51 protein-coding genes and 7 pseudogenes (2 of these 58 only partly in view) are annotated in these 57142 nt (G+C 63.3%); 32 read left to right on the plus strand and 26 right to left on the minus strand.

Going from position 1 to position 57142, the window contains the following annotated elements; genetic code table 11:
* The 13 genes and pseudogenes from ACFQDL_RS12365 to ACFQDL_RS12430 all read left to right on the plus strand — a co-directional run.
* Positions 1–1209, plus strand: partial view of a hypothetical protein gene (locus tag ACFQDL_RS12365; RefSeq protein WP_379909272.1) — the 3' portion only. The gene continues 825 nt to the left of window position 1, outside the view; 1209 of the gene's 2034 nt are visible here — the last part of the coding sequence; its start codon lies beyond the left edge, outside the window; its stop codon occupies positions 1207–1209.
* Positions 1202–1408, plus strand: coding sequence for a DUF2997 domain-containing protein (locus ACFQDL_RS12370; RefSeq protein ID WP_379909274.1), 207 nt, complete (start codon positions 1202–1204; stop codon positions 1406–1408). Before ACFQDL_RS12365 ends, ACFQDL_RS12370 begins: the two co-directional genes overlap by 8 nt.
* 1 nt (position 1409) lies before the next feature.
* Entirely contained in the window at positions 1410–1922 is a 513-nt protein-coding gene (locus ACFQDL_RS12375; protein WP_379909276.1) for a hypothetical protein, read from the plus strand.
* Between the two features lie 74 nt (positions 1923–1996).
* Positions 1997–2508 (plus strand): annotated as a pseudogene (locus ACFQDL_RS12380) (4Fe-4S single cluster domain-containing protein).
* Position 2509: 1 nt separating this feature from the next.
* Positions 2510–3964, plus strand: a complete 1455-nt coding sequence (locus tag ACFQDL_RS12385) for an N-6 DNA methylase (RefSeq protein ID WP_379909277.1) — start codon at positions 2510–2512, stop codon at positions 3962–3964.
* Positions 3965–3975: 11 nt separating this feature from the next.
* Positions 3976–4107 carry a hypothetical protein gene (locus tag ACFQDL_RS12390; RefSeq protein ID WP_379909278.1) on the plus strand — a complete coding sequence of 44 codons (132 nt, stop codon included), beginning with the start codon at positions 3976–3978 and terminating at the stop codon, positions 4105–4107.
* Positions 4104–4646 (plus strand): restriction endonuclease subunit S, encoded by a 543-nt coding sequence (locus ACFQDL_RS12395; RefSeq protein ID WP_379909280.1) that lies wholly within the window; start codon positions 4104–4106, stop codon positions 4644–4646. Before ACFQDL_RS12390 ends, ACFQDL_RS12395 begins: the two co-directional genes overlap by 4 nt.
* A gap of 75 nt (positions 4647–4721) precedes the next feature.
* Entirely contained in the window at positions 4722–5468 is a 747-nt protein-coding gene (locus ACFQDL_RS12400; RefSeq protein ID WP_379909282.1) for a restriction endonuclease subunit S, read from the plus strand.
* 140 nt (positions 5469–5608) lie between these two features.
* Positions 5609–5866, plus strand: a complete 258-nt coding sequence (locus tag ACFQDL_RS12405) for a type II toxin-antitoxin system HigB family toxin (protein ID WP_379909284.1) — start codon at positions 5609–5611, stop codon at positions 5864–5866.
* 13 nt (positions 5867–5879) lie between these two features.
* On the plus strand, positions 5880–7094 hold the full coding sequence (locus ACFQDL_RS12415) for an ImmA/IrrE family metallo-endopeptidase (RefSeq protein ID WP_465263959.1): 1215 nt from the start codon (positions 5880–5882) through the stop codon (positions 7092–7094).
* A 193-nt stretch (positions 7095–7287) separates the two neighbouring features.
* Positions 7288–8376, plus strand: coding sequence for a hypothetical protein (locus ACFQDL_RS12420; protein WP_379909285.1), 1089 nt, complete (start codon positions 7288–7290; stop codon positions 8374–8376).
* Positions 8373–9536 (plus strand): McrB family protein, encoded by a 1164-nt coding sequence (locus ACFQDL_RS12425; protein ID WP_379909286.1) that lies wholly within the window; start codon positions 8373–8375, stop codon positions 9534–9536. Before ACFQDL_RS12420 ends, ACFQDL_RS12425 begins: the two co-directional genes overlap by 4 nt.
* The gene (locus tag ACFQDL_RS12430) at positions 9533–11161 is read left to right on the plus strand and encodes a DUF2357 domain-containing protein (RefSeq protein WP_379909288.1); all 1629 of its coding nucleotides are present in this window, start codon (positions 9533–9535) and stop codon (positions 11159–11161) included. The genes ACFQDL_RS12425 and ACFQDL_RS12430 overlap by 4 nt, the downstream gene beginning before the upstream one ends.
* A 144-nt stretch (positions 11162–11305) precedes the next feature.
* Here ACFQDL_RS12430 and ACFQDL_RS12435 read toward each other — a convergent pair whose 3' ends face one another.
* The 7 genes and pseudogenes from ACFQDL_RS12435 to ACFQDL_RS12465 all read right to left on the minus strand — a co-directional run bounded on the left by ACFQDL_RS12435 (position 11306) and on the right by ACFQDL_RS12465 (position 15826).
* Positions 11306–11938, minus strand: a complete 633-nt coding sequence (locus ACFQDL_RS12435) for a TRAP transporter large permease subunit (protein WP_379913054.1) — start codon at positions 11936–11938, stop codon at positions 11306–11308.
* On the minus strand, positions 11905–12606 hold the full coding sequence (locus ACFQDL_RS12440) for a TRAP transporter large permease subunit (RefSeq protein ID WP_379909289.1): 702 nt from the start codon (positions 12604–12606) through the stop codon (positions 11905–11907). The genes ACFQDL_RS12435 and ACFQDL_RS12440 overlap by 34 nt, the downstream gene beginning before the upstream one ends.
* On the minus strand, positions 12596–13111 hold the full coding sequence (locus ACFQDL_RS12445; protein WP_379909290.1) for a TRAP transporter small permease: 516 nt from the start codon (positions 13109–13111) through the stop codon (positions 12596–12598). Before ACFQDL_RS12445 ends, ACFQDL_RS12440 begins: the two co-directional genes overlap by 11 nt.
* 98 nt (positions 13112–13209) lie before the next feature.
* Positions 13210–14243 (minus strand): annotated as a pseudogene (locus ACFQDL_RS12450) (TRAP transporter substrate-binding protein).
* 8 nt (positions 14244–14251) lie between these two features.
* Positions 14252–14662: a DoxX family protein gene (locus ACFQDL_RS12455; protein ID WP_379909291.1), complete on the minus strand. Its 411-nt coding sequence runs from the start codon at positions 14660–14662 to the stop codon at positions 14252–14254.
* Between the two features lie 268 nt (positions 14663–14930).
* On the minus strand, positions 14931–15530 hold the full coding sequence (locus ACFQDL_RS12460) for a substrate binding domain-containing protein (RefSeq protein WP_379909292.1): 600 nt from the start codon (positions 15528–15530) through the stop codon (positions 14931–14933).
* A 14-nt stretch (positions 15531–15544) separates the two neighbouring features.
* A complete protein-coding gene (locus ACFQDL_RS12465; RefSeq protein ID WP_379909293.1) occupies positions 15545–15826 on the minus strand; it encodes a helix-turn-helix domain-containing protein in 282 nt (93 codons plus the stop codon).
* A 248-nt stretch (positions 15827–16074) separates the two neighbouring features.
* On the opposite strand from ACFQDL_RS12465, the gene ACFQDL_RS12470 reads away from it, so the two are divergent.
* Positions 16075–16290 carry an IncC plasmid conjugative DNA transfer DtrJ family protein gene (locus tag ACFQDL_RS12470; protein WP_379909294.1) on the plus strand — a complete coding sequence of 72 codons (216 nt, stop codon included), beginning with the start codon at positions 16075–16077 and terminating at the stop codon, positions 16288–16290.
* Between the two features lie 129 nt (positions 16291–16419).
* Positions 16420–16873 (plus strand): annotated as a pseudogene (locus tag ACFQDL_RS12475) (transposase zinc-binding domain-containing protein); the annotation flags it as partial.
* Positions 16874–17422: 549 nt separating this feature from the next.
* Here ACFQDL_RS12475 and mepA read toward each other — a convergent pair.
* The gene (gene mepA, locus ACFQDL_RS12480; protein WP_379909296.1) at positions 17423–18277 is read right to left on the minus strand and encodes a penicillin-insensitive murein endopeptidase; all 855 of its coding nucleotides are present in this window, start codon (positions 18275–18277) and stop codon (positions 17423–17425) included.
* 99 nt (positions 18278–18376) lie between these two features.
* On the opposite strand from mepA, the gene ACFQDL_RS12485 reads away from it, so the two are divergent.
* Entirely contained in the window at positions 18377–19780 is a 1404-nt protein-coding gene (locus ACFQDL_RS12485) for a hypothetical protein (protein ID WP_379909297.1), read from the plus strand.
* A gap of 61 nt (positions 19781–19841) precedes the next feature.
* On the opposite strand, the gene ACFQDL_RS12490 is transcribed toward ACFQDL_RS12485, so the two are convergent.
* The gene (locus ACFQDL_RS12490; protein WP_379909298.1) at positions 19842–20756 is read right to left on the minus strand and encodes a ketopantoate reductase family protein; all 915 of its coding nucleotides are present in this window, start codon (positions 20754–20756) and stop codon (positions 19842–19844) included.
* 375 nt (positions 20757–21131) lie between these two features.
* Between ACFQDL_RS12490 and ACFQDL_RS12495 the strand changes: the two genes are divergently transcribed.
* From ACFQDL_RS12495 to ACFQDL_RS12510, 4 genes are all read left to right on the plus strand, one after another.
* On the plus strand, positions 21132–22076 hold the full coding sequence (locus ACFQDL_RS12495; protein ID WP_379909300.1) for a PDC sensor domain-containing protein: 945 nt from the start codon (positions 21132–21134) through the stop codon (positions 22074–22076).
* Positions 22077–22355: 279 nt separating this feature from the next.
* Complete coding sequence (locus ACFQDL_RS12500) at positions 22356–23063, plus strand: hypothetical protein (protein WP_379909301.1); 708 nt, start codon at positions 22356–22358, stop codon at positions 23061–23063.
* A 78-nt stretch (positions 23064–23141) separates the two neighbouring features.
* The gene (locus ACFQDL_RS12505; protein ID WP_379909302.1) at positions 23142–23603 is read left to right on the plus strand and encodes a DUF3291 domain-containing protein; all 462 of its coding nucleotides are present in this window, start codon (positions 23142–23144) and stop codon (positions 23601–23603) included.
* A gap of 14 nt (positions 23604–23617) precedes the next feature.
* Positions 23618–24553, plus strand: coding sequence for an oxidoreductase (locus ACFQDL_RS12510; protein WP_379909303.1), 936 nt, complete (start codon positions 23618–23620; stop codon positions 24551–24553).
* 120 nt (positions 24554–24673) lie between these two features.
* Here the strand turns inward: ACFQDL_RS12510 and ACFQDL_RS12515 are convergent, their stop codons facing one another.
* The 6 genes and pseudogenes from ACFQDL_RS12515 to ACFQDL_RS12540 form a co-directional block, all read right to left on the minus strand.
* Positions 24674–26068, minus strand: coding sequence for a BCCT family transporter (locus ACFQDL_RS12515; RefSeq protein WP_379909305.1), 1395 nt, complete (start codon positions 26066–26068; stop codon positions 24674–24676).
* Positions 26069–26127: 59 nt separating this feature from the next.
* Complete coding sequence (locus ACFQDL_RS12520; RefSeq protein WP_379909306.1) at positions 26128–26898, minus strand: alpha/beta hydrolase fold domain-containing protein; 771 nt, start codon at positions 26896–26898, stop codon at positions 26128–26130.
* A 74-nt stretch (positions 26899–26972) separates the two neighbouring features.
* Positions 26973–27929 (minus strand): L-carnitine dehydrogenase, encoded by a 957-nt coding sequence (locus tag ACFQDL_RS12525; RefSeq protein WP_379909308.1) that lies wholly within the window; start codon positions 27927–27929, stop codon positions 26973–26975.
* 16 nt (positions 27930–27945) lie between these two features.
* Positions 27946–28835, minus strand: a pseudogene (locus ACFQDL_RS12530) (beta-keto acid cleavage family enzyme).
* A gap of 211 nt (positions 28836–29046) precedes the next feature.
* Positions 29047–29487 (minus strand): helix-turn-helix domain-containing protein, encoded by a 441-nt coding sequence (locus ACFQDL_RS12535; protein WP_379909309.1) that lies wholly within the window; start codon positions 29485–29487, stop codon positions 29047–29049.
* A 275-nt stretch (positions 29488–29762) separates the two neighbouring features.
* The gene (locus ACFQDL_RS12540; protein ID WP_379909310.1) at positions 29763–30002 is read right to left on the minus strand and encodes a type 1 glutamine amidotransferase family protein; all 240 of its coding nucleotides are present in this window, start codon (positions 30000–30002) and stop codon (positions 29763–29765) included.
* Between the two features lie 131 nt (positions 30003–30133).
* Here ACFQDL_RS12540 and ACFQDL_RS12545 point away from each other — a divergent pair, with 131 nt between their 5' ends.
* Positions 30134–30613, plus strand: coding sequence for a thioesterase family protein (locus ACFQDL_RS12545; protein ID WP_379909311.1), 480 nt, complete (start codon positions 30134–30136; stop codon positions 30611–30613).
* On the opposite strand, the gene ACFQDL_RS12550 is transcribed toward ACFQDL_RS12545, so the two are convergent.
* Complete coding sequence (locus ACFQDL_RS12550) at positions 30610–31491, minus strand: AraC family transcriptional regulator (RefSeq protein ID WP_379909312.1); 882 nt, start codon at positions 31489–31491, stop codon at positions 30610–30612. The genes ACFQDL_RS12545 and ACFQDL_RS12550 overlap by 4 nt on opposite strands.
* A 382-nt stretch (positions 31492–31873) precedes the next feature.
* On the opposite strand from ACFQDL_RS12550, the gene ACFQDL_RS12555 reads away from it, so the two are divergent.
* The 11 genes and pseudogenes from ACFQDL_RS12555 (at position 31874) to glsB (ending at position 48264) form a co-directional block, all read left to right on the plus strand.
* Positions 31874–32638: a DMT family transporter gene (locus ACFQDL_RS12555; protein ID WP_379909313.1), complete on the plus strand. Its 765-nt coding sequence runs from the start codon at positions 31874–31876 to the stop codon at positions 32636–32638.
* Between the two features lie 75 nt (positions 32639–32713).
* Positions 32714–33616, plus strand: a complete 903-nt coding sequence (locus tag ACFQDL_RS12560) for a transporter substrate-binding domain-containing protein (protein ID WP_379909314.1) — start codon at positions 32714–32716, stop codon at positions 33614–33616.
* The gene (locus tag ACFQDL_RS12565; protein ID WP_379909315.1) at positions 33613–34494 is read left to right on the plus strand and encodes a sensor histidine kinase; all 882 of its coding nucleotides are present in this window, start codon (positions 33613–33615) and stop codon (positions 34492–34494) included. The genes ACFQDL_RS12560 and ACFQDL_RS12565 overlap by 4 nt, the downstream gene beginning before the upstream one ends.
* Positions 34495–34524: 30 nt before the next feature.
* Positions 34525–35932 (plus strand): annotated as a pseudogene (locus ACFQDL_RS12570) (sigma-54-dependent transcriptional regulator).
* A 282-nt stretch (positions 35933–36214) separates the two neighbouring features.
* On the plus strand, positions 36215–37231 hold the full coding sequence (locus tag ACFQDL_RS12575; RefSeq protein WP_379909316.1) for an amino acid ABC transporter substrate-binding protein: 1017 nt from the start codon (positions 36215–36217) through the stop codon (positions 37229–37231).
* Between the two features lie 112 nt (positions 37232–37343).
* Complete coding sequence (locus ACFQDL_RS12580; protein ID WP_379909317.1) at positions 37344–38573, plus strand: amino acid ABC transporter permease; 1230 nt, start codon at positions 37344–37346, stop codon at positions 38571–38573.
* A gap of 5 nt (positions 38574–38578) precedes the next feature.
* Positions 38579–39679 carry an amino acid ABC transporter permease gene (locus tag ACFQDL_RS12585; protein ID WP_379909318.1) on the plus strand — a complete coding sequence of 367 codons (1101 nt, stop codon included), beginning with the start codon at positions 38579–38581 and terminating at the stop codon, positions 39677–39679.
* Between the two features lie 20 nt (positions 39680–39699).
* On the plus strand, positions 39700–40461 hold the full coding sequence (locus tag ACFQDL_RS12590; protein ID WP_379909319.1) for an amino acid ABC transporter ATP-binding protein: 762 nt from the start codon (positions 39700–39702) through the stop codon (positions 40459–40461).
* Between the two features lie 466 nt (positions 40462–40927).
* Positions 40928–42395: pseudogene (locus tag ACFQDL_RS12595) on the plus strand (alanine/glycine:cation symporter family protein).
* 135 nt (positions 42396–42530) lie between these two features.
* Positions 42531–47311: pseudogene (locus ACFQDL_RS32870) on the plus strand (NAD-glutamate dehydrogenase).
* Positions 47311–48264: a glutaminase B gene (glsB, locus tag ACFQDL_RS12620; protein WP_379909320.1), complete on the plus strand. Its 954-nt coding sequence runs from the start codon at positions 47311–47313 to the stop codon at positions 48262–48264. The pseudogene ACFQDL_RS32870 and the gene glsB overlap by 1 nt, the downstream one beginning before the upstream one ends.
* A gap of 229 nt (positions 48265–48493) precedes the next feature.
* Here the strand turns inward: glsB and ACFQDL_RS12625 are convergent, their stop codons facing one another.
* The 10 genes from ACFQDL_RS12625 to ACFQDL_RS12670 form a co-directional block, all read right to left on the minus strand.
* The gene (locus tag ACFQDL_RS12625) at positions 48494–50098 is read right to left on the minus strand and encodes a sensor histidine kinase (RefSeq protein WP_379909321.1); all 1605 of its coding nucleotides are present in this window, start codon (positions 50096–50098) and stop codon (positions 48494–48496) included.
* A complete protein-coding gene (locus ACFQDL_RS12630) occupies positions 50095–50268 on the minus strand; it encodes a hypothetical protein (RefSeq protein ID WP_379909322.1) in 174 nt (57 codons plus the stop codon). Before ACFQDL_RS12630 ends, ACFQDL_RS12625 begins: the two co-directional genes overlap by 4 nt.
* Positions 50269–50293: 25 nt before the next feature.
* Positions 50294–50491: a hypothetical protein gene (locus tag ACFQDL_RS12635; RefSeq protein WP_379909323.1), complete on the minus strand. Its 198-nt coding sequence runs from the start codon at positions 50489–50491 to the stop codon at positions 50294–50296.
* Entirely contained in the window at positions 50481–50951 is a 471-nt protein-coding gene (locus ACFQDL_RS12640; protein WP_379909324.1) for a response regulator, read from the minus strand. The genes ACFQDL_RS12635 and ACFQDL_RS12640 overlap by 11 nt, the downstream gene beginning before the upstream one ends.
* Positions 50935–52428: a sensor histidine kinase gene (locus ACFQDL_RS12645; RefSeq protein WP_379909325.1), complete on the minus strand. Its 1494-nt coding sequence runs from the start codon at positions 52426–52428 to the stop codon at positions 50935–50937. Before ACFQDL_RS12645 ends, ACFQDL_RS12640 begins: the two co-directional genes overlap by 17 nt.
* A 157-nt stretch (positions 52429–52585) precedes the next feature.
* Positions 52586–52930 carry a hypothetical protein gene (locus tag ACFQDL_RS12650; RefSeq protein WP_379909326.1) on the minus strand — a complete coding sequence of 115 codons (345 nt, stop codon included), beginning with the start codon at positions 52928–52930 and terminating at the stop codon, positions 52586–52588.
* A gap of 11 nt (positions 52931–52941) precedes the next feature.
* Positions 52942–54246 (minus strand): sulfite oxidase, encoded by a 1305-nt coding sequence (locus ACFQDL_RS12655; RefSeq protein WP_379909327.1) that lies wholly within the window; start codon positions 54244–54246, stop codon positions 52942–52944.
* 151 nt (positions 54247–54397) lie between these two features.
* Positions 54398–55267 carry a transglutaminase domain-containing protein gene (locus ACFQDL_RS12660; RefSeq protein ID WP_379913058.1) on the minus strand — a complete coding sequence of 290 codons (870 nt, stop codon included), beginning with the start codon at positions 55265–55267 and terminating at the stop codon, positions 54398–54400.
* Positions 55180–56508 (minus strand): TgpA N-terminal domain-containing protein, encoded by a 1329-nt coding sequence (locus ACFQDL_RS12665; RefSeq protein ID WP_379909328.1) that lies wholly within the window; start codon positions 56506–56508, stop codon positions 55180–55182. Before ACFQDL_RS12665 ends, ACFQDL_RS12660 begins: the two co-directional genes overlap by 88 nt.
* On the minus strand, positions 56498–57142 hold the 3' portion of the coding sequence (locus ACFQDL_RS12670) for a DUF58 domain-containing protein (RefSeq protein WP_379913060.1). The gene runs 579 nt beyond the window's last position; the window shows 645 of its 1224 coding nt (coding positions 580–1224); its start codon lies beyond the right edge, outside the window — the gene reads right to left on this strand; it ends in the stop codon at positions 56498–56500. Before ACFQDL_RS12670 ends, ACFQDL_RS12665 begins: the two co-directional genes overlap by 11 nt.

The raw sequence follows: 57142 nt of genomic DNA on the forward strand, positions 1-57142 counted from the left end.
CAGTTGGAGCTTGAGCAGCAGTGCCTGCCCCGCAGGAGCGTCGAACTGGATCCGGTGCAGGCCCCGAGCATCGACGACTTCCTCGAAGCCAGTGCCCGGGATCTCGCCGCGAGCCAAATTAGAGTGGACCGCGAGCGGCTTGCGCATGTGATCGACTACAAAGTCGAGATTCGTCCGCCGCTTCGCCCGGAACAGGCTGTCGCCGATCCGCTGCATCGAGCCTGGACTCAGGTCCGGCAAAAATGGTCGGGCCGGGTCGACGAACTGTCCGGCATGCTCAACCGGGAAGCTTCCTCTCGCGGCGGTATTGGTGAGCGTATTCTCGGTGCTTTGGGCAGCTTTATCGCCTCACAGGACCACAGGCGGAAGGAGCTTGAGCGCGAGCTTGAGGTACTAGCGTCCTGGGACTGCGCACTCTTCCCGCCCTCGGTACGATCTGAAAGGCTTGAGCAGCTCAATAACATTGCCAAGCAGTTGCACAAACGTCGGGAGCGTTGGGCCGAGAAGGTCGACGAAACACGTCAGCAGCAGGAGTGGGGACAAAAGCGGCAAAGGCTGGCGGATGACCTTCGGGCCGCAAACGAAGCGGCCGACAAATGTCGCCGGCGTGCAGACGAGAACCGGCTGAATTCGGATCAGGCGCTGGAACAGCTAAAAAAGAACCTGCTTGATGGCTGGCACGCCTGGATCAGGGACTCTGGTCCGCAACTGAGTCCCCAGAAGTTCTGGGATGCTGCCGGGATGGCGGCATTCGATGCCAGTGAAGCGCTCGCGTGGATCGACAAATACCATTCGCAGCTTCCGGGTGATCCGAAGCGTACCGTCAAACGACTACGGGACGACTACCGGACAGGCCAGCAGAAGCAGGAACGGGATCTGAAGGAGCTGGAAAAACGGCAGCAGCAGGCGGTGCAGGAGATCGCTCGCCTCGAGCAGGCTCTGCAGGACCATGGCGATCGCTTCCAGTACCGGCCGTCTGCCAACCCGGTCGAACTGGGTCGTCTGTTGGGTGTGCAGGATTCAGCAGCGATCAAGCCCCTGCTAATCGACTGGCCAGACGAGGACCTGCCTCAACCTGGCACACATCTGGTCAGCTTCGATCGCCAGCGCTGGCTGGTGATCGACAGCCTGGACCAGCTGGAAGCCGCGCGTCAGGACGCACAGCGGCTCAATGCCATCATCTGCACGGAGAAGCCGGAAAATGCCTGAACAGCGGATCACGCTCACTATCGACGAGCAGGGCGGTATTACCGCCAAAACCAGTGGCTTCAAGGGCGAGACCTGTCTCGAAGCGCTCGATGAGCTACTCGACCTCGAAGCCGGCGTCTCCTCGGTAAAGAAAACCGACGAATACAACCAGCAGGTGGACGTCCGGGCCAAGACGACCGTGACCCAGAGGAGGGGATAATATGAGTGCAGTCATCAAGACACTGACACCCTTCACTAGCCAGATCCTGTTGCTGGAGGCGCTGGAAGAGGTAGGCGCGGAACCGCAGTTGCTGGATAGCGCGACTATGTTGAGAGAGCTCAGGCACCGAGGCGGGCTACAGGTGGGCGATATCCTGACCAATCGCCGAGACTACAATGGTCTGCAGCATTTTCGACGGGTTGGCGAGGTCTATCAGCTGCGACACGATGCCGATGAGTTTAATGGCTCCATTATCAGCCGCCTGCAGGATCGCAAGTATCGAAGCGTGACCGACTTTCTCGCTCAGCTTGAGGGGGCTTACAAGAATGCCCACCAGCGCCTGCTCCAGCGTCTGGCCGAGGAAGAGCGCCAGCGATTGGAGCAGGAACGCGTCGCACGCGTCGAAGCGACCCGCCTGAAGGCGATTGAGCGTGCCAAAGCGCAGGGCTACTCCGTCAAGGAGCACCGTGCCAATGGCAAGATCCAGCTGGTGCTGACGCGAACGGTGTACTGATCGTGCTGGTGGACGAGTTCAATGTCGCGCACCTTGAGCCCGCCAGTCATATATACGGGCCCGGGCGCCGTTTTGTGGTCTGGCTTCAGGGCTGCACGCTGGCCTGCGCCGGTTGCTGGAACACGCAGATGTGGCCGCGACGTCCCAGGACCCTCATTCACCGGGAAGCGTTGCTGGCACAGATTCTGGCGACCGGGGATCTGACGGGCATCACGCTGCTGGGGGCGAGCCGCTGCAGCAGGCCCGGAACAGTCTCTGGCTGCTGCTGCAGGTTCGCGAGCAGGGGCTGGATGTGATGGTCTACAGCGGCTACAGCCTCGACGAGATCGAGGCCGATCCGGAGCGCCGACCGGTACTGGCGCTTTGTGACATCCTCATCGCTGGCCGTTATGATCAGCGCCAGCGCAATATCAATCTTCGGTGGCGGGGTTCGGAGAACCAGCAGGTGCTCTTCCCCAGTGGCAAGTACGACGAGCGGATTCTGGCCGATGCCAACGAAGTGGAATTGATTATCGATGATCAGGGGGCTGCTACCCTGCTGGGGTATCCGCAGCATCCCGACCTGATCCATACACTGGTTGACTAGCATGTCCAATAACGAAATCGTCCAGAAACTCTGGAACCTCTGCGACGTCCTGCGGGACGACGGCATTAACTACTCCGACTATGTCACCGAGCTGGTGTTGCTGCTGTTCATCAAGATGGAGTACGAGAACGCCGAGGCGGGTATTCTGAACGAGCACAAGCTGCCCGCGGGCTGTCGCTGGCCGAGCCTGCGTGACCAGTCCGGTCTGAACCTGCTGAACCACTACCGGCAGATGCTGCTGGACCTGGGTAAGGACGCGGACCCACTGATCGCGGCGATCTATGCCGATGCCCAGACCCGGCTGCGCGAGCCGCGCCATCTGGAGCAGCTTATAAAGAGCCTGGATGCGATCGACTGGTTCAGCGCCCAAAAGGACGGCCTCGGTGACCTCTACGAGGGCCTGCTGGAGAAGAACGCCAGCGAGACCAAGTCCGGTGCCGGCCAGTACTTCACGCCGCGCCCGCTGATCGACTCGATTATCCGCTGCATCAAGCCGCAGGCCGGCGAGGTGATCCAGGATCCGGCGGCCGGTACCGCGGGCTTCCTGATCGCGGCCGACACCTACATCAAGAGCGAGACCGACGACCTCTACGACCTGGACGAAAAGGCCCAGCGCTTCCAACGCAACAACGCCTTTGTCGGCATGGAGCTGGTGCCGGGCACCCGTCGTCTGTCACTGATGAACTGCCTGCTGCATGGCATGGAAGGTGACGACGAAGGTGTCGTTCACCTTGGAAATACCCTCGGTCTGCCGGGCACCCAGTTGCCGAAGGCGGATTTGATCCTGGCCAACCCACCGTTTGGTACCGCCAAGGGCGGTGGTGGGCCGACCCGGGATGACTTCACTTACAAGACCAGCAACAAGCAGCTGGCCTTCCTGCAGCATATCTACCGCAGCCTCAAGCCCGGTGGCCGTGCTGCCATCGTGCTGCCGGACAATGTGCTGTTCGAAGCAGGCGTTGGTACTGAGATCCGCCGGGACCTGATGCACAAGTGCAACCTGCACACCATCCTGCGGCTGCCCACCGGCATCTTCTATGCCCAGGGTGTAAAGACCAACGTGTTGTTCTTTACCCGCGGCAGCGCCACCGATCCACGCCAGGAGGAGAACTGCACTGAGAATGTCTGGGTATACGATCTGCGTACCAATATGCCGAGCTTCGGCAAACGTACACCGTTCGGCCCACAGCACCTGAAATCCTTTGAGAGGGTCTACGGCGAGAATGCGGATGGCACCAGCCCGCGTACCGAAGGCGAATGGAGCTTTGGTGCCGAACAGATCGATGTGGCCGAGTCGGATGAGAACCAGGGGTTCTGGGCGACCTTCAGATCAGCCGCTGGCGCTGCTTCTCCCGTGACTGGGTCCGCGATACCAAGGGTGACTCCCTCGATATCAGTTGGCTCAAGGACAACGACAGCATCGATGCTGCCGACCTGCCTGAGCCTGACGTGTTAGCGGCCGAAGCGATGGGTGAACTTACCGAAGCGCTGCGGGAGTTGGATGAGCTGATGCAAGAGTTAGGGGCTGGAGATCAGGCGATGGCTCAACGGGTGTTGTTAGTTGAGGCGTTGGGGCTGGCTGATGAGGTAGCTGAATGAACCTCCCTTCCAATTGGATTCAATGCCAAGTTCAAGACTTTGCCGACGTTAAAGGAGGCAAACGCCTTCCCAAAGGGAAGGCGTTTTCGGGAGAAACGACAAATTTTCCTTATATTAGAGTCAGTGATTTTTCTAATGGTACGGTCTCGACTAATGATATCCGTTATATTGACCAGCAAACTAGGGAGGTTATAGAAGCCTATACAATATCCAAGGAAGACCTGTATGTGAGCATTGCCGGTACGATAGGTCTAGTTGGTACGATTCCTGATGAGCTAGATAATGCGAATCTCACAGAGAATGCAGCCAAAGTGTGCTCCATTTCAGGCGTAGATCAGGTTTTTTTGAGTTATCTGTTGAGATCTAAAGACGCGCAAGATTCCTTTAAAGAGAAGACCGTATCCACTACGCAGCCTAAGTTGGCTTTATATAAGATTCGTGAGCTTCGTTTATGGCTCCCCCTTTTCCGAACAACAGCAGATCGCTGCCCGGCTGGACACGCTGCTTGCGCAGGTGGATATCCTCAAGGCCCGCCTTGATGCGATTCCTACAATCCTCAAACGCTTTCGTCAGTCAGTACTCGCTGTGGCTGTGAGTGGCCAGTTAACTGAGCAATGGCGAAGGGGGCTGCCTTAACTGGCTGGCTCACAGTAAATATTGGATCAATTTCATCTGTATCTACAGGTAAAACCCCTAAAAGGTCTGACAATCGTTATTGGGATCATGGAACTATACCTTGGTTGACAAGCGCTGCTACTGGACAGGACTTTTGCTCAACGGCTAGCCAGTATGTAACTGCATTTGCAGTCGACGATTGCTCTCTCAAGGTATATGAGCCTGGAACTCTTTTGCTCGCTATGTATGGAGAAGGAAAAACTAGAGGGCAAGTGACAGAGCTACAGCTCAGGGCAACATGTAATCAAGCATGCGCAGCTCTTAGAGTGGACGAAGGAAAGGCTTTAAGGGCGTTTGTTAAATTGAGGTTGCAAGAGAACTACGAAGAAACTAGGAAGGCTGCTGCAGGGGGAGCACAACCCAACCTAAACTTGAACAAAGTTCGTGCTATACCTATACATCTTCCTCCTTTGGAAGAACAAACCGAAATCGTCCGCCGCGTCGAGCAGCTCTTCACCTTCGCCGACCAGATCGAGCAGCGCGTCAAAGATGTCCAGGCCCGGGTCAATCATCTGACCCAGTCCATCCTCGCCAAAGCCTTCAGAGGCGAGCTGACGGCTGAGTGGCGTGAACAGAACCCAGAACTGATCAGTGGCGAAAACTCCGCCGAGGCACTGCTGGCTCGGATCCAGGCCGAGCAGGCAGCCGCGAAGCCGGCCAAGCGTGGCCGCCGGAAGGCAGGGTAGCGTCTCAGAGCAGCTATGCTTGAGCGGGATTGCATGAACGGATTTCATGGAAACAATAGTTCCCATTTTGGGAAAAATAACTATACTTCCCGTGCTGGGAATTTTGGAGTGGCATGAAAGTCTTAGGACGAGACAAGCTGGTGAAATACTGGACCAAGCATGCCAATGCAAAGAAAGCATTGGAGGCCTGGTTCAGTGAGGCCGAGACCGCCACCTGGCAGACATCGCACGATATCAAGGATCGATACGGGAGTGCGGACTTCCTCGCTGACAACCGCGTCATCTTCAATATCAAGGGAAATCATTACCGTCTGGTCGTCAAGGTTCGATACCAGAACGGCCTCGTCGTGGTCGAGTGGGTGGGAACCCATGCCGAATACGACAAGAAAAGCTTTTAGGCAGGAGTTGGCCATGAGCCATATCAAAGTGATCAGAACAGATCTGGAGCACGAGCAGGCGCTGGAACGCTTGATGGGTCTGATGGATCTTGATCCTGAGCCTGGCAGCCCTGAAGCGGATGAGCTGGACGTACTGGCTTTGCTTATCGAGAAGTTTGAGCAGGAGCACTATCCCATCGATCCGCCAGATCCCGTCGAAGCGATCAAATTTCGAATGGAGCAGCAGGGGCTGACCCAGAAGGACCTGGTGCCCTATATCGGCTCGGCATCCAAGGTCTCCGAAGTCCTCAACGGAAAGCGCTCGCTCAGCCTGAACATGATCCGCAAGCTCAGCAGTGGTCTGAGCATCTCTGCCGACGTGTTGATTCGGGAGCCGGTTCAGAAGCGCGCCAGCGAACAGGAGATCGACTGGCAGGCATTCCCGTTGTCGGACATGCGCAAGCGCGGGTACTTTGAGGGCTTCGCCGGCTCGCCTCAGGAGTTGCGGGAGTATGCCGCCGAACAGGTAGGGCAGTTCCTGTCAGGAATCAAAGAAGGCTTTTCGTTGCAGCCTGCCATGTTACGCACCAGTGCTCACCTCAGATCCAATGACAAGGAAACAGATCCCTACGCCCTCTGGGCGTGGCAGGTGAGGGTCCTGAAACTTGCACAGGAAGAGGTCCTGGAAACGACCTACCAGCCGGGCACCGTGAATCTCGAGTTCATGCGCAGGTTGACCCAGGAGTCTTGGTCGGACAAGGGACCGCTCATCGCAAAAGAGTATCTGAACAAACACGGTATCCATCTGGTCATCGAACGCCATCTGCCCAAGACCTATCTCGACGGCGCAGTGTGCAAGACCGATGCAGGACAGCCGGTCATCGCAATGACGCTACGGCACGACCGGCTGGATAACTTCTGGTTTACCCTGATGCACGAACTGGCTCATATCGCACTGCATCTGGACGGTTCAGAAACCTGGTTTATAGACGATCTGGATGCGTCGGGTGCGGACCCGATGGAACAGGAAGCCGACCAACTCGCGCAGGAAGCTCTTGTTCCCGCTGAGCATTGGCTACCGGAAACATTTGTTGATGCCCAAGCCGTTGCCGTTGCTGCAAGGGCACTCAATATCAGCCCATGCATACTGGCTGGCCGTATGCGCCACGAAAAGGGTGATCATCAGCTTTTCGGCCATCTTTATCGAGATAAGGTCAGATCATTGTTCGAGTCAGGGGCGGGCTGCTGAGCAGTGTTTAGCAATAGCTGATTGCCTACGTAAAAGCAGGCGAGAGTATAAGTCTTTAAATATCAAATAATTACAATTGCTAGGCGATAAAAAGTTTGTTGCGCTTAGTAATGGGACGTTAGCTATTGGCAAGATGCCCCCGCTGCTTTGCCAGAACGGAACTCTACAACAGATTCGATAAAGGAACTTCAATATGCCGCTCGATTTGACTCAGGATGAGACGCTTAAGCAGGCGCTCCAAGCCATCGACCCGCGCAAGAAGCATCCCCAATGGCTTGTCGAGCTGGATGTGTTTCTGCCCTATGTTCAGCAGGCGGATTTGGCGACCCGCAGTAGCCGCGAGTTCCACCAGAAACTGTGGGAAGACAACCCGATTACCGGCGTGGGCATGGGTACGGTGGATATCAGCAAAGCGCTGAGTGATGCTGACTTTCGACGTTGGGTAGCGGAACAATCATTGAAGCCATTGCCGCCGTCGGAGGAAGAGCGTCTGGTCTATTATCGGGCTTTTCATAAGGAGATCGTGCAGCGCCTGAAGGCGTTTTCCAGCCGCACCCCCAGAGTAAAGATATTCCGAGCCCTGGCGGCCTTGTATCCGCGTGACTTCAGCACCATTGCGGATGCACCCAAGGCGCTGGAGTGCCACAAGGCGATCTACGGCAAGCAGCGACGCCCAGACATGGTTGGCGCCCAGATCGAGCTCATGGCGCGCATGGAGCAAGTTCTGGGACCGTGTGGCGAGGGCTATGGCGAAATCGCAGAACGGATTGCTTTGCCCTGGATCCTCTACGAGGCCCATGTCTACCCGGCCAGCCAAGAGAAAGACACCGAGACTTCGGGCCAGAAGGGCGATATCCAGCTCAAGCCCCTGCCCGCCATACAGCGCCGCAAGGGGTTTACGGGTCTAAGGGGCGGCGTTGCTACCCTGATCAGCGCGATCAGTTTTGTCGGTGAGGGCGTCAGCAAGGAAGAGTTGATGGATCACCTGAGGTCCGAGTTTCCGGACTTCAAGGAGAGTTCACTGCGTACCACCGTCAACGTGCTTAAAAATGAGTTCTACGTCATTCAGGAAACAGACGGTATCTTCACGTCGACGAGTCGCGGTGAGCTGTTTCTGGAAACGAATGACCCGCAGGAGTTGATTCCGCCTTTCCTGACCCGGACGCTGGGTGTCGACCATATACTCAAGGCATTGCAGAGCGGGCCCCGACCGTCGTCGGAGCTTGTTGCCCTGCTGCAACAGGTCAATCCCGGTTGGACGTCTGATTTTGCCCCCGCGTGATGTTGAAATGGCTGCGGGATTTTGACCTGCTGCAGGCCGACAACATCGGTGTCTACAGTCTTACCGACGCCGGTAGCTCCTGGGCGGAGCTGATCCACTGGCAACCAGAATGTTTGCCCGGAAAGGACAGCATCGAGATACCTGAGGTGCCGGTCAACAAGTCTGCGATTAGCCTGGACGAGCTGAATCAGAATGCATTGATTGAGAGCGTGACTCAAGAGACGGCGTTCCCTGAACATATCGTAAGCCAGCTGCATATCGGCCTCTGGGCCCATCCCCGACGTCACTTCGCGATCCTGGCGGGGTTGTCCGGTTCCGGCAAGACGCTACTGGCGAAGCGCTATGGCGAGGCCCTTGCGGCACAGTATACCGAAGCGCCCGCGCAGAACCTGTTCATCCAGGCGGTACAGCCAGGCTGGTACGACCCGACGCCGCTGTTCGGCTACATCAATCCGCTGCAGCCGGATAACTATGTGCGCCCGCCGCTGCTCGACTTCCTGCTGAGTGCTGCCCAGCATCCGGATCAGCCCTTTACCGTGATTCTCGATGAGATGAACCTCTCCCATCCCGAACAGTACTTTGCGCCGGTACTGTCGGCCATGGAGTCCGGCGACCGGCTGAGGCTCCACAACGAAGGCGATGCGTTTGATGGTGTGCCCGATACGATCGCCTATCCGGCGAACGTGGCCTTTATCGGTACCGTCAATATGGACGAAACCACTCATGGCCTGTCCGACAAGGTGCTGGACCGGGCCTTTACGCTGGAGTTCTGGGATATCGATCTGGACAGCTACCCGAACTGGGCGGCGCACGGCCTGGAAACCGAGCACGTCAAACGGGCACAAGGCTGCCTGCAGGCGCTGGCGAAGGTGCTTTCGCCGATGCGCCTGCATTTCGGCTGGCGTACCGTGGAGGATGTACTGACCTACCTGTCGCTAGCCAGCAAGAGTAATGGTTATGACTTTTCGGTCATGCTGGACGATGTGGTTTACGCCCGGGTGCTGCCGAAACTGAGGGGTTCAGAAAGCGCGCGCCTGCATGACACGCTTCAGCAGGCCATGGCGGTGTTGGAAGAGCACGGCCTGAGTCGCAGCAGGGCCAAGGTGGCCAGTCTAAGGAACGATCTGACCGAGACCGGCATGATGAGGTTCTGGCGGTGAGCCTCGGTCTCTCCGTCTACGAGGAACGTAATGGGGAGCTTCACCCGGTTGGTTTGCTGGTGGAGGAGAGCTGTCTCCAAGGGCTGCAAGAAGGACGCAGCTATCGAATCCAGGTCGATCAGGCGGACTCTCAGCTGTTCGTCGACGATGCGCTGCTGAGCAAGGATCCGACCGGTCAGTACTGGTGCTGGACACCCGGATTCTTCGCGGGTGTGCTGGTTGTCGAGCATGAACAGCCAGGACGTCGAGAGCCAACCTGCTTTCGCGTTGATGTCGCACCCCATCCGGGCAAGTCTGGCCGTGACCAGTATCTGGAGTACATCGAGCAGATCGCGGATTACGACCCGGATCTGCTCCTGGGTACCGAGCCGGCCCGCACCGGCCTGGGAGGCCGCGCAAATGACCTGCAGCTTTGGATTCGTTACGTTCGGCTGCGCAGCTTCATCGAACGTTACCTGACGGCACTGAGAGTCATCACCGAGCGTCCGGTGGTACGCTTTGCCCATCATCGGGAGCAGATGCCGGTACAACTTGCACGCCGGGTCGATAATCAGACCATACGGAGGCTCGCAGCAAATCCACAGCTGCTGAGCGCCATCGCCCGCCAGCAGGACTATGCAAGTACGGCAATACTCGAAGATAACCGCCTCGACGTACCCTTCAACGAACCTACCCTGGACAATCCGGCCAACCGGCTGATGGCCAGCCAACTCAATGAGGTCTTGCGCCTCACGGATTGGCTAGCGGAACGTTTAGCGAATTTTCGTGCGAATCAAAGTGATACCGAGACCGACATGGCTGCAAGGCTACCCAGGCGGCTCGCCTTTCTGACGGCCACGCATAAACGGCTGATCAAGCTGTCCCGCAGCCAGCCGTTCTGTGACGCCCGGCAAACCCGTGATGACGTGGCAGGCCTCAATGCTGTAGCGGGGCATCCCCACTATGATCTGGCTTACCGTCTCGGTAACCGGATCCTTCGCAACGGATTGTCAGAACAGGCAGTAGATGAGCAGCACTACCTGGCGCCGACTTGGCAGATATACGAGAACTGGTGCTTTGTCGTTCTGGCGCAGGCATTGGAGGAGCAACTACCGGAATTTAGTTGGCGGTTGCTGAAAGGCCGTCAGATCAGCTGGGCCGAGCGGATGTTGGAGGGGACCGCTGGTGGAGCGAGAGTGCGGCTTTACACTCAATTGGTGTGTCCATCTTTGGAAAGTGCCAATAGTCACGGCTATTGCTCCATCAGCCGCGAACGGCGCCCGGATCTGGTGCTGGAGTACAAGTGCGGCGAGGAGGTTCGTTACCTGTGTCTCGACAGTAAGTACACCGCATCAAAATCCGGCATCCTGGACTCGATGGCATCGGCCCATGTCTATCGAGATTCGATACGTTGTCGAGGGAAAGCGCCAATTCTGTCTGCACTATTGGTGCCGGCAAACCAGGATGCAGAGCTACTGGAGCAGCACGAGTATATCGATGCGCACGGTGTCGGACTCTACCAATTAGCTGAGTACGGACAAGTTGAAAGAATCTTGACCGAACTATTCAATCGGCTGGGGATTCAGCGGGACAATTTACCCGCCGATCTCGGCACCAAGTCCCATCAGATCTTCACCGCCGACTAGCCAGGCCCCACTGTTGAGCTGCCGATGGAGAATCCCCTGCTTTCCCAGGGCCGGGTGCCGGCAGTGACCCGGCACGGCCGCCTGCTATCGCCCGCCACCGCCATGCTGCTGCAAGCTATAGTGGCGGACATGGCTGCCACGTTGTCAGGCCATTAGCGACGGCAGCCAGAGCGTCAGCGTGGGAAACAGGATCAGCAGCGCGATACGCACCATGTCCGCCATCAGGAAGGGAATTACGCCAAGGTAGAGGGACTTCAGCCGGACCTCGGGATAGGACGCCATGATCACGAAGAGGTTCATGCCAACCGGAGGCGTGATCAGTCCGACCTCGACGACCGACAGCACCACGATGCCGAACCAGATGACGTCGAAATCCAGCGCTTGCACCACCGGGAACAGCACCGGCAGCGTCAGCAGGATCATGCTGAGCGAGTCCATGAAGCAGCCGAGCACGACGTAGAACGCCAGGATCAGCAGCAGGATCGCGATCGGGCTCAGGCCCGACGAGACGATCCAGTCCGCCAGCAACGCCGGCAGCATGGTGGTCTCGATGAAGAAGTTGAAAACCGCCGTGCCGATCAGGATCAGGAAGATCATGCCGGTCGTCGCCGCCGTTTCCTTGAGGCAGCCGACGAAGGTCGCAAGGTCGATGCGCCCCACCGCCAGCGCCAGCGCGAAGGCCCCGAAGGCGCCGACCGACGCCGCTTCCGTCGGCGAGAACCAACCAATGTAGATGCCGCCGATCACCAGCGCGAACAGCAGCGCGATATGCCAGATGCTGAGTAGTGCAGCGCCGCGCTCGCGCCGGTCCGGCGCTCGCCCCGGGGGCCCAGCGCCGGGTTCAGCCGGGTCCGCAGTGAGATCGCCAGCATGTACAGCACCACCGCCAGGCCGCCCGGCACCAGCGCCGCGGCGAACAGCTTGCCGATCGAGGCTTCGGTCAGGATGGCGTAGATGATGATGATGATGCTTGGCGGGATCAGCACGCCGAGGGTTCCGCCGGCGGCCACCGCCGCGCTGGCCAGCCCCTCGTCGTAGCCGCGGCTCTTCATCTCCGGCATCGACACCTTGGTCATGGTCGCCGCGGTGGCCAGGCTAGAGCCGCAGATGGCGCCGAAGGCCCCGCAGGCGCCGACGGTGGCGATTGCCAGCCCGCCACGAAAATGCCCGATGCAGGCGTAGATCGCCTTGTACAAGCTGCCGGACAGACCGGCGTGGGTGGCGAAAGCCCCCATCAGCACGAACAGCGGCACCACCGACAGGCCGTATGGGAACACCGTCTCGAACGGCGTGGCGCCGAGGATAAAGCTGACGCTCTCGGGCCCGTTGACGATGTAGCCCCCGACCACGCCGACTATCCCCATCGCCACCGCCACCGGCACCCGGAGGGCAATTAGGACCAGCAGCGATGCGAAACCGATGATACCGATGATTTCAGGCGCCATGCGTCACCCCCTTGTGCAGCCGGCACAGCGTGGCCAGGCAAAGTGCCAGTTGCGACAGACACAGCGCCGACGACAGGCTCATGCCGGCCAGCAGCGGCGCCCAGTAGAAGATTTTGGGAATCCCGAGCGTTTGGGAGACGTCGCCATAGCTCAGTTCCAGCATCGCCTGCTGCCACGAAAAACCGCTGATCAGGATGACGAAGAGCGCCGCCAGCAGCAGCGCCAGGCACTCGAAAAGCTGCCGTCCGACGGGCCCGAAACGGTCCGTCAGCAGCGACACGAAAACGTGGGCGGCCTGCTTGAAGGCGTACGGGATGGCGAAGAAGGCGGCGAACATCACCGCCAACTGCGTCAGGTCGACGACGCCAGAGATCGAATAGCCTGCGAAGAGCCGCAGCAGGATGTCTGCCACCGTGATCAGCACGGCTGCCAGCAGCACCAGCATGCCGAGCAGCATGAGCGCCGTGGCGACCTGGCCCAGAAATCTATCGACAGTTTGCAACATGGATCAGATACCCTTTGAAAGGAAAGCGTGGCGGGCCGGCAACGCGGCGACGCGAGCGCTCCAGGGCCGCGCGGCGGCGGCCGTGGGCGGGAAGGTCCTTACTCGTACTTGGCGACCGCTTGTTGCGCCGCCTCGTAAAGTCCCTGCGGGTCCTCGACGCCCTCGTCCTTCAGGCTCTCGAGGTAGGAATCGACCACCGGCTGCAGTGAGGCGTGCCACTGCCGGCGTTGCTCGTCGCTGACCTCGATGATCTCGTTGCCGCGCGCGACCGCCGCCTCGTACCCCGGCTTGTCGGCATCGTTCCACCAGCCGCCGAACTGGTCGACCAGCGCCTGGCCGCTGTAGGTGTCGATGCAGTTGCGGACGTTCTCTGGTAGGGCCTTGTACTTCCGCTCGTTCATCACGAAGAAGAAGGAGGTGGTGTAAGCCTTGGCGTCGAGGTGGTATTTCAGCACCTCGTCGAGCTTGAAGGCGGCCACTGCGTCCCAGGGAAGACGCTACCGTCGATTGCGCCCTTAGACAGGTTCTCGTAGACCTGCGTCGGCGGCATGCCGATGGCCGAGGCGCCTAAATGCTCAAGCGTCGACTTGACCGCGACGCTCGGGAAGCGGATGCGCAGCCCCTGCAACTGCGAAAGGTCGTCGATCCGCTTGTCGCGGGTATGCACCAGGCCGGCGTTGTGCGCGTGCAGCGCCACCACCTTGAGCCCCTTGTAGTCGTCGGCGATTCGGCCGTCCTGGTACAGATCCCAGAGCGCCCGCGTCGCGGCATCTGAGCTCTTGACCAGGAACGGCATATCGATGATGTTGGTGCGCGGCAGGCGTCCGCGCGGCACCCCGGACAGGCCGTGGGCGATGTCGATGACGCCGGCCTTCACCTGATCCAGCTGTTTGGAAACGTTGCCGAAGGCCGAACCGCCGGGAAATATCTGGAATCGGACCTCGCCCGCCGAGCACTCCTCGACCTCCTGGTCCAGGGCTCGATGAAGGTCTTGTGGATAAAGTGGCTGGGCGGCAGGAAATGACTGATCTTGAGCGTCGTCGTCGCCTGCGCCGCCACCGGTGCGCCGAGCGCGACCAATGCCGCCGATACCCCGATAAGCTTTTTCATCTTGAACATACGCGATCACCACCCTTTGTTTTATTCATGGGAAAAAGCCGAAGCCAGCAGCAGAAAGCCTCCGGCGATGGATACGTTTTTCAACGCCATATAAAGGTGCGTTGAATTTGTAAATTCATTATGAAAAAGCGCGGCGGAGACCAGGCAGAAAAGTGCCGCCAGATAGGAAACCGGCCGTATAAACTTATTGAAGGCAACGCTGAAAAACACGACGAGCTCGAAGGCGATGACCACATAGACCAGGGATCCGCTCACCCCGACGCTGTCCATATAGGCCGCTGTGCCTGCGGAATTGAACAGTTTGACGATCGCCGCTACCAGGAATAGCAGCGAGATCATCAGCCGCGGCAGCAGCCGGTTCCCGGCGTCGAAAAAGCCGGTAAGTTTATCGAGGAAAGATGGCCTGGGGGAAGTATCAATGCTCTGGTTCATAAATCTTTTCTTATAGGGTTAGGAGAGAGTTAATTGCAACTGCAGCGATCGACCCATAGTCTTCAAAAAGCCGGTACGACTCAATACTCAAGCTTGGAAAGACTATTTCAAAAATGGAAAAGTGAGTTATTGCTTAAGACGATTCCGGCCCGATAAACCGAAACAAGGGACTCGGGAATTCAGATACTGACCCTGCCGTATGGCAGTCCAACGGGAAAGTCGAAGACGGCCAGGGCTTACCAACGTTTCCGGAAGTAATGTCGCCGCCTCAGATGAAGGTCTGCTCGATATCCGCCAGCTCCCGCGCTAGGAAGTCGAGGAACAGGTCGACCTTCTTCGGCGTTTTCCGGTCCTGGAACAGCGCGTAGAGGCCAATGTCGAAGGCCCTCCAGTTTTCGAGCAGCACCACCAGCCGGCCCGCTTTCACGTCCGTCGAGCAGACCGACGACGGCAGCACGCCGATACCGAGCCCCTTCCACGCGCCCTTGAGCACCAGGTCCAGGCTGTTGGTCCTGAATTTCACCTGGGCCTGCAGGTCGACGCTCTCGTCGCCCCGGCTCAGCCGCAACGCCCAGGGCGACGGGTAGGGAAACGAGATCAGCGTATGGTCGGCCAGCTCATCCGGATGCCCCGGGACGCCGTGCTTCGCCAGGTAATCGGGCGAGGCGCACAGGTGCAGCTTGGTCGACATGATTTTGCGGCAGATGAGGTTCGAATCCTTGAGCGCACCGCCGCGGATCGCCACGTCGTAGCCTTCCTTGACGATGTCGATCAGGTCGTTGGTGAGGATGACATCGAGGTTGATTAGCGGATAGCGTTTCGAAAAGCGGCAGATGATGTCGTTCAAAATCTTGATGCCGATTTCCACCGGGATCGTGACCCTCAGACTCCCCGACGGAATTTCCTGGAAATTCGATACCGCCCGCTCGATCTTTTCCAACCCGCGAGCAGCGGCTTCGATTCAAGAAAGAGGAAGTGCCCGGCCTCGGTGAGGCTGAGCTTGCGCGTGTTCCGGTTGATCAGTCGTACACCCAGCTCCTCTTCAAGCACCTTGATGCGCCTGCTCAGGGTCGCCTTGGGAATGTCGAAATAATCGCAAGCCCCGGTATAGCTGCCGCACTCCGCGACCTTGTTAAACAGCGCGATATCGTTCAGATTTGCCACACCCAACCCCTATGAAGCCCCGGAAAGCGTATCAGGACACAAAGCCTCCGCAATGCTCCGAGCCAACGATCCCAGTACCAAACGTTCGCGTGAGTCTAACACAGCTTTGTTCTGACGCTGGACGCCGTAATGGACGGCCGTTAGGGGCATACCCCTGACGCCATATTCAACGATCTCGCGAAGCGTGCTGCCCGATCCGAGTACCTTTCGCAATTTGAAAGCTATCTGAAGCTGGCCCTTCGGGCGCAGTGCCGAGCTTCACCCTGTACTTCGATTGCTTGCCGCTACGGGAAATTTACGGTCTCGCAGCCAAAGATGCACCATGTTGGCATGCAGCCCGTGCTTGCGCGACCTACCTGGCGCTGCCTTTCAGTCTGCACCCGAGCTTCGTCGTGCTGCAGTTCGCTACGCTGTTCGCCCTGAGCGTGGCAGACATGGATGGCACGTTCAAGAAGTACTTGTAGGGATAGCCACTCGGCCTGATACCCTGAGTGCAGGACGACTTCGCAAGGATGCGATCATGTTGCCTTCGCTGGCTGGCAGGGAAGCCAGTTCGGGTGGCAGCGCCGCCGCCGTATGTGCGCCACCGCCCGGAGCACGGTTTTCTGCGGGTGCGCTGCGGCAGTTGCCATGCCGAGCACCTAGTTGCTTTCAGCAGCAAGAAGTGCGGGTTTTGTCCCAGCTGCGGCGCATGGTCGAGAGTGCCGCGCTGCTGGTCGATGAGGTGTTTCTCGAACAGCCGGTTCGGCAGTGGGTGCTGAGCGTCCCGTATCCGTTGCGCTTCCTGTTCGCCAGCCGCCCCGAGGTCATGGGTCGGGTGCTCGGCATTGTCTACCGCTGCATCGCTACACACCTGATCAAGAAGACAGGGCTCTCTCGTAAGACGGCGCGGACCGGTGCGGTCACCTTGATCCAGCGCTTCGGCAGTGCGCTCAACCTCAATCCGAGCGCGGCCCGATCCACTTCCACATGTTGTTCATCGACGGGGTGTATATCGAGCACCCTGACGGCTCACTGCGCTTCCGCTGGGTGAAGGCGCCGGGTTCTCCGGCAGTGTCAGGCGGTCGCACGAGGCGGTCGCACGAGGCGGTCGCGCTCGGCGGTGCGCAGGTAGAAGTGCTCAGCTCGGGGCCGGTGTGCACAAACGGAAACGTGGCGCTCGATAACTCGATGCGGGTGCTCTCCCAGGCTGGAATCGTGTACCAGTTCTGCAAGGTGTTGCTGAGCAAACGCTAGGGAACCGCGCTATTGCCCACAGGCCGTGGAGTGTCTAGTTGCAACATCCTCCACTGCCAGGTCAGTAATGCGTCCGCTACTCAGCGCGCTCTCCGAATTAGAAGCTGTGACAAGCACACCTTGATCTGTGGAGTTATGTGGTAACCAATTCGGTAACCAGATTGCTTGCTTCGGTGATTGGCGGAGCTACAGGCCTCGTACTATGTGGGGTTAGGCCTGCTGGTGGGTATACAGATCCAGAATATCGAGTAGCTTTTTGCGGTGTTCGAACTGGCAGCCAATGCGCTCCAAGAGCCTCTTTCACAGGGGCTCATCGTTTTCTCCTGCCCTTATTCGGCTCCAGCTGTCCTCGCTGTGCACTCAGGGTGCCCGCAATACCCGGGCGCACTGCTTTGGCATCGGCGGAGGCTCCGGTTTTTCTTTCGGTGGCGCCGTGCCGTGCAGCAGCGCGTAGAATTCGTCGCTGAACCACCAGTCCAGGTCTTCGCCGCAGGGTTCGTTCAGCACCGGCTGCTGGGGGACACAGTCTTTCTCGCCCTCCGGACAGGCCAAGCGCACATGGAAATGATAGTTGTGCCCCCACCAGGGGCGGACCTTGCGCAGCCACTCGTTGTCGCTGCCCGCGACAGTGCACAGCCGGCGTTTGATGCTGGGGTGGACGAAGACCCGCTCGACCCGCGGATCCTCGGAGGCCAGGCGCAGTATGCGCGGGACCCTGTCATCCCAGTTCGCCTCGATGAGGCGGTGCGCCTTTGCGTCGGCGAGGGGTACGGCGGCGATATTGTCGCGCTCCCAGGGAGTCAGCGGGCGCTCCAGTGATCGCGGGTCCTGCGAGTACCAGATATCCACATCGAGACCGACCTGGTGGCTGCGGTGGCCGTAACTGAAGGGACCACCGCGGGCCATGGAGATATCACCTATCTGCAGGCGCCCGAGGCCCTGCGCCGACACCCCGGCGGAAAAGTCCTCCAGGAAGCGGATCAAGGCAGGATGGCCGTAATGGCGGTCGCGCCCGGTACGCACCAGCTGGAACCCCTCGCCACGCAGCGGCATCGGCTGGGCGCCGCTGAGGCAGCCGTTGGTATAGCCGCCAATGCTCGCCGTGGTCTGTGACGAGGGGGATTCGACCTCCTCCCAGGGATTGGCCGGGTAGGCCTTTGCGCCGCTGAACACGAGCATGCCGCCGAGCAGCATTGAAAAAATGGTTCTTGCCATAAGTGGTCTGCTATCGAATCCCGAGTAGAGTATACAGGCTGAAGCCGCAGCCGTTGTGCGGCAGGGCGGTTCTTTATGGGCACAGAAGGGAGGTCGATAATGCTGGAGCCGAACTGGCCGGCCAACAAGGACTGGCAGCGCGGGCAGAGCCGCCCGGAACAGGTCAATCTCCGGTTCTATATGACGGCCGGTTTTACCCTGGCCTATCTGTGCATCATGGTTGTGTTAAACCTGTACCAGTGGCCTGCAATCGACGCTGAACTCAACCGTTTCATCGCTTCCGGTTTCACCCGCCTTGATCCGCTGCTGATGCTGCCGGCCATGCTTTTTATCGGGCTGCTGGGGCTGCCTCGTCTGGGCCGCGAGTATCTTCGCTGGCGTCGGGAGCGCGGGCTGGTGTTGCAGATTGACCCGGTACCGGCCGCACCGGATGGGCAGTTGGGCGGAAGCCTGATCATTCCGCTGAGTCTGCCAGCATCGGTACCGCTGAGAGTGACGCTGCACTGCATGCGCCGGGTGGTGACCAGGGGCAAGAATGCCAGTATGCGGGATGAGCTGCTGTGGCAAGCGCCGGCCCCTGTGCGCCGGCAGCGTTCGATCAAGGGGACGCGCATCGAGTTTTGCGCCGAATTGTCGCCCGAACAGCCGGGAACTTCGTTCGATGGCGGCCACCGCAAGGTGTGGTGGGCGGTGCGGGTAGAGGTGCCGGAGAGCAATCTTGACGCCACTTTCCCGGTGCCGGTCCGGGCCGGGGCGGCGAAGAAAAGGTCCTCCTATAGGTTCAGCGAGCAGGAAAGAAGCAGCGCACTGGAAGCGGTCCGCGAGCCTGTCCAGTCCTGGCGGGCCAGTGAAGCGCCCGAGGGAGTCTGCGTCGATTACCCGGCGGGTCGAAGTTCCAAGGCGGCCTGGATACTGTTGTTGATCGGTTTGGCCTTCACGGCGGTATTCGTCTTCATGGGATATAGCATTCGTGAGGAACTCGGCTCGCCTCGGATCAGCTACTTTGCGCTGATGGTTCAGGGCATGATTCTGTTCGGATTCGGCCTTTTCGGTCCCGCCCTGTTGGCGGGTGGCCTGTACCTGTTGCTGAATCGTCTGACCCTGCGCGCGAATGCGCAGGAGCTGGTTGCGACCCGCACCCTGTTCGGCTTGTCCAGGCAGCGTCGCCTCCCGCTCGATGAGGTCGAAGGCATGGCCAAGCGCATCATCGGGCGGGTGGGGCAAGGGGTCGATTCCGAGCTGGAGTATGCCATCGACGCCTACCTCAAGGATGGCCAACGGCTGCGCCTGGGTGACGGCATAAGGGGGCAATCGGAGGCAGAGCAACTGCTGGAACTCCTGCACCGTACCACGGGTATTCACTGCAGGGCGGATCCCTCGGCGTACCGGATGCGGCGCCGGCCATCACCGGCTTGGGTGAAGGGGCTGCCCGTCGTCTTCAGGCTGATCGGAATGCTGGTGTTCGGATTGACGATCGCAGCCTTTGTGATCGATTTTTTCTAACCGGGTAGCAGCGTTGAGATGAAAAGCGATTCTGGACGTTTTGCAGGTGCGAGGGCAGCCCCTACCGTCTGGCGCTGTAGGTCTCCAGCACGGCATTGGCGACGGTGAGCATCGGGCAGGCAATGCCGGCGGCTTCGGCGCGGCGCAGCATGTCACCGACCAGGTGTTCGCCCTCAATCGGGAGGCCCGCCTGCATGTCGCGGTACATCGAAGAGTTGAAGGCGGATTTCGGATTGGTCAGCGCCCGCTCGAAACCCTTGATGGCCTGCGTATCCAACGGGTGGCCGGCGGCACTGGCAGTCTCGGTGCATTCCCTGAACAGCTGCAACGCGATTTCACCGCCATTGCGGCTTTGCATGTATTCGCCGACCGTGCCCTGCAGCAGGCAGTTGGCGGCCCCCAGTGCCGCCATGCGGCAGAACTTGTCCCACATGGCGCCGAGGATATCGTCGCTCAACCTGCAATCGATGCCGGCGTCGCCAAGCAACTGTCCTATTGCCTCGACCCTGGCACACTGTTCCGGCAGACGGGCACCGAGGGTCAGGCTGCTGTAGGCGTTGCTGACCTGAACCTGCGTCGCAGTGGACAGGGTCGCGACGGTCATGGCGATGCCGCCGAGAACCCGGGACTGGCCGAAGGCCTCATCGAGGACTTCGAGATGGCGCAGGCCGTTCAGCAGCGGCAGAATCAGGGTATGCTCACCGACGGCGGGCGCCACGTCTGCAATCACCGCATCCAGCGCATAGGCCTTGTTGCTGAGAATGACCAGGTCGTAGTCGGGGCCGAGTTGTTCCGTTGTCAGGGTATGCGGCTGAATATGCAGGTGTTCAGAGGGCAGCTCGACACCGAGCCCTTCGGCATCGATCAGGGCCTTGCGCGCCGGGCGCAGCAGGAACTGCAGGTCGACGCCATGCCGGTGCAGAAAGGTACCGAAGAGCCCGCCGATCGCGCCGGCGCCGACGATGAGTATTTTCATTCCACTTCTTCCTCCCTCGATCCGCTCGGGACGGATAATTAATCGTTGGACCGCCGCCGGTGAGTGTCCACGGGCTTATGGGCGGGTTGTCACCGCCGACGGTAATCCGCACCGGCACGACGGTAGTATCCGGGACCATCCGGGGCCGCGTCAGAGTCCGGTTGGACGGCTGTATTGTGCAACCTGCGGCGAATCGATGCTACTGGCGCTCGGCGTCATACTCCTGCTGCGCCCGCAATGGCTGCTGTAGGGCGAATTGGCGAAAAACTCGTCAATTCTTGCATATTGCTGCGATTTTCTACGACTAAAGTAGAAGCTGTCATCCCGATTGGTTAGGTTGAGGAGTCCCGAAGCCGGCCGGAGAAACCAGGTACCGTGAGAAGCCAAAACCATATCCATTTGTTGCAGCAATACCGTGAATACGAGCAGACCATCCACAGTCTGATGGAGTCGATGATGACCAGCCTGAACGGCCGGGCGCTGCTGCAGGATCGCAGCGCACAGCAGGAGACGGTGAATCATCTCAGCCGCGCCTACCCCTTCGTCGAGCTGGTCTACAGTCTGGATGCGCAGGGTGTGCAAAGGATGGATTCGGCCTACAGTCCGACGGTCAGCGACCGCCATCGCCGTTCCCTGGGCCAGGGCAGCGACCGCAGTCAGCGTCCCTACGTCGTCGCAGCCCGCGAGCATCTGAACAAGGTCGTGGTGACCCGGCCCTATCTCTCCAGCGCCACCCATCAGCTGTCGATATCGGCGGTCCAGCACCTGGTCGATGAAGAGGGCAACGACCTTGGTTATCTGGTGCTCAACTTCAACCTGCAGCGGCTGGTCGCCTATCTCAATGGCGACGGCATGCGCTCGCGCTTCCATCCCTGGTTCCGGGGGATCTACGGTCTGATCGGCGGCATGCTGGTGCTGGTGTCGGCACTGCTGCTCTATTCCGCGGCCGAGTCGATGTTCAGCCTGTTCGAGGCCGGCAACAATATCGCCACCGGCGCCTTCGGCATCGTCATCATGATTACCCTGGGGATGTCGATCTTCGATCTCGGCAAGACGATCCTCGAAGAGGAGGTGCTGGTCAGCAAGGATATCCATCACCACGACACCACAAGACGCACCATCTCACGGTTCATGGCCGCCATTATCATCGCCGTTTCGATCGAGGCGCTGTTGCTGATGTTCAAGTCGCTGCTGAACGGTGGCGACGGTGGCACCGAACTGATCAGTGCAGTCTGGATGCTGTTATCGGCAGTGGCGATGATGAGTGGTCTGGGCGTCTATCTGCGGCTCAGCCGGGAGAACCGGGGCGAGCGCGGTTGAGAGTGCATTCAGCCCCTTGCGTATCGGATTAACGATAGACGCAAATTGTCTAACAATATCCCTCCGGGAGCCGGATGTATTCTGGATCCTTTGCCACTTAAGGCCTATTGGTTTGAACAGGGGAGCCGGCCGTTGAGCCGGCCAACCTGGACGGCTGTCTGAGCGCCGACTATGGGGTTTGAATGGACTCTGCCGTGCCCGATGCTGATGTTTTGGCTGCAGGCTGTCGTGGATTTCAATCTGGGCCGGCGACGCCGGCCCCAGAGGGGAGCGAGTCCGATGAGAACCAACATTGTTGTGCTGGTGGCCCTGTTGGTGCTGCCGCTGTCGCTGTACGCCAAGGATAAACGCGACTTTACCGAAACCTTTCCGCTGGACGAGTGCACCTTCGGTAACGAAGGCGGCAATCGCTACTTCATCCTGCAGCCGGGACGGGAGCTGCATTACGACAACAGCGACTGTGTGGAAGAGGGCGACTGTGACGAACTGGAGGCCCTGACGATCACCGTGACTGACGCACTTCAGGACATCATGTTCGACGGCGAAATGATCAGCACCCGCGTGGTCGAGGAGTTCGAAACGGCAGATGGCGAATTCGCAGAGCAATCGTTCAATTATTTCGCCGTTTGTCAGGAGACCGGCGACGTCTACTACTTCGGCGAGGAGGTTTTCGTGCCCGACGGAGACCAGCCGGGGGCCTGGCTGGCGGGACAGGAGGGTGCCATGCCCGGCATTATCATGCCCGGCGGCGCCTTTCTGCTGGGAGCGCGTTATTATCAGGAGGTCGCGCCCGGCGTGGCACTCGATCGGGCCGAGCATACCGCGATGGGGCTGGACGTCGAGGTGCCGGCCGGCGCGTTCGAGGACTGTGTGGAAGTGACCGAGACCACACCGCTCGATAAAAAGGAGGAGTCGACCAAGCTCTATTGTCCAAATATCGGGCTGGTCGTCGATGACGACCTGGAACTGATCGGCATTGTTGAATAGGGTGTGGAGCGGATGCCGGTTCGACGCTCGGTGTTACGGGCCGGTATCCCGTCGCCAATCTTCAGCAAGGAAGCCTCCATGTCCCGTTATCAGCTTGCCCAACTCAATATCGCACGGATGAAGTACCCGCTGGAGTCGCCGGAGATGGCCGATTTCGTCGCCAACCTCGAACGCATCAATGCGCTGGCCGATACTTCGCCGGGATTCGTCTGGCGCTTGCAGGGCAAGGAGGGCGATGCCACCAGCCTGCGCTTTTTCGGCGACGATGTGCTGGTCAACATGAGCGTCTGGGAGGATGTCGAGGCGTTGCACGCATACGCCTATCGTTCGGCTCATGCCGGGATCATGCGCCGGCGCCGGGAGTGGTTCGAGCGGATGGAGAGCGTCTACACCGTGCTGTGGTGGATACCGGCGGGGCATCGCCCGACGCCGGAAGAGGCGAGTGCGAAACTGGCATTGCTGCACGAGGAAGGACCGACGGCGGCCGCTTTCACCTTCAAACAGGCCTTTGCGGCGCCCGGCACCCCGTGTCCGGCTTGAGAGGATATCCGAGCATGATCAGGACCGCCGTCATCGGCTACGGGCTTTCGGCCCGGGTTTTCCATCTGCCCTTTATCCGGCGGCAGCCGGAACTGGAGCTGGTGGCGATCAGCAGCCGTCAGCCGGAGCTGCGGCAGGACTACCCGCAACTGCAGCATTTCGATGAGGGCGCGGCGCTGATCGACGGCTGCGATGCTGAGCTGGTGGTGATCACCGCGCCCAACGACAGCCACTTTGCGCTGGCGCGCCAGGCTCTGGAGGCGGGCAGACACGTGCTGGTCGAAAAGCCTTTCGTCGTCACCTCGGCCGAAGGCGAAGCGTTAATTACGCTGGCGGAGCGCCGGCAACGGACGCTGGCGGTCTACCATAACCGTCGCTTCGACGGCGATTTCCTGACCCTGCAGGAACTGGTGCAGCAGGGGCGTCTTGGCGAAATCCGCTATTTCGAGTCCCACTTCGACCGCTTCAGACCCCAGCCGCGGGCGCGCTGGCGCGAACAGGCCGGTGCCGGCAGCGGTATCCTCTACGATCTCGGCCCGCACCTGATCGACCAGGCGCAGGCCCTGTTCGGCACGCCGCAGGCGATCACTGGGCGCTGCCGCGAGCTGCGTACCGGGGCCGAGTCGACCGACTACTTCCACCTGCTGCTGCATTATCCGGAGCGGGAAGTGGTGCTGCACTCCAGCCCCTTCTGCGCTGCGCCGACGCTGCGTTTCATGGTGCAGGGCACGCAGGGCAGCTATTGCAAGTATGGGCTCGATCCACAGGAGGATGCGTTGCGAGCGGGAAGTCTTCCCGACGGAGCCGACTGGGGGCGCGAGCCGCCATCGCAGTATGGCCAGCTCCATACGGCGGACGGCAGCGAAACGGTGGCGACGTTGCCCGGCGACTACCGGCGTTTCTACGGCTCGCTGGTACGGGCGCTGCAGCAGGGGAGCCGCTGCCGGTAAGCTCCAGGGACGCGCTGCTGGGGGTTCGTTTGATCGAGCTCGCGCTGCGCAGCAGCCGCGAAGGGCGACGGCTGTACGTCGTTTCCGACGGCTGATCCAGCGGCGCCCGGTGCGGGCCGGCTATTGCTCGTCGAGCGCCGGCTCGAGCGGCTGCGCCGGCCTGCCGCGTCGCAGCCGCAGCAGGAAGGCGGTGCCGAGAGCGAAGATGCCGACGGCGACCGGAATGGCAGCGACCGAGATCAGCGTCAGGATGACCTTGAAAATGTCACCGTCCAGCCAGTTGATGACCACGGCGAGCGCGGCCATGGCGACGATCCAGAAGGCGCGGGAGCGCGGCACCGTGAGCATCTCGCAGACCAGACCGGCCGAGTCGGCGCTGGTGACGAAGAACAACAGGATGTTGAGTGCCAGGATGGCCGAGAGGATGCCGTTGCCGTCGAGAGTGGCCATCAGCGCGAAAATGTCCTCGGAGCCCGTTTCGAGCCCGCCGAGACCGAACACGGTGAACCAGAGGCAGGAGAACAGGCTCGGCACCAGCATCACGCCCAGTACCAGTTGGCGCAGAGTGCGTCCCCTGGAAATGCGCGCGATGAACACCCCTGTGAAGACGAACCAGCCGTACCAGGCCGCCTCGAAGGCGTACAGCCAGTCGGCGAGCCAGGCTTTGCGCTCGGGGTCGCCGAGGCCGATGTCGGTCGCCATCGCCGGGTAGCGCAGCAGGTATTCGGGCAACAGCCGGCCGAAGGTCGCGAGGATCTCGCCCGGGTGGGTGAGCAGGAAGACGCTGATCATCAGCACGACGGCGAACAGGGTGTTGTAGTTGCTCAGCCACTTGATGCCACGGTTCAGTCCCGAGGTACTGGAGGCGATGGCGAAACCGGATAGTACCAGGATTATCAGCGAGGGGCTGATCTCGACGCCGAGGTACTGGGCGACGCTCTTCTGCAGCGGCGCGGCGGCGTAGGAAAAGGTCAGCGACAGGCCGATGACCGTCGATACCACCAGGCTCACCAGGTTGAGCTTGCTGAGGAAGCCGCCGCCCAGCAGGCTTTCGGCGGGCTTGGCGATGTTCAGGTTGTAGAGGGCGTGGGCGAAGATCACGCCGATGGCGAGATAGCCGGCCCAGGCCAGCAGGCCCCAATGGTTGAAGGCATAGAGCAGGGCCTGGTCGGTGCCGTTGCCGGCCTCGACGTGGTAGCGCGGTTCCAGCACGCCCCAGGTCAGCAGGCCGATGCCCATGCCGGTGGCGAACAGCATGCCGAGCCAGCTCAGGGTGGAGAACTCCGGCGCGCCGTCGCCGAAGCGCAGGCGCCCGAGGGGCGTGAACATCAGGATGACGAAGCCCACCGACAGGATGAAGGCAGGATAGGTGAAGATGAAGCCCAGGTTGCCGATGACGTTGACCTTGATGGTATCGAGCAGCGCCTGGAAGGTCTGGGGAGCCAGGGCGGCGAAGCCGATCAGGGCTACGACCGTCAGGATCGTCGCGATGCTGGTGCTGAGGTTCTGTTTCATGAGCGTTTCTCTTGTTGTCGTTATTGTGAACAGGGGAGATCGACGGCGTGCCCTTGTCGTCAGCCCAGGCGATTCCCGAGCGCCCGGCAGAATGCCCGCCAGGCAACCGCCATCCCGGGTAGCGATACCTGCGCATGCAGGCAGCCGTGCAGCATGTCGTCGGCCAGGTGGTAGCCGACGTCGGCGCCGCCTTCGCGCCAGACCGCGACCGCCCGTTCCAGCGGCGCCGTCAGCGGGTCGCGGGACACCGCCAGCACCTCGATAGCCGTGGCGGGCGGTCGCGGGCCGCCGCCTCCCGGAGCGTCCTGCGCGATCAGCGACCAGGCGTCCAGGGCATCCCGGCGGCTGAGCAGCGGCGCGTCGGGGCCGAGCGTCGCTGCCGTCGGGACGCCCACCAGCGGGTAGACCAGCCCCAGCGGCGGGACCCGGCGGGCGCCGGCGACGGCATCGAGGATCAACCGGCCGCCGGCGCTGTCCCCCACCAGGGCGGCGGGGGCGACGGCGTCGATTACCCGGCGGCAGTCGTCCAGGGCATCGGCGTAGCGTGCCTCCGGCAGCAGCCGGTAGCCGATGGCCAGGACCTCGCGCCCGAGCGCCTGCGCCAGTCCCACGGCGATACCCTGGTGGCTGTCCAGCGAGCCCAGGCTGAAACCGCCGCCATGGGCGTAGACGACCGTTCCCGGCCGACAATGCGCCGGGCGGTGGCGACGCACCGGCACGCTGCCGATGCGGTCGTCTACCCGTTTCATGCCGGCGGGAAGCGGCGGGGCGAAGGCGGCGCAGAGGACGTCGTAGTGGCGCCGTGCCGCGGGCAGCGTCATACCAGCCATGGCGTCGAGGCCTTGCTGAAAGCGCCGCTCGAAGGTGGCGATGTCCATCGCGTCTCCGGTCCCCGGGCGCGGCATCAGATGCGTCCTTCCAGGCCTTCGGCCTCGGGCCAGTAACGCTGTACCAGGTCCAGCAGCTCGACCAGGAAGGCGTCGCGGCGGCGGTCGAGTTCGGTCACCGGGCGGCCGGCGGCCTGGAACTCGCAGCCTTCGACGACGCGGTCGATCAGGGCATCGGTGAGTTCCGGCGCCTCGAGTTTGGTCCAGGGCAGCTTCAGCGCCGGGCCGAACTGCTCGAGCATGTGCCGCATGCCCGGCTCGCCGCCGGCGAGGTGGAAGGTCAGAAAGGTGCCCATCAGCGACCAGCGCAGGCCGCAGCCGTAGACCACGGCGGCGTCGACCTCCTCGGTTGTGGCGACGCCGTCGTTGACCAGGTGCAGCGCCTCGCGCCAGAGCGCTTCCATCAGGCGGTCGGCGATATGGCCCTCGATCTCGCGGCGCACAACCAGGGGACGCATGGCCAGTTCCCGGTAGAGCGCCTGCGCCTGCTCCATGTCGCGCGCCGACGTGGCCGTACCGCCGACCAGCTCCACCAGTGGCAGCAGGTAAACCGGATTGAACGGGTGGGCGACGATCACCCGTCCCGGTTCCCGTGGACAATTCTTCTGCAGGTCGCTCGGCTTGAAGCCCGAGGTGGAGGAGCCGATGATCACGCCCGACGCGGCGTTGGCGTCGAGGGCAGCGAGCACTTCGTGTTTGAGCTCGAGACGTTCGGGCACGTTTTCCTGAATCAGGTCGGCGCCTTGCACGACCGCTTCCAGGCTGTCCGAGAAACGAAGCCGCTCCGGTTTCGCCCCGTCGGCCAGGCCCAGTCGCTCCAGCGAGGGCCAGGCATTGTCGATAAAGGCGTGGGTGCGGGATTCGGCGCCCGGTGCCGGATCGAAGGCGACGACATTCCAGCCCCGGGCCAGTGCCCGTGCAATCCAGCCGTTGCCGATGACGCCGGTGCCGATAACGCTCAGTTGACGATTCATGTTGAATTCCCCTTGCTTACTGGGTACCGCGCAGGCGCAGTTTCCGGCGGGCTTCGGCCGGGCTCAGCACCCGGGCGCCCATGTTCTCGACGATGTTGACAGCACGCTCGACCAGCTGGCCGTTGGTGGCGAAAACGCCCTTGTCGAGGTAGAGGTTGTCTTCCAGACCGACGCGGACATGGCCGCCGAGCAGCGCCGACTGTGCCGCCCAGGGCAGCTGGTTGCGGCCCAGTGCGAAGGCGGTCCAGTTGCTGTCGGCCGGCAGCATGTCGACCATGCCCTTGAGCAGGCTCAGCTCCGGCGGGGTGCCCAGGGGATGCCCTGGCAGAGCTGGAACAGGGCGTTGTCGTCCAGCAGCCCTTCCTTCTTCATCTGCAGCGCAAACCAGAGGTTGCCGGTGTCGAAGATTTCCAGCTCTACGGTGACGTCCAGCTCTTTGATACGGGCGGCCGCCCTGCGCAGCATGTCCGGTGTCGAGATGTACACCAGGTTGCCGTCGCCGAAGTTGACCGAGCCGCAATCCAGGGTGCAGATCTCGGGTTTCAGCTCCTCTATATGCACCAGCCGTTCTAGGCCGCCGACCAGGTCGGTTTCCGGGCAGAAGGCCGTGGGGTTCTCCTCCGGGCCGATATAGAGATCGCCGCCCATGCCCGCGGTCAGGTTGATGATGACGTCGCAGTCGGCGGCGCGCAGGCGTTCGCAGGCCTCGGCATAAAGGTCGACCCGGCGCGAACATTGTCTGGTCTCCGGATCGCGGACATGCATATGGGCGATGGCGGCACCGGCATTCCAGGCCTCGATCGCCGCATTGGCAATCTCTTCCGGCGTCACCGGAACATGGGGACTGCGGTTGGCGGTATCGGCGGCGCCGGTGACGGCGCAGGTGATGATGACGTCTTGGTTCATGTCGATTCAGGCTCTTGACTGTTGGGTTCTGCCTTCGCTCTGTCTGCGAAGGTGCGGCCCGGCGCAGGGGTAAGGCTTAAGCTACGCGGATGAGATGAACAGTTTTGCCTAAATTCGAATTTAAATTGTCCAAATACGATTATTTTGGTCGAATGACGCAACTGGATAACAGTGTTCCCTTTACGACAGCCCTGTCAGGCAACGGCGGACTTCAGCGTTCGCGGCTGGGCTTCCTGTCGAAGCGCTGCTGGTAGCTGCGGGTGAAGTGGGACAGCGAGGCGAAGCCGCAGGCGACCGAGATGGCGGTGACGCTGTCGGTGGTCTGCTGCAGCATCCAGCGGGCCTGGTCGAGCCGCAGATCGCGGTAGTAGGCGCTGGGCGTTTGCTGCAGGTAGTGACGGAACAGCCGCTCCAGTTCGCGTTCGGAGATCGACAGCTGAGTGGCGATAGCACTGATCCGCAGGGGCTCCTCAAGATTGAGCTCCATCAGCTGCACCGCCTCGACCAGGTGCCGGTTGCGACTGTCGAGACGCTTTTGCAGCGAGGTGCGTTGCGGGTCGCTGTGGGCGCGCTTGTGGGTGTAGATCAGCTCGTCCGATACGGTGGTCGCCAGGCCATTGCCGTGCTGAGTGCCGATCAGGTGCAGCATCATGTCGAGGCCCGAGAGGGCGCCGGGGCAGGAGAAGCGGCCGCGGTCGACGACCAGCAGTTCCTGAACGAAGTGGACGCGGGGAAAGGCTTCCTGCGTGCTGTCGAGGTTTTCCCAGTGCAGGGTGGCACGGTAACCATCCAGAATGCCGGCCGCGGCAGCAATATAGGCGGCGGTGTCCTGGCAGCCGATATCGGCGCCGTGGCTGGCCTGGTGCCGGATGAAGCCGAGCAGGCCCGGGGTAATCTGGGTCTGGGGATCGTAGCCGGCGCAGATGATCAGAGTTTCGCAGGGGGCCGGTCGCGTATGCTGTATTCGGTCATGATGTCGAGCGCATCGCTGCTCGCGACCAGGCCGCTACGTTCGGAAACCAGCTGCCAGCGGTACAGTTCGCGGCTGCTGCTGCGGTTGGCATGGCGCAGCGGATCAATCATTGCCGTCAGGCCGAACAGCGAAAAGCCGGGAATCAGCAGAAAGCTGATCATCTGTGGATAGTGGCGCGGGCGGTCTCCGAACATTGCGACTCCGGCGAGAACGGTAGAATTTGTCGAAAATTAACACCCAACCGGCGGATACAGTCAAATCCCTCCTCCGGTGGCGACTAGCATTGCGAGACAACCAACCCTTTGATTCTGCTTAGAGGTAACCGATGACAACGGAACTGAAGGTATTCGAAGGTCCGGTCAGTCCGGACTGGATCGACTATAACGGCCATATGAACGATGCCTGCTACGTGCTGGTGTTCAGCCAGTCGATCGACGAGTTGATGGTACAGCTCGGCCTCGACGAGGCCTATCGCAACGAGCACCAGGTGTCGATCTACACTATGCAAAGCATGGTGCACTATCTGCAGGAGGTGGCCGAAGGCGAACCGCTGCGAGTGACCGCGCAGCTTCTCGAAAGCGACGCGAAGAAGCTGCGGGTCTTTTTCCGCATGGTGCATGGCGAGAGCGGCGAGATGCTGGCGGCGATGGAAACCCTGCTGCTGCACATGGATATGGCGGCGAAGCGAGCCGCGCCCTTCCTGGCCGAGACCCAGGCAAAGGTCAGCGCCCTGCAGCAACGGCATGCCGAACTCGAATGGCCGGAACTGGTGGGGCGCAGCATCGCGCTGACACGGCCGCGCTAGCTGCGCCTCAATGCCTGTCGCAGCGCGGATGGCGCGATGCCGCGGGCCTGGCGAAAACGGTTGCTGAAGTGGCTGGTGGAGCTGAAGCCGCAGCGCAGGGCGATCTCGGTGATTGACTCGGAGCTTTCCCGCAGCAGCCGCTCGGCCCGCTGCAGGCGCTGCTGCAGCAGGTACTGGTGCGGCGCCTGGCCCTGGCTCTGCTTGAACATGCGGGCGAAATGGTATTCGCTCAGGCCCGCTTCGGCGGCGAGGTCCGCCAGCCGCAGCGGCTGGTCGAGGTGGGCGTCGATGTATTCCCGCAGGCGCTTTAGCTGGTAGGGTGCCAGGCCGCCGCGCACCTGCACCTCGGGCCAGCGCAGGGTGCTGTAGTGCTTGAGCAGGTGATTCAACAGCAGAGTCACGGCACTGCCGAGGGCCAGGCGGTCGCTGCTGTCCTGCCAGTTGCAGGCCAGCAGGAACTGGCGGAAGAGCAGCGTGATCTGCGGATCTTCGGCGAAGATCCGTGCATCCAGGCGTAATTCCGCCGGGCTGCGGTCCCAGGTCTGCTCCGCCAGCCGGCGCAGGTGCTTGTCGGTGAAGTAAAGGTGCACGAAGCTCAGGGGGCCGCGGATATCCCAGACCGACTCGAACGCCTGCGGCATCAGGCAAAGCCGGTCCGGGCCGCCGCCGTTGCGCCAGCCGCCTGCCGTTTTCCGGTAGCTCTCGTAACCGTCGGCGATATAGAGGCTCAGGGTGTGGTGGTTGGCATCGGTCTGGTGGATACGGTCGTGCCGGTTGGACCAGGAGGCCAGGCCGATGCCCGCTTCCAGCTGCGTATGATCCAGCAGTCTGGCCCTGTGCTGGCGCAGGTTGTCGAATAAACGGTATGACTCGATCAAGGTGCGTGGCTCCCGGAACCCCGACGCGTCCGGCGTCGATGTTCCCTAGTCTGGATAGCAAAATGGTAACGCCGCCCGGCCGCGACGGCCACTGTGGCCGGTGCAGAAAACCGCAAGATTGTGCAACCCGGCCCTGTGCATGAAAGCCGTCCGGCGGGGAGGGTGGCAAGCTTGGGTCAAGACACTGGCCCGGAGGTCCTTGCCATGACCCTGTTTCTCTATGCGTCGACAGTGATGATCTGGGGCACCACCTGGATCGCCATCATGCTGCAGCTGGGCGAGGTGCCGGTCACCGTCTCGGTTTTCTACCGCTTCGCGCTGGCGGCGCTGATCCTGGTCGGAGGTCTCTGGCTGAGCGGCCGCCTGCGCCGCCTCGCCCGGCGTGACCACCTGTTCTGCATGCTGCAGGGGCTGCATCTTCAGTTTCAATTTCTACTGCTTCTACAGCGCCGGGTCCGTGGTGACCAGTGGCCTGGAGTCGGTGATTTTCTCGATGGCGACGCTGTTCAACGCCGTCAATGCGATGCTGTTCTTCGGCCAGCGCATCGACGGCCGCTTCTGGCTGGCGACCCTGCTGGGCTTCGCCGGCATGCTCAGCCTGTTCTGGCGGGACCTGGTCGGCGATGGGCTGGACCTGGCGATGCTCGGCGGCATCGGCCTCTGCCTGCTCGGCACCTACCTGTTCTCGCTCGGCAACATGATCAGCCTGCGCCATCAGCGCCGCGGGCTGGACCTGCTGTCCACCAACGCCTGGGCGATGGGTTACGGCGCGCTCTGGATGCTGATCGTCTCTCTTTTCGGCGGTGCCGCCTTCGCGCCCGAATGGACGCCGTCCTATCTCGGCGCGCTGCTGTATCTGGCGATATTCGGCTCGGTGCTGGGCTTTGCCGCCTACTTCGCGCTGATCGGCCGCATCGGCGCGGGGCCCGCGGCCTATGCAACCCTGCTGTTCCCGCTGGTGGCGCTGAGCATCTCGACCCTGGTAGAGGGCTACCGCTGGACGCCGGCGGCGGTGGCCGGCATGGCGCTGATCCTCGCCGGTAACCTGGTGATGTTCAGCCCCCGCGGCCTTCGCGGCTGGCCGGCGCGTCTGCACTGGCGCCGGAGCCCCGGTGCACTGAACGGCACCCAGGAGGCCGAACCCTGAGTCGTGGGGCAAATTGCGGCATAATAGGACGGTCGCCCGGAGGATCCGGGCCTGAACCGGACGCGATGATCTCTTATGCTGGCGCCAACCTTCATGCACAGTCACCGGCGCGCCCGTGCCCTCGGGGCGCGGCTGACCGTTTTCGCGATGCTGATCTTGCTGGCCCTGTCCGCCGCTCAGGGCTGGACGCAGGAACGGCTGTACGAGCGCGGCCAGGGTGTCGCCAAGCAGCGCATCGTCGTCGGCGGCGACCACTACCATCCGCCGTACGAATTCCTCGACGAGGACGGCAGGCCTGCCGGCTACAACGTCGAGCTGACCGAAGCGATCGCCGAGGTGATGGGCATCGAGGTGCAGGTCGTGCTCGGCGAGTGGTCCGAGATGCGCGCGGCACTGGAAAGTGGCAAGGTCGATATCCTGCAGGGCATGTCCTGGTCGGAGGAACGGGCCAGGACCTTCGACTTCGCGCCGCCCCATGCCATCGTGCACCAGTCGATCTTCGCCCGCCGCGGCGATCCGGTGGTCGACGTCGAAGGGCTGCGCGGCCGTGAGGTGATCGTGCAGAAGGATGACATCATGCACGACTACCTGCTGGAGCACGAGATCGGCGCCGAAATCGTCACCACCGATACCCACGCCGATGCCCTGCGCCTGCTGGCTTCGGGCCGGCACGACTATGCCCTGGTGGCGAACCTGCCGTCGCTCTACCTGAGCCGCGAGCTTGGGCTGACCAACATCCAGCCGGTCGCCAAGCCGTTCTCGCTGCGCTACGGTTATGCGGTGAAGAAGGGCCACTCCGACCTGCTGGCGCAATTCAGCGAGGGGCTGGCGATCCTCAAGAACACCGGCCGTCACCAGGCCATCTACGACAAGTGGCTGGGTCCGCTCGAGGACGCCGGCGCCATTCCGTGGAAGAAGATCGGCCTGGTCGGCGCCGCGGTCTCCGGCGCCCTGTTGCTGATACTGGGGGCATCGTGATCTGGAACCGGATGCTGCAGCGTGAAGTCGCGAGCCGCACCGAGGAGCTGCGGCAGCATCAGTTGCAACTGATCCAGGCCGACAAGATGACGTCTTTGGGTATCCTGGTATCCGGCGTGGCGCACGAGATCAACAACCCCTGCAGCCTGCTGCTGCTGAACCTGCCGGTACTGCGCGATGCCTACCACGATGCCCGGGAGGTTCTGGAGGAGCATTACCAAAGCCATGGCGACTTCGAACTCGGCGGGCTGGAATATTCGCGCATGCGGGACGAGATTCCACTGATGCTCGATGAAATGCTCGAAGGCACCCAGCGCATCAAGCGCATCGTCGGCGATCTCAAGGATTTCGCCCGCCAGGGCGATGCCGAACTGAACGAGTCGCTGGATCTCAATCAGGTGGTGAGGACGGCGATCCGGCTGGTCGACAATTCGATCCGCTCGGCGACCGGCCGCTTCGAGGTCGACTACGGCAGCGAACTGCCAGCGGTGCGCGGCAATGGCCAGCGCATCGAGCAGGTGGTGATCAACCTGATCCTGAATGCCTGCCAGGCGCTGCAAAGCACGGAGCAGGGGATCTTCCTGCATACCCGCTTCCATCCGGAAACCGGCCGGGTGTTGCTGGAAGTACGGGACCAGGGCTGCGGAATCGATGCCGAATCGATGTCCCGGCTGACCGACCCCTTCTTTACCACCCGGCGCGAATGCGGCGGCACCGGGCTCGGACTGTCGGTGTCGGCCGGCATCGTGCGCGAACATGGCGGCAGCCTCGACTTCGAGTCAACCCCCGGGCAGGGCACCCGCGTGACCCTGGCGCTGCCGGCATTGGCCGAGGGCGAGGCGGATGCAGTACTATCGGCTCCCGGTATGGCGGGCTGATCGGCAAGCCCCCGGCAGATGGACACAACGATGAAGCAAAACCTCTACCCCTCCTTCGGCCTGCTGCTCGTCGACGACGAGCCGTCTTTCCTGCGCAGCCTGAGTATTGCCCTCGAGCGTTCCGGCGGCATCAGCCACCTGCATCGCTGCCAGGACAGCCGCGAGGTGATGGCGATCCTGGCGCGGGAAAACATCGGTCTGGTGACGCTGGATCTGACCATGCCGCACCTGTCCGGCGAGAAGCTGCTGAGTCGGATCGTCGAGGAACATCCGGACGTCGGCGTCATCGTCATCAGCGGTCTGAACCAGGTCGAGACCGCGGTCAACTGCATCAAACTCGGCGCCTACGACTACTTCGTCAAGACCGACGAGCAGGACCGCCTGATCGAAGGGATCAAGCGCGCCATCCGCCTGCAGGAGCTGCGGCGCGAAAACCAGGAGCTGCGCCAGCGGGTCCTCAACGACACCCTCGAACATCCCGAGGTGTTCGCCTCCATCGTCAGCGGCGACAAGGGCATGCGCGCGGTGTTCCAGTACCTCGAGTCGGTGGCGCCGAGCCGCCAGCCGATCCTGATCAGCGGCGAAAGCGGCGTCGGCAAGGAGCTCGTCGCCCGTGCCGCCCACGAGCTGAGCGGCTGCCGGGGCCGCTGGTCTGCGTCAACGTCGCCGGGCTCGACGACAACCACTTCGCCGATACGCTGTTCGGCCACCAGCGCGGCGCCTTCACCGGCGCCGAGAGCGCCCGTGCCGGCATGATCGACCAGGCGGCCGACGGCACCCTCTTCCTCGACGAGATCGGCGACCTGAGCATGGCGTCCCGGTGAAGCTGCTGCGCCTGCTGCAGGAGGGCGAGTACTATCCGCTGGGCAGCGACAGGCCCAAGCGGATGCGGGCCCGGGTGCTGGTGGCGACCCACCAGGATCTGGCCAAAAAGCAGGCCGACGGGAGCTTCCGCAAGGATCTGTACTACCGGCTGCGGACCCATCAGGTGCAGGTTCCGGCCTTGCGCCAGCGCAAGGGCGACATTGCGCTGTTGCTCGAGCATTTCCTCGAAGAGGCCGCGGCGGAACTCGGCAAGGTCAAGCCGGCCGTGCCGCGGGAGCTTCCGGTGCTGCTGTCCAATTATGCTTTCCCCGGCAACGTCCGCGAGTTGCGCGCGATGGTCTACGATGCCGTCAGCCAGCACCGCTCGCGGATGTTGTCGATGGACGCCTTCAAGCGTGCCATCGACCTGAACCGGGACGAGCTGCCCGCCCAGCCGCTTCCGGATAGCAGCCCCTTCGTGGCCGATGCTCCGCTGCCGAGGCTGCAGGAGGTGGCCGACCTGCTGGTGCAGGAGGCGATGCGCCGTGCCGAGGGCAACCAGTCCATCGCCGCGCGGCTGCTCGGGGTGTCGCAGCCGGCCCTGAGCAAGCGGCTGAAGAAACGCCAGTCCTGAACCCCTATAACCTCGGGTGTGGGCTATAACCTGCGGGAGTATCGATAACTATCTGATAATTAAATGATATTTTCCATTTTTGCCGGATGCGCGGGCATTTGGTTATACCCCTTCGAGGCCGGCCGCTGCTGGCGATGTCGAAAATTTACTCCTTGAAAACAATGACTTGGCCCAGGTCGATGGAACTGGCATCGGGCTTGCTCTATTGCTGTCGACGCCTACCCGAGGGTGGCGTTCGATAACACTAATAAGCAAGAACGTCAGATCAAGGAGAATCGCTCGATGATGAAGAAAACACTCACGGCCGCGCTGCTGATGTCCACCGCCGTCGCCGGTCAGGCTGCGGCCGAAGGCACCCTGGGCAGCGTCAAACAGCGCGGCTGGCTGCAGTGCGGCGTCACCAACGGCGTGCCGGGCTTCTCGGTACCCGATGCGCAGGGCAACTGGCAGGGCCTCGACGTCGACGTCTGCCGCGCCATCGCCGCCGCAACCCTCGGCGATGCCCGCAAGGTCAAGTACATCCCGCTGACGGCCAAGGAGCGCTTCACCGCGCTGCAGTCCGGCGAGGTCGATGTACTGTCCCGCGTCACCACCTGGACCCTGGCCCGCGATGCCCAGCTGGGAATTAATTTCGCCGGCGTGACCTACTACGACGGCCAGGGTTTCCTGGTGAAGAAGGACCTCGGCCTCAAGAGCGTCAAGGAGCTCGATGGCGCCACCGTCTGCGTCCAGTCCGGCACCACCACTGAACTGAACCTGGCAGACTATTTCCGCAGCAACGGTCTCAGCTTCACGCCGGTGGTGTTCGATACCAACGAACAGGCCGCCGGCAGCTTCAACAGCGGCCGTTGCGATGCCTTCACCACCGACCTGTCCCAGGCCTACGGTCTGCGTACCCGCATGAGCGATCCGGAGGCGGTCGTCGCGCTGCCCGACGTCATCTCCAAGGAGCCGCTGGGGCCGGCGGTGCGCCAGGGCGACGACCAGTGGTTCAACATCGTCAAGTGGTCGCTGTTCGCGATGCTCAACGCCGAGGAGCTCGGCGTCACCTCGGCCAACGCCGACGAGATGAAGGCCAGCGACAACCCCAATATCAAGCGTCTGCTCGGGGTCGACGGGCCCAAAGGCAAGGGGCTGGATCTCGCCGACGACTGGTCCTATCAGATCGTCAAGCAGGTCGGCAACTACGGCGAGGCCTTCGCCCGCAACGTCGGCATGGACTCGCCGCTGCAGGTCGAGCGCGGCATCAACGCCCTCTGGAACCAGGGCGGCTTCCAGTACGCCCCGCCGATGCGCTGAGTCCTCGGCTCCGGGGTCGGGGCTGTCGCATGGCATCCCCGGCAAATACTGGTCCTGATAGCGGGCACCGGGGCGCCTGACGGCAGCCGCGGCCTGCCCGATGGAGCACTACATGTCCGCAGACAACATCCTGGCCGAGCGACTCCAAGGCCAGCCGGTTCCGCGTGAAGGGACCGCCGTGCCCGAGCGCGCGGTCCCGTTCTGGAACGATCCGGGCAAGCGCGCACTGCTGTTCCAGGCGCTGCTGCTCGCGATGCTCGGCTTTCTGATCTACAGCGTCGTCAGCAATACCCTCGACAACCTCGAAAGCCGCGGCATCACCACCGGCTTCAGCTTTCTCGGCGACGAGGCCGGCTTCGGCATTCCGCTGTCACTGATCGACTATACCGAGGCCGACAGCTACGGCCGCACCTTCGTCGTCGGTCTGCTCAACACCGTGCTGGTCTCGGCGCTCGGCATTGTCGCCGCGACCCTGCTGGGCTTTCTGCTCGGCGTCGCCCGGCTGTCCGACAACTTCCTGGTCGCCAAACTGTCGGCCACCTATATCGAGATCTTCCGCAACATCCCGCTGCTGCTGCAGATCTTCTTCTGGTATTTCGCGGTCCTGCAGGCCCTGCCGTCGCCGCGCCAGAGCCTTGAACTGTTCGGCGGCTTCCTCAACGTGCGCGGCCTGTCGGTACCCCGCCCGGTGCCGGAAGCGGGCTTCGGGCTCGTCGTCGGCGCTCTGGTGCTGGGGATCGTTGCAACGCTGCTGCTGGTGCGCTGGGCCCGCCGGCGCCAGGAGGCGACCGGCCGGATCTTCCCGAGCCACTGGGCCGGCGCCGGCCTGATCGTCGGTCTGCCGCTGCTGGCCTTCCTGGTCGCCGGCATGCCGCTGTCGCTGGACCGGCCGGAGCTGCGCGGCTTCAATTTCAGCGGCGGCATGACGCTGCTGCCGGAGCTGGTCGCCCTCTGGCTGGCGCTGACCATCTACACCGCTGCCTTCATCGCCGAGACGGTGCGCGGGGGCATTCTCGCGGTCCCCGGAGGCCAGCTCGAGGCCGCCTCGGCGCTGGGCCTGCCGAAGGGCCGCACGCTGCGCCTGATCGTCATTCCGCAGGCGATGCGGGTGATCATCCCGCCGCTGACCAGCCAGTACCTGAACCTGACCAAGAACTCGTCGCTGGCCACGGCGATCGGCTACCCGGACCTGGTGTCGGTGTTCGCCGGCACGACGCTGAACCAGACCGGCCAGGCGATCGAGGTGATCTCGATGACGATGGCGGTTTACCTGACCTTGAGCCTGCTGACCTCGCTGTTCATGAACGGGTACAACAAGCGCATGGCGCTGGCGGAGAGGTAGACATCATGAAATACGCTATCGAACCGGCGCTGCCGGCACCGGCGAACACCGTGGGCGCCATCGGCTGGATGCGCCAGCACCTGTTCCACGGCCCCTTGAGCTCGGCGGCGACGCTGATCATCGCCTTCCTGGCGATCTACCTGCTGACCCCGGTGGTGCAGTGGGCCCTGATCGATGCCGACTGGATCGGCGACAGCCGCGAGGCCTGCTCGAGCGGCGGCGCCTGCTGGGTCTTCATCGGCACCCGCCTGGAGCAGTTCCTCTACGGCTTTTACCCTTCGGCGGAGACCTGGCGTCTCGACCTGGCCTTCGTGCTGCTGATCGCACTGATCGCCTGGCTGGCGGTCCCGCGCCTGCCGTTCAAGGGTCGGGTCTCGGCCTTCACGCTGCTGTTCTACCCGATCGTTGCCTATTACCTGCTGAGCGGCGGCGCCTTCGGCCTGACCGATGTCGAAACCCATCGCTGGGGCGGCTTCAGCCTGACCCTGGTGCTGGCGGTGGTCGGCATCGTCGCCGCCTTGCCGTTTGGCGTGCTGCTGGCCCTGGGCCGGCGCTCCGAGATGCCGATCGTGCGTTCGCTGTCGGTGGTCTATATCGAGGTCTGGCGCGGCGTGCCGCTGATCACGGTGCTGTTCATGGCCTCGGTGATGCTGCCGCTGTTCTTTCCCGAGGATATGAGCTTCGACAAGCTGCTGCGGGCGCTGATCGGCATCATCCTGTTCCAGTCCGCCTACATGGCCGAGGTGGTGCGCGGCGGCCTGCAGGCGATTCCGCGCGGCCAGTACGAGGCCGCCGATGCGCTGGGACTGAGCTACTGGAAAAAGATGATCCTGATCATCCTGCCGCAGGCGCTGAAACTGATGATTCCCGGCATCGTCAACACCTTCATCGCCCTGTTCAAGGACACCAGCCTGGTGGTCATCATCGGCCTATTCGACCTGCTGGCGATCGTCCAGGCCGCCGGCAACGACCCGGACTGGATCGGTTTCGCCACCGAAGGCTACATCTTCGTCGCGCTGATGTTCTGGATCTTCTGTTTCGGCATGTCCCGCTACAGCCAGCACCTCGAGCGCAAACTGCATACCGGCCACGGCAACCGCGCCTGATTCGAACGGAGAAAAACAATATGACCCAGCCAAGCATCCAACAGCAAAACCTGGCCGTCGAACTGCGCGGCGTCAACAAGTGGTACGGCGAGTTCCATGTGCTGAAGAACATCAATCTGCAGGTCGGGAAGGGCGAACGCATCGTCATCTGCGGCCCATCCGGCTCCGGCAAGTCGACGATGATCCGCTGCATCAACCGCCTCGAGGAGCACCAGCAGGGCGATATCATCGTCAACGGCACCCGCCTGACCGAGGATCTGAAGAAGATCGAGCAGATCCGCCGCGACGTCGGCATGGTGTTCCAGCATTTCAATCTCTTCCCGCACCTGACGGTGCTGGAGAACTGCGTGCTGGCGCCGATGTGGGTGAAGAAGGTGCCGCGCCGCGAAGCCGAGGCCACGGCGATGCAATACCTCGAGCGTGTGCGGATCCCGGAGCAGGCGAAGAAGTACCCGGGCCAGCTCTCGGGCGGTCAGCAGCAGCGCGTCGCCATCGCCCGCTCGCTATGCATGAACCCGGACGTAATGCTGTTCGACGAGCCGACCTCGGCCCTCGACCCGGAGATGATCAAGGAGGTGCTCGATGTCATGATCGAGCTGGCCCGGGAGGGCATGACGATGCTCTGCGTGACCCACGAGATGGGCTTCGCCAAGACCGTCGCCGACCGGGTGATCTTCATGGACGCCGGCCAGATCGTCGAGGAGAACGAGCCCCACGAATTCTTCAACAACCCGCAGCACGAACGCACGCAGCTGTTCCTGAGTCAGATCCTGCAGCATTAAGGTAGGTGCTGGTGACCGCCACGGATGGCGGAGGGCCGCCCCGCGTAAATCCTGATATTGCAGGAGCAAATATCAGGGGAACGAAGTGAACCGCACCGCCCAAACGGTGCGGTTCGCAGGCTCACCGGCACCCCACGCACTCACCCTCCGCAACTACCTATAACCTGCGAATCCTCTATAACCTCAGTGCCATTCCGTAACGCTCTGATTTTTAAGTGTTTTGTGTTTTTCGGACGGCTCGCACCCCATCTGGTTATACCCCTTCGGGGCCAGTCCGGCTCCAGGTCAAAACAGTTTTTTATTTTAAAAACATAAGGTTACTGAATACCTGCCGGGGCTGGCACAGCGCTTGCTGAATATTGTTTGTGACGGCGACCCGGTGGGTGTTTCCGAGCGTGCCCGCAACCGGTCGTCAGCCTGTATCGACGGGCCGCATCTTTCACAACAAAAACAGCGGAGTTTTCCCATGTTGGATTTTCTCAACGACCTGCTCTGGGGCAAGGTCCTGATCGTGCTGCTGATCACCGTCGGCGTCGGCTTCACCGTCGCCTCCCGCTTCGTCCAGTTTCGCTACTTCGGCCGGATGTTCCGGATCCTCGGCGCCAGCCAGCATTCCAGCGCGACAAGCACGGCCACCTCAGTTCCTTCCAGGCACTGCTGCTGTCGGTCGCCGGCCGTGTCGGCGGCGGCAACATCGCCGGCGTCGCCGTCGCCATCACCCTCGGCGGCCCCGGTGCCATTTTCTGGATGTGGATGGTCGGCCTGATGGGCATGGCCACCAGCTATCTCGAGTGTACCCTGGCCCAGGCCTACAAGCAGGCCGAGCCGGACGGTACCTACCGCGGCGGCCCCGCCTACTACATTTCCCGCGGCCTTGGCCGCAACTGGAAATGGCTCGCCGGCCTCTACTCGGTGCTGCTGCTGGCGACCTTCGGTTTCGGCTTCACCGCGCTGCAATCCTATGCCGTGGCGACCTCGTTCGACGACGCCTTCGGCGTACCGGTCTTCTACACCGGCATTGGTCTGGCGATGATCGTCGGCCTGATCATCTTCGGCGGCGTCAAGCGCATCGCCGGGTCTCCGAAGTGCTGGTGCCGGTGATGGCCGGCAGCTACATCCTCATCGCCCTGGCGGTGCTGGGGCTGAACCTCGAGCGCATTCCCGACGTCTTCATGCTGATCGTCAACAGCGCCTTCGGCCTCGAGCAGGCGGTCGGCGGGGGTATCGGCGCGGCGATCCTGATGGGCGTCAAGCGCGGCCTGTTCTCCAACGAGGCGGGCCTTGGCAGCGCCCCCAACGTGGCCGCGGTGGCCTATGTACCACACCCGGCCAACCAGGGCATCGTCCAGGCCTTCTCGGTCTTTATCGACACCCTGATCATCTGCTCGGCCACCGCCTTCATCATCCTGCTCAGCGGTGTCTACGATCCGGCCACGGCCTCCGATGTCGGCGGCGTCGCCCTGACCCAGGCTTCGCTGGCCGAACACGTCGGCGAATGGGGCCGCAGCTTCGTCAGCGTCGCGCTGCTGCTGTTCGGCTTCAGCACCATCCTCTACAACTACTACCTGGGCGAGAACAGCCTGAACTTCTTCAGCACCGAGAACCAGAACCTGTTCAACGGCTTCCGCGTCGCCATCATCGGCCTGGTGTGCTGGGGCGCCACCACGGATCTTGGCACCGTCTTCGCCTTCGCCGATGTCACCATGGGGCTGCTGGCACTGGCCAACCTGTTTGCGCTGATCATGCTGATCAAGCCCGGCCTGCGTATCATGCGCGACTTCGACGATCAGATCAGGGCCGGCGTCGAGCAGCCGGTGTTCGATGCCGCCCGCTTCGCCGATATGAACGTCGACCCGGTGGCCTGGGAGATCGAACCCGAGGACCTCGAACGGGCCCGGCAGGCCGCCGCCGCGCCTGTCCTCGGCACTGGCTGAATTCGTAAACCGTTATCTTGAGCACCAGCCGCTGGCGGTGGGTGGCGGACCCTGGGTCCACCACCTGTCGCCGGAGGCTTCATTTTGACCACCACGACTTACCACTTACGCCCAACAGGAACATACAGGTGCATCATGCCCGACTCCGGTCTTCCCAATAACAAAGAACAACTGTTGACCCGTTTCGTCGAATCTCTGGATTCAGGCTTCCCGGAACGGGAGGTCGCCCAGATCAATGCCTTCGCGCGCCAGCTCTTCCAGGTGGTGCCGACCGGGGAAATGCTGCAGTGTGCCGTCGAGGATCTGCAGGGGATCGCCCTGTCGGCCTGGCAGTTCGTGCAGCAGTACGACGGGCGCAAACCCCGGGTTCGGGTATTCAACCCCGATCAGGAACAGCATGGCTGGCAGAGCCGCCACACCGTCATCGAAGTGCTGCAGCAGGACTCCCCTTTCTGGTCGAGTCGATCCGGATGGAACTGAACCGGCGGGAGCTGGCCATCCACCGGATCTGCAATACGGTACTGGGCGTGAGCCGTCGCGAGGGACAGCTGGAGACGCTGGTCCCCCTGGACGTCGAGCCCGGCCGGCGCGAGTCCCTGATCCACCTCGAAATCGACCGTCAGTCCGATCCCGAGATGCTGAAGGCGCTGCAGCAGGGAATCCTGGACGTGCTGGCGGATGTGCAGGTGGCGGTCGGCGATTTCGCGGCGATGCAGGCGCGCGTTGCCGAGCTGCGCAGTCAGTTGCACGGCGCCGAGGCCGGGGAGGCGCGGGCTTTCATCGACTGGCTGCTGGACGGCCATTTTATATTCCTCGGCGTCGAGGAGAGCAGCGGTTCGGCCTCCGATGGCATGCAGCCGCTGCCCGAGCGCGCCCTCGGTATCGGCGGGCGCGCGCAGGCGCTGCCGCCGGTATCGGCACAGGCCTCGACACTGCTGACGTTCGCCCGGTCCGGGCAGCGTTCCCGGGTGCACCGCCCTGCCTACCTGGACGTGATCGGCATCCGTCGCTGCGACGAGGCGGGGCAGGTCGTCGGCGAGTGCCGTGTTCTGGGCCTCTACACCGCCCCGGTGTGCCGGCAGTCGGTGCTGCAGATTCCGCTGATCCGGCGCAAGGTCGAAAGCGTGCTCGAGCATGCAGGCTTCAGCCACGACGGCCACAGCCGCAAGGCCCTGCTCGAGGTGCTCGAGGGGCTGCCGCGCGAGGAGCTGTTCCTTGCCGGGCCGTCGACGCTGCACCGCATCGCGATGGGCGTCTTCGATCTGCAGGAGCGGCACCGGGTACGGCTGCTGATCCGCCGGGATGCCTGCGACCGCTTCTATTCCTGTCTCTATTACGTGCCGCGGGACCTGTTCAACAGCGCCCTGCGGGAGCGGATCCAGCAGGTGCTGGCCGAACGGCTCGGGGCGGACGAGATCGAGTTCAGCACCCGTTTCAGCGACTCGATACTGGCCAGGGTGCATTTCGTTATCCGCGTGGCGCCGCAGGCCGGGGCCGCAATCGACGAGGCCGCGATCGAGGCGGCGGTCGTCGAGGCGTCGCGTGCCTGCACGACGAGCTGCGCAAGGCGCTGCTGGAGACCTGTGGCGAAGAGACCGGCAACCGTTTCAACCAGCAGTTCGGTCACGCCTTCCCATCGGCCTACCGCGAGCACTTTGGCCCCCGCAGCGCCGTGATCGACATCCAGCACCTCGACGGCCTGAACGAGGCGCAGCCCGTGGCGATGAGCTTCTATCGGGGGCTGGAGCCGGTATCGGAGCTGATGCGCTGCAAGCTATACCGCGCAGAGGCACCGCTGGTACTGTCCGAGGTGCTGCCGATCCTCGAGCAACTGGGCTTCCAGGTCCTGGGCGAACACCCTTACCCGGTCCGCACCCGGGACGGCCGCCGTCTGTGGCTGCACGACTTCACGCTGAAGCCCCGGGCCGGCGAGCGGGTGGAGCTGGAGGCGATTAAGCCCATCGTGCAGGAGGCCTTCCTGCGCCTTTGGCACGGCGAGGCCGAGAACGACGCCTTCAACCGGCTGGTGCTGGCGGCGCGCCTGCCCTGGCGGGAGGTGGCGCTGCTGCGTGCCTATGCCCGTTACGGCAAGCAGCTGCGATTCGATTTCAGCCAGACCTACATCGCCGATGCCCTCTGCCGCCATCCCCAGATCGTGCGTCAGCTGGTGGCGCTGTTCCGCGCCCGCCTGGAACCGGCCCGTCAGGGCAGCGACAAGGCCGAGGCGCTGGTCGAGCGTCTGGAGCAGGGCATCCTCGAGGCACTGGAGCGCGTCGAGAGCCTCGACGACGACAAGATACTGCGCCGTTATCTGACGCTGATCCGCGCGACCCTGCGCAGCAACTATTTTCAGCCCGGCCGTGACGGCCAGCCCAAGGGCTATTTCGCCTTCAAGTTCGATCCGCGCGCGATCCCCGGGATCCCGCTGCCGCGACCGCGCTACGAGATCTTCGTCTACTCGCCCCGCGTCGAGGGCGTGCACCTGCGCGGCGGCAAGGTTGCCCGTGGTGGTCTGCGCTGGTCCGACCGGCAGGAGGACTATCGCACCGAGGTGCTCGGCCTGGTCAAGGCCCAGCAGGTCAAGAACGCAGTGATCGTGCCGGTCGGTGCCAAGGGCTGCTTCGTCGCCAAGCAGATGCCCACGGATGGGGGCCGCGACGAGATGCAGGCCGAAGGTGTGGCCTGCTACCGGATCTTCATCAGCGGCCTGCTGGATCTGACGGACAACCTGGTCGGTGGCGAAGTGGTGCCGCCCGCCGAGGTCGCGCGTCGCGATGACGACGATCCCTACCTGGTGGTGGCGGCCGACAAGGGCACCGCGACCTTCTCCGATATCGCCAACGCCATCGCCGCCGACTACGGTTTCTGGCTCGGCGATGCCTTCGCCTCCGGCGGCAGCCAGGGCTACGACCACAAGAAGATGGGCATTACTGCCCGCGGGGCCTGGAGTCGGTCAAACGCCACTTCGGCGAGCGCAACCTCGATGTCCAGCACGAAGACTTCAGGGTGATTGGTATCGGCGACATGGCCGGCGACGTCTTCGGCAACGGCATGCTGCTCTCAAGGCACATCCACCTGGTCGCGGCCTTCAACCATCAGCACATCTTCATCGATCCAGACCCCGATGCGGCGGCGAGCTTTGTGGAACGGGAGCGGCTGTTCCGGCTGCCGCGCTCCTCCTGGGCCGATTATGACGCAGCGCTGATCTCGACAGGCGGCGGCGTCTTTTCCCGCCAAGCCAAGTGGATCGCGATTTCACCGCAGATGCGCGAGCGTTTCGACATCGAGGCCGAGCGGCTGCCGCCGGCCGAACTGATCAGCGCGCTGCTGCGCGCCCCGGTCGATCTGGTCTGGAACGGCGGTATCGGCACCTACGTCAAGGCCAGCCACGAGAGTCACGCCGAGGTTGGCGACAAGGCCAATGACGGCCTACGCATCGATGCCCGGACGCTGCGCTGCCGGGCGCTGGGCGAGGGGGCAACCTCGGCTTCACCCAGCTGGCCCGGGTCGAGTTCGCACAGCACGGCGGTGCCTGCAATACCGACTTCATCGACAACGCCGGCGGCGTCGACTGCTCCGACCACGAGGTCAACATCAAGATCCTGCTCAACGAGCTGGTGGCCAGTGGCGAGATGACGCTGAAACAGCGCAACCGCCTGCTGCAGGAGATGACCGACGAGGTCGCGACCCTGGTGCTGCGCAACAATTATCGCCAGGTGCAGGCGCTGAGCCTGGCCGAGGCCCACGCGCGCCGGGCGCCGGAGGAGTACCTGCGCCTGATCCAGCGTCTGGAGGCATCGGGGCGTCTCGACCGGGTGCTGGAGGGGCTGCCCGACGATGCCGCCTTCGCCGAGCGCCGGGCCCGGGGGCAGGCGCTGACGCGGCCGGAACTGGCGGTGCTGATGGCCTATGCCCGCGCCGAACTGAAGGAGGCGCTGGTGCGCTCGCCGGCCGTCACCGCCGACGACTGCCTGCTGCCGGCGCTCGAGAGCGCCTTCCCGTCGCGGCTTTGCGAGGCTTTCCCGGAACCGCTGTACCGGCACCGGCTGCGGCCGGAGATCATTGCGACCCAGCTGGCCAACGACCTGGTCAATACGATGGGGCCGGTCTTCGCGCACCGGCTGCAACAGGCGGCCGGTGTCGGGCTGGCGGATGTCGTCGTCGCCTACGTCATCGCCCGCGACCTCTTCGGCGTGCCGCAGCTGTGGCAGCAGATCGAGGCGCTCGACAACCGGGTCGACGCCGCAGTGCAGCTGGAGATGATGACCGACCTGCAGCGCCTGGTGGCCCGTGCCAGCCGGCGCCTGCTGCGACAGTCCGATCAGTTGCGCGACCCGGCACGGACGCTGGCCCGCTATCGCGACGGCGTAGCGGCACTCGGCGCATCGCTGTCCGAGCGGCTCAGCGGCGAACGGCTGCAGGCCTGGCAGCGGCGTCATGACGTCCTGTGCGAAAGCGGTGTGCCGGCATCCCTGGCCGGCCTCATCGCGGGCGCCGACTGCCTCTATTCGGCGCTGGCGGTCGTCGAGGTCGCGGAGCAGGCCGGCGTGCCGGCGGAGCAGGTCGCCGATATCTATTACGGCCTCGGCGAACGGCTCGAACTGCACTGGTTCGATCAGCAGGTGAAGGCGCTGGCGGCCGGCAGCCACTGGGAAGTGCAGGCGCGGGACTGCTACCGGGACGAACTGGACGGCCAGCAACAGGCCCTGACCCTGAGTGTGCTGGGCCTCGCGCCGGCGGATGACGGCGACAGCCCGATGGAGTCCTGGCTGGCCCGGCATGCCGCGGCGCTCGAGCGCTGGCAGCGGATGCTGACGGAACTGCGCAGCGCGGCCCAGGCCGAGTGCGCGGTCTTTTCGGTGGCGCTGCGCGAGCTAGGCCAGCTGGCACAACGCAGCCAGGAGGGGGCGGGCTGATGTCCGCCTACATCGCGGAGATGGACAGGGGCGGGATGCAGGACCGGGTGGACGGGATCGCCCACCGGGCGCGTAGCCGGCTGGGGACCGGCAAACTGGCGGACTATATCCCGGCGCTGGCCGATCAGGATCCGAACCGCTTCGGCATCGCGGTCTGCACCAATGACGGCCGGGTCTATGCGGCAGGCGATGCCCAGGAGGTCTTTTCGATCCAGAGCATTTCCAAGGTGTTCCTGCTGGCGCTGGCGCTGCGCGCCTGCGGCGGCGAACTCTGGAGCCGGGTCGGGCTGAATCCGTCGGGGATGCCGTTCAACTCCCTGAGTCAGCTCGAGGCAGAGCAGGGCAAGCCGCGTAACCCCTTCATCAATGCCGGCGCCATCGTCGTCGCCGACCATCTGGTGAGCGCTTTCGCGACGCCGGCACAGCACATCCAGGATGTGGCGCGCCGGTTGTCCGGCAATCCGTCGATCCTGATCGACCGGCGGGTACTGGAATCGGAGTGGCAACACCGTTCGCGCAATGCGGCGACGGCCTATCTGATGAAGTCGTTCGGCAATATCGCCAACGAGGTCGACGATGTCCTCTATGCCTATTTCGCCTGCTGCTCGCTGGGCATGAGCTGCGTCGACCTGGCCAGGGCGCTGAACTTCCTCGCCTCGGCCGGTTACGCCCGCTGCGCCGACGAGCAGTTCGTGACGCCGGCGCTGGCGCGCAAGATCAACTCGATCCTGTTCACCTGCGGCATGTACGACGCGGCCGGCGACTTCGCCTACCGCGTCGGCCTGCCGGCCAAGAGCGGCGTCGGCGGCGGCATCGTCGCCGTGGTGCCGGGCAAGCTCTCGGTCTGCGTCTGGTCGCCGCTGCTGGATGCCAGCGGCAACTCGGTCGCCGCCCAGTACGCGCTCGAGCTGCTGTCGAACGAGCTGGCCTCGAACGGAACTACCCCAGCGTAAAGAAAAGGTCGCGCCTTGACCGGGGGTGGCTTCGGCCCAGATGCGACCACCGTGCCTGTGGATGATGCGCTGGCCGGCTGTTGCAGCGCCAGCACTGCGCCGGTTCATGTCTGGCCGAGTGTGAAGAAAAAGGTCGCGCCTTGACCGGGGCTGGCTTCGGCCCAGATGCGGCCACCGTGCCTGTGGATGATGCGCTGGCCGGCTGTTGCAGCGCCAGCACTGCGCCGGTTCATGTCTGGCCGAGTGTGAAGAAAAAGGTCGCGCCTTGACCGGGGCTGGCTTCGGCCCAGATGCGGCCACCGTGCTTGTGGATGATGCGCTGTACGGTGGCCAGCCCGATACCGATGCCGGGGAACTCCGATTCCGGGTGCAGGCGCTGAAAAGGCGCGAACAGTCGCTCGGCATGGGTCATGTCGAAGCCGGCGCCATTATCCTGGACATAAAAGACATGCAGATCCCGGGGCTGCTGCGTACAGCCAAAGATGATCCGGGGATGGGGGTTTTTGGCGCTGTATTTCCAGGCATTGGAGAGCAGGTTTTCCAGTACGATGCGCAGCAGGCGCAGGTCGCCCGTCGCGGGCAGATCCTCTTCGATGCGGATATCCACCTGGCGTCCAGGCATGGCGTTCTGAAGGTCCGAGGCGACCTCCCGGGCCAGTTCGGCGAGATCGACCGCTTCTTTCCTCACCTCGGTCCGGGCGATGCGCGACAGGCGCAGCAAGTCGTCGATCAAGTGCCCCATGCGCTCCGAGGCACGGCGAATGCGCTCGAGGCAGTCCAGCCCGTTGTCATCGAGCAGGGCGCCGGATTGCACCAGCAGCAGCTGGCTGAAACCGTCGATATGCCGCAGCGGTGCCCGCAGGTCGTGTGAGACCGAATACGAGAAAGCCTCCAACTCCCGGTTGGCGGCTTCGAGCTGTTCGGTTCGTTGCCGCACCCGCTGCTCCAGTTCGCTGTAGAGCTGGACGTTCTCCATCGCGATCGAGGTGCTGTTGGCCAGCGCCTGCAGCAGCCTGAGCTGTTCCGGCGTGGCCTGGTAGGGCCTGGCCCAGTAATTGCCGATCGCTCCGATCGGCGCTGCAGTCCTGATCGGTACCATCGCCAGGCTCTTGACGAAGGTCGGTCGGTAGGCGTCGACCGGTATACGCGGATCCTTGTAGATATCCTCGATGACCGCCGGGGTGCGGTTGCGCATCACCCAGCCGCTGATGCAGGCCGACATCGGAAAACGGCTGCCCTTCCACAGCGGGGCGATGGCGTCCTCGTCGGCGTAATAGCACAGGTGGCGGTCGCGCAGGACGAAGGTCGCGCCATCGGCACCGGTCAACTCGCGTGCCGCCTGGCGCACGATGGTCATGACGGTTTCCAGGTCCCGGGCCAGCGAGAGCTCCTGGATAACGCCGATCAGGCGCTCGACGGGACGCTCCCCGGCGCCCGAAGCTGCCTGTTGAGCGGGGCGCTGTGAAGCCTTCAGCGCGCGTTCGATGGTGGGCGCCAGCCGTTCTAGGGCGGCTTTGGAGACAAAGGCGGCCTCCGCGCCGCTGTCCCTTGCCTGCTTATCGTCGCTGTCGTCGTATCCCGATACGAAAATGAAGGGTACACCGGGGCACTGCTGCCGGGTCAGCGCCAGTGCCGCCTGGCCGCTGAAGCCCGGAACGCTGCTGTCCGACAGGATCAGGTCGAAACCTTCGCTGTTCAGGGCGTTCAGGAAGTCGTCGCGCGAAACGGCCAGCTGTACCCTGGCGGGAAGCCCCTGGGCGGCAAGCGCCGCCTGGATCAAGTCAGCATCGTCGGTACTGTCTTCCAGGTGCAAAATGCGTAATGGATCTTTCATCGGTCGCACTCCTTCACATGAGAGATCAGCAGAATCCGCTGTACAGGGCATTGTTGCCCTCTGGGCTTAAGCGGCTGCACACCCTGGATGATGCCGAGGGAGAAGCCTGTACTGCAGATAGCCGTGACCTTGTCGAGATTATTGATATCCGGGCTGGTGAGGGGATCCAAGACCGCGGTCTCCTGGTTGTCATCATCAGAGTCCTGTTGACCACTGTTGCAACCGTTCGACGGTCGCGGTGACGCCGCCGCAAACGATCACCAGCACCGATGAGCAGTCGGCGAGCGACAGTGCCGGGGATTCGAGTAGCGGGGGGTCGATATGCAGGGCCTTCATCGAAATCAGCGTCTCCTCCGGTTTGTGGGCAGCGACGCCACCGCGATCAGCCGGCATCCGTTGCACGGCCGTCGGACGGCAGTACCACGAGGGTAAACCAGTAATCGGTCAGCGACTGCACCACCCTGGCGAAATTTTCGAAGTCGACCGGTTTGACGATATAGGAGCTGCAGCGCAGGCGATAGGAGCCGAGCACATCCCTGTCCGCGTCAGAGGTGGTCAGAACCACGACCGGCAGGTGCCGGAGTTCTTCGTCGCGACTGATGGCTTCGAGGACTTCGCGCCCACCCATGCGGGGCATATTGAGGTCCAGCAGTATCAGATCCGGCATCGGGGTGCCGGCATAGGCGCCTTCCTTGCGCAAAAAGGCCATGCATTCGACGCCATCGGGCACGTGGTGCAGATTCACGGCCAGGCGGGTGCGGCGAAAGCCGATCCTGGTCAGCTCGACATCGTTGTCGTTGTCCTCGACCAGCAGGATCTCCGCGGGCCTGCCGCGATCAGCCGGGTTGTTCATGGCCATTCTCTCCCTGTTGCGGAATCGTAAAATAGAAAATGCTGCCCCGGCCGGGCCCGGACTCGGTCCAGATGCAACCACCGTGGCGATGAATGACCCGGCGGCAGACGGCGAGTCCAATGCCGCTGCCGGGGTATAGGCGCTGCTCGTGCAGACGCTCGAAAATCTCGAAAATCCGTTCCCGGTAGCGCGGCTCGATGCCGATGCCATTGTCCTGCACCGCAAACAGCCAGTTCCCCTCATGCGCTCTGGCGGTTACCCGGACAATGGGCGGGTCGTTGCCGCGGTATTTGAGGCTGTTGCCGATCAGGTTGATCAGCACCTGCACCAGTTGCGAGCGGTCACCGGTCACCACCGGCAGATCGCCGCAGCTGACATCGGCTTCGCAGGCGCTGATCGAGGATTCGAGCAGCGCGACGGCGGCATCGAAAATCTCGCGGCCCGCCACCGGTTCGAACGGGTGGGCCTGGGAGTCGACGCGCGAGTACTCGAGCAGGTCGCGGACCAGCGTCTGCAACTGCTTCACCGACTGGACGATACGGCGGATCCAGTCGTTTGCCTGGGCATCCAGCCGGTCCTGGTAGCTGGTCTGCAGCAGCTCGACGAAACTGGCGACATTGCGCATCGGGGTCTGCAGGTCGTGGGAGGCGACATAGGCGAAGCGCTGCAGTTCGATATTGCTGCGCTCCAGCGCTTCATTGGCCCGTTGCAGGGTGGCATCGGCCAGCCGCTTGCGTTCGGATATATCGACGATGGCTGCCAGCACGAAAAGGCCTTCATCGGTCCTGACCGGGCTGAGCCCGATCTCGACCGGGAATTCCGTTCCATCCTTGCGGAGTGCGAAAAGGTCGCGTCCGGCCCCCATGCGCCTGGCTTCCGGGCTGGTGAAAAAGCGGGCGCGCTGGCCCGGGTGGCCGCCCTGAAAACGCTCGGGAATCAGGGCTTCGACTTTCCGCTGCAGCAGCTCTTCGCGACGGTAACCGAACAGTCTTTCGATTTCGGCGTTGACCTGCAACACGGTGCCGGTCTGGTCGATCATCACCATCGCCGTCGGTGCCGACTCGATGGTGGCGCGAAAGCGGGCTTCCATCCGCTTGCGCTCGGTCATGTCGACAATGGCGCTGACCACCAGGGTATCGTCGTTCGTCGCGATGGGGTTAAGGCCGATTTCGATCGGAAATTCGGTGCCATCCTTGCGCAGGCCGAAGAGGTCGCGTCCCGCGCCCATGGGCCTGGTCTTTGGTGAGCACATAAAGCCTGCGCGCATGTCCGGATGACCGGCACGGAATCGGTAAGGCAGCAGAATATCCACGGACTCACCGAGCAGTTCAGTGCTGCTGTAACCGAACAGCTGCTCGGCCTGGGCATTGACCAGCACCATGGCGCCGCTGCCATCGACCACGATCACCGCGGTCGGAACGGAGTTCAGGATTGCTGTCAACTGCTCCACACTTCTGATCGAGGTATTGCGAGCCACGAGACCTCCTTGTCGCAGGGTTGCGCGGACGCCGTGCCGGCTTCAAGCGGGCCCGGATTGGTTGACCGGCGTGCGGCTGCCTCCATCACTATAGATGATTTTCATCGGCATGTTTTAGTCGATTCTGCAGCGCCCGGCGAAAGGCGCCGGTCGAGCATCACTCCAGCCTCAACGGTTGCCGGCGCATCATGCCCGCCGGGATGTCCGGGACACCGTACTGCTGCGACAGGTAGTCCAGCACTGTCGCCTCGTCATCGCCGAGGTCCCAGAGCCCCTGGGTCTCCTGCATCCAGCGGATGAGCGATTCCCAGCGCTCCCGGCTGTGGTGGTTCTGGGTGATCAGCTTCGAAGAGTGACAGGCGGTGCAGTGGCCGCGCACCTTCTCCCAGCCGGGCGCGATCTTCAGGCCGCTGGTCGGGTCGATGGCCGGCGCCTGCGCCGCCTGCAGCGCGCCGGCGAACAGCAGCAGGCCGGCTGCGAGGGTTTTGCCGCCTCTGTTCATCCTACGCCTCCTCAGCCGACGATCACGGCGATGCGGTGGGCGGAGTTGTTGAGGTAGCCGCGCGGGTTCCAGCCCGGCAGCACCATCGGCTGGGAGATGCCCGTGTCGTCGACCGCCCGCGCCCAGACCTCGTAGTAGCCGGGCTGCGGGAACTTCACTGCATGGTCCCAGTGCTGCCAGGCGAGGCGGTTGACCGCCGGCTGCAGGGTTGCGGCCTGCCAGGTCTGGCCGAAGTCGATCGAGATATGCAGCTCCTTCACCGAGCGATCACCGGCCCAGGCGTGGCCGTGGAGTTTCAGTCCCTCTGCCAGGCTGTGCCGGATGCCGGAGCGGGGCGCGGTGATCAGCGACTTCACCGGCATCGACTCGATGATGCACATGCCCTCCGCCGGCACTTCGGTGCCGGGGGCCACCGGCTCGCACGGCACGCGGTAGGAATGTCCGGTCATCTTGGCGCCGTCGTGCACCTGGTTGCGGATCAGGATGCGATTGAGCCACTTGCCCGAGGTGGATCCGGGCCAGCCGCCGATCATCAGCCGCAGCGGGTAGCCGTTTTCCAGCGGCAGCGGCTGGCCGTTGAGACCCCAGGCGATCATCGATTCGTCCTCAAGCGCCTTGGCCATCGGCACGCCGCGGGAGATGGTTTCCTTGTTCGGGTCGCCGCTCAGGTGCGTGTCGGCGCCGTAGTAGCCGATATAGACGGCGTCGTCCTTGATGCCGCAGTCCTCGAGCACGTCGCGCAGCCGGATGCCGTTCCACTGTGGGCAGCCGACGGCACCGTAGGTCCACTGGTTGCCGCTGGCCGGCGGATAGAAACCGGCGCGGCCGTTGCCGCCGCACTCGAGGGTCAGCTGCAGGTCGACGGCGGCGAAGCGTTTCTTCAGCTCGTCCAGGGTGTAGGTCTTGGCGTTCCTGACCGACTCGCCGCCAATCGCCAGTGTCCAGGTCGCGAGGTCTATACCGGTCGGCGTCAGGCCGTTGTTGCGGATGAAGAGCCGCTCGGCCGGCGTGATATCGTCGTTGAGCAGGTGCGCCGGCGTTTCCGCATTGAGCGGCCGGTCGTTGAGCACCGTCAGGCCGTCCTTGCCGGGAATCTCGAACGGCGCCGCCGTCTCGGCGAAGGCCGCCGGAATCAGGCCCGCCGGCATGAAGCGGTGAAAGACGATGACGCCGCCGACCAGGGCCGACATCCGCCCCAGGCCGCTGATGAAACCGCGGCGCGTGCTCTGGTGCGCGCGCCGGCCGAAGACTTCCCAGTCGGCCCGTTCAGGATCCTGCCGGTAGAGGGCATGGATGCCGATCTTCTTGTTCTTCATCGAATAGCTCCCGAAACAGGGGGATTCAGGCCGGGTGTTGAGGCGCTGGTCATTGGCACTGCTGAAGAGCTGTCGCGTCCCGGTCACTCGGCGCCATGCGGGACTGTTCCGCATCGACGACAGTATAGACGCTGATCAGCGGGTGTTAGCGCTAGAGCCAGTCGATCTCGTCGGCCAGACGGCGGATCCGGCGCCAGTGGAGCAGGGCCTCGTCCGGGGCCAGCGCGGAATGTCCGGGAGGGCCGTAGCGGCAGTCGTTGAAGGCTTTGAGCACCGGTATCAGCGCGGCTCGCAGGGCCGGTTCGCCGTCACCCAGCCGCCGGCCGTACTCGCTTGCCGTTTCGTGGCGGTCGCGCGGCAGCCGGCGCCGATGCAGCCAGCGCTCCAGGGCGGCATAGAGGTGGAGGGCGGCCCGCTCGGGATCGTGCCGCAGCCGGCGTCGCAGCTGCCAGTCCTGCAGGCCGTCGCCGATCCGACGGCGGAACAGCCAGGCCAGGCCGAGCAGGAGCAGTACCAGCAGTCCGGCGAGAGCGGCCGGCAGCGGATGGCTGGCCAGCAACAGTTTCAGTTCCAGCAACAGCCGGACCAGGACCAGGGCCGTTTCCAGCGCCAGCCGCTCTAGCGGCCCGGTCTCGGCCAGTCGCAGTCGCAGCAGCAGGAAGCGTTCGGCGTTTTCCAGCCAGCCGGGCTCACCCAGCGGGTCCGGCCGGTCGGTGACGGCAAAGGCGATCCAGCCGTGGCGCGCCTGCCACACCTCCGGCCAGACGATGCCGTGGTCGGTGGTGACCTCGATCTGGCCGGACAGCGGATGGCGCAGGTTGGAACGGTAGCCCTCGACCATGCGCGTCGGCGTATCGAGGCAGCGCAGCATCAGGGCGAAGGCGGAAAGCCGCTGGCCCTCGGTCAGGCGTCCGCTATCGAACAGGGCCTTGGTCAGGTCGCGCTCCGCCGGCGGCGCCCCGGGGGGCGGTGTCGGAAAGGTCTCAACCAGGTAGCGCTCGATGGCCCGGGCCGCGGCCAGGGTTCACGGCCGCCGCCGATCGTCCCGGCCAGCGTGCAGATCGATTCGCTGCCGGCAGGCAGGCTGCGATAGCCGGGAAGCTTTGCCGCCTCCATCGAGACGCGGTGGCCCTGCAGCGTCGAAACGCTGGATTTGACACGGTAGCGCAGGCCGGGACGCAGCGGCTGCGGCAGCTCGATGGCGCCCCGGGCGTCGAGGCGCAGAACCCGGCTCGGAATCTCGATGCGGTGGGGGACCGGTGCCAATGGCAGGGCCTGGTCCAGCTCGGCGAGCACTTCGATGGTGTGGCGAACCGGTGCCGAGCTGCCGGTGGGTGCGCGTTCGAAGAGACCGTCTCGCAACCGGACGTAGCGCGCGGGTGCCGGGGAGCGGGACCAGCTGTCGCCGTTGAACTGATCGAAGACACGGGTGCGCAGATGCACCGGTTCATCGCTCGTGACGCTCAGCAGCCGGCGCGGCGGATCCTCCGGCGCGCCGGCGAACAGGTTCAGCTGTGGCTCCGGCTCCGCGGCGGGCCCTGGCCCCGTACCCGTACCGCTGCCGGCTTCGTTGCCGCCGGGCCCCCGGTGCGGGCGTTCGTCGGCCGTGGCACGGGCCTCCCAGCGCGGATCGCCATAGGGCTCGTCAGTGCCGACCGGGACCAGGGCGTAATAAGGTGCCGGCGGTTGCGGCAACAGCCAGTAGAGCAGCAGGGCCAGTGCCAGTATCGCGATCGAAACCGGCAGCGCCGCCAGCCAGGCGCCGCTGCCGCTGAAGCCGTCGACCCTTTGGCGGACCCGGGCCAGCTGCAGTTGCATCAGCACCAGTACGGCACTGAGCAGCCAGGCCGACAGCAGCAGCCGGAAGCCGGCCTGCGGATAGAGACCGGCACCGAACAGCACCGGACCCAGGCTCGCCAGCAACAACATGAACACCTCGCGCGGCTGGCTCAGGGTGAAGCAGAGCGCCAGCATCGTGAAGCAGACCAGCAGCAGCATACCGCCCAGCAGATCGCCCTCCAGCACCCTCGGGATGCAGAGCAGCAGGGCGACGGCCGCCGACAGTAGCCGCAGCGCCCGGATCCAGCGCCGTGGCCGGCGGCTGTGGACAAAACCGCAAAAGAGGGCGAAACCGGTCAGCAGGCTGAGCAACGGAGCCGGTCCCGCACCCTGGTTCAGTCCCATCGACCAGCCTACGCCTGAGAGGCTGAGGTTGAGCCAGAGCAGCAGGTAGAGGCCGGCACCGAAGGGGTCATGACTCAAAGATCCCGCTGAGGTTGTCGCCGGCGCGCACGCAGTAGAGGCCCGGCCGGCTGGCCAGGTGGCCGTCATCGGCCGGGCGGGCAGAGCGGCCGGCGAAACTGGGGCCGTCGAACAGCACCTGCAGCGGCGGCAGGTCGGCGCCCGGCACAACGCTTTGCAGCAGCGGCGGCAGCTCGGTGCCGGTGCGGGTATGGAACAGCATCAGCCGGCACTGGCGGCCGCCGTGCTCGAAGGCCGCGCGGATCGCCTCGCCGTAGTCGCGGTCGCTGTCGGCCTCGACCGCCGCCAGCGCCTCCAGCAGACGACGCAGGTGCAGCGGGCCCCGGTCGGGGGCGAGCCAGTGCAGCTGCTCGCGCATCTGGCAATAGAGCCCCACCCGATGGCCCTGGGCGAGGGCGCAGCCGGCCACCGAGGCGGCGATGCGGACCGCATATTCGAAGCTGCTCTCGCGGCCTTCGCCAAGGTTGGCCGCCCCGTTGCTGTCAAGCACCAGCAGCAGCTCGGTATTTTCGAGCTGCTCGTACTCGCGCACGATCCACTCCCCGCGCCGGGCCGAGGCGCGCCAGTGGATATGACGGCGGCTGTCGCCGCGGCGGTATTCGCGGATGCCGGCATAGTGGTCGTGGCCGCGGCT

Origin of the sequence: Marinobacterium aestuariivivens, from assembly GCF_042661465.1 — a bacterium.
Taxonomy (GTDB): domain Bacteria; phylum Pseudomonadota; class Gammaproteobacteria; order Pseudomonadales; family Balneatricaceae; genus Marinobacterium_A; species Marinobacterium_A aestuariivivens.

What these genes read in the sequence shown, in the direction of transcription:
- ACFQDL_RS12370 (WP_379909274.1), top strand. Translation starts at nt 1,202, where the DNA reads ATGCCTGAACAGCGGATCACGCTCACTATCGACGAGCAGGGCGGTATT.
- ACFQDL_RS12375 (WP_379909276.1), top strand. Translation starts at nt 1,410, where the DNA reads ATGAGTGCAGTCATCAAGACACTGACACCCTTCACTAGCCAGATCCTG.
- ACFQDL_RS12385 (WP_379909277.1), top strand. Translation starts at nt 2,510, where the DNA reads ATGTCCAATAACGAAATCGTCCAGAAACTCTGGAACCTCTGCGACGTC.
- ACFQDL_RS12390 (WP_379909278.1), top strand. Translation starts at nt 3,976, where the DNA reads ATGGGTGAACTTACCGAAGCGCTGCGGGAGTTGGATGAGCTGATGCAA.
- ACFQDL_RS12395 (WP_379909280.1), top strand. Translation starts at nt 4,104, where the DNA reads ATGAACCTCCCTTCCAATTGGATTCAATGCCAAGTTCAAGACTTTGCC.
- ACFQDL_RS12400 (WP_379909282.1), top strand. Translation starts at nt 4,722, where the DNA reads ATGGCGAAGGGGGCTGCCTTAACTGGCTGGCTCACAGTAAATATTGGA.
- ACFQDL_RS12415 (WP_465263959.1), top strand. Translation starts at nt 5,880, where the DNA reads ATGAGCCATATCAAAGTGATCAGAACAGATCTGGAGCACGAGCAGGCG.
- ACFQDL_RS12420 (WP_379909285.1), top strand. Translation starts at nt 7,288, where the DNA reads ATGCCGCTCGATTTGACTCAGGATGAGACGCTTAAGCAGGCGCTCCAA.
- ACFQDL_RS12440 (WP_379909289.1), bottom strand. Translation starts at nt 12,606, where the DNA reads ATGGCGCCTGAAATCATCGGTATCATCGGTTTCGCATCGCTGCTGGTC.
- ACFQDL_RS12445 (WP_379909290.1), bottom strand. Translation starts at nt 13,111, where the DNA reads ATGTTGCAAACTGTCGATAGATTTCTGGGCCAGGTCGCCACGGCGCTC.
- ACFQDL_RS12455 (WP_379909291.1), bottom strand. Translation starts at nt 14,662, where the DNA reads ATGAACCAGAGCATTGATACTTCCCCCAGGCCATCTTTCCTCGATAAA.
- mepA (WP_379909296.1), bottom strand. Translation starts at nt 18,277, where the DNA reads ATGGCAAGAACCATTTTTTCAATGCTGCTCGGCGGCATGCTCGTGTTC.
- ACFQDL_RS12485 (WP_379909297.1), top strand. Translation starts at nt 18,377, where the DNA reads ATGCTGGAGCCGAACTGGCCGGCCAACAAGGACTGGCAGCGCGGGCAG.
- ACFQDL_RS12490 (WP_379909298.1), bottom strand. Translation starts at nt 20,756, where the DNA reads ATGAAAATACTCATCGTCGGCGCCGGCGCGATCGGCGGGCTCTTCGGT.
- ACFQDL_RS12500 (WP_379909301.1), top strand. Translation starts at nt 22,356, where the DNA reads ATGAGAACCAACATTGTTGTGCTGGTGGCCCTGTTGGTGCTGCCGCTG.
- ACFQDL_RS12505 (WP_379909302.1), top strand. Translation starts at nt 23,142, where the DNA reads ATGTCCCGTTATCAGCTTGCCCAACTCAATATCGCACGGATGAAGTAC.
- ACFQDL_RS12510 (WP_379909303.1), top strand. Translation starts at nt 23,618, where the DNA reads ATGATCAGGACCGCCGTCATCGGCTACGGGCTTTCGGCCCGGGTTTTC.
- ACFQDL_RS12515 (WP_379909305.1), bottom strand. Translation starts at nt 26,068, where the DNA reads ATGAAACAGAACCTCAGCACCAGCATCGCGACGATCCTGACGGTCGTA.
- ACFQDL_RS12520 (WP_379909306.1), bottom strand. Translation starts at nt 26,898, where the DNA reads ATGGCTGGTATGACGCTGCCCGCGGCACGGCGCCACTACGACGTCCTC.
- ACFQDL_RS12525 (WP_379909308.1), bottom strand. Translation starts at nt 27,929, where the DNA reads ATGAATCGTCAACTGAGCGTTATCGGCACCGGCGTCATCGGCAACGGC.
- ACFQDL_RS12535 (WP_379909309.1), bottom strand. Translation starts at nt 29,487, where the DNA reads ATGATGCTGCACCTGATCGGCACTCAGCACGGCAATGGCCTGGCGACC.
- ACFQDL_RS12540 (WP_379909310.1), bottom strand. Translation starts at nt 30,002, where the DNA reads ATGTTCGGAGACCGCCCGCGCCACTATCCACAGATGATCAGCTTTCTG.
- ACFQDL_RS12545 (WP_379909311.1), top strand. Translation starts at nt 30,134, where the DNA reads ATGACAACGGAACTGAAGGTATTCGAAGGTCCGGTCAGTCCGGACTGG.
- ACFQDL_RS12560 (WP_379909314.1), top strand. Translation starts at nt 32,714, where the DNA reads ATGCTGGCGCCAACCTTCATGCACAGTCACCGGCGCGCCCGTGCCCTC.
- ACFQDL_RS12575 (WP_379909316.1), top strand. Translation starts at nt 36,215, where the DNA reads ATGATGAAGAAAACACTCACGGCCGCGCTGCTGATGTCCACCGCCGTC.
- ACFQDL_RS12580 (WP_379909317.1), top strand. Translation starts at nt 37,344, where the DNA reads ATGTCCGCAGACAACATCCTGGCCGAGCGACTCCAAGGCCAGCCGGTT.
- ACFQDL_RS12585 (WP_379909318.1), top strand. Translation starts at nt 38,579, where the DNA reads ATGAAATACGCTATCGAACCGGCGCTGCCGGCACCGGCGAACACCGTG.
- ACFQDL_RS12590 (WP_379909319.1), top strand. Translation starts at nt 39,700, where the DNA reads ATGACCCAGCCAAGCATCCAACAGCAAAACCTGGCCGTCGAACTGCGC.
- glsB (WP_379909320.1), top strand. Translation starts at nt 47,311, where the DNA reads ATGTCCGCCTACATCGCGGAGATGGACAGGGGCGGGATGCAGGACCGG.
- ACFQDL_RS12625 (WP_379909321.1), bottom strand. Translation starts at nt 50,098, where the DNA reads ATGAAAGATCCATTACGCATTTTGCACCTGGAAGACAGTACCGACGAT.
- ACFQDL_RS12635 (WP_379909323.1), bottom strand. Translation starts at nt 50,491, where the DNA reads ATGCCGGCTGATCGCGGTGGCGTCGCTGCCCACAAACCGGAGGAGACG.
- ACFQDL_RS12640 (WP_379909324.1), bottom strand. Translation starts at nt 50,951, where the DNA reads ATGAACAACCCGGCTGATCGCGGCAGGCCCGCGGAGATCCTGCTGGTC.
- ACFQDL_RS12650 (WP_379909326.1), bottom strand. Translation starts at nt 52,930, where the DNA reads ATGAACAGAGGCGGCAAAACCCTCGCAGCCGGCCTGCTGCTGTTCGCC.
- ACFQDL_RS12655 (WP_379909327.1), bottom strand. Translation starts at nt 54,246, where the DNA reads ATGAAGAACAAGAAGATCGGCATCCATGCCCTCTACCGGCAGGATCCT.